This window comes from Paraburkholderia fungorum (assembly GCF_046026025.1).
Taxonomy (GTDB): domain Bacteria; phylum Pseudomonadota; class Gammaproteobacteria; order Burkholderiales; family Burkholderiaceae; genus Paraburkholderia; species Paraburkholderia fungorum_E.
Map to the genome: position 1 here is coordinate 226,129 of NZ_JAQQFL010000005.1, position 53,796 is coordinate 279,924.

At 61.9% G+C, this 53,796-nt stretch carries 48 protein-coding genes (1 of these 48 only partly in view); 23 read left to right on the forward strand and 25 right to left on the reverse strand.

Annotated elements, in window-relative coordinates; translation table 11 throughout:
• The 11 genes from PQR67_RS08660 to kdsD all read right to left on the reverse strand — a co-directional run.
• Window positions 1-28: the 5' end (the start) of an LON peptidase substrate-binding domain-containing protein gene (locus PQR67_RS08660; protein WP_408457073.1), read on the reverse strand. It extends 605 nt beyond the left edge of the window; only the first 28 of its 633 coding nucleotides appear in the window; it begins with the start codon at window positions 26-28; its stop codon lies beyond the left edge, outside the window.
• A 39-nt stretch (window positions 29-67) separates the two neighbouring features.
• Window positions 68-961, reverse strand: a complete 894-nt coding sequence (gene rapZ, locus PQR67_RS08665; RefSeq protein ID WP_120344346.1) for an RNase adapter RapZ — start codon at window positions 959-961, stop codon at window positions 68-70.
• A 105-nt stretch (window positions 962-1,066) separates the two neighbouring features.
• Window positions 1,067-2,035 (reverse strand): HPr(Ser) kinase/phosphatase, encoded by a 969-nt coding sequence (hprK, locus tag PQR67_RS08670; RefSeq protein ID WP_007179412.1) that lies wholly within the window; start codon window positions 2,033-2,035, stop codon window positions 1,067-1,069.
• Window positions 2,036-2,175: 140 nt separating this feature from the next.
• Window positions 2,176-2,691 (reverse strand): PTS sugar transporter subunit IIA, encoded by a 516-nt coding sequence (locus PQR67_RS08675; RefSeq protein ID WP_074285509.1) that lies wholly within the window; start codon window positions 2,689-2,691, stop codon window positions 2,176-2,178.
• Between the two features lie 300 nt (window positions 2,692-2,991).
• Window positions 2,992-3,348: a ribosome hibernation-promoting factor, HPF/YfiA family gene (gene hpf / locus PQR67_RS08680; RefSeq protein ID WP_028199089.1), complete on the reverse strand. Its 357-nt coding sequence runs from the start codon at window positions 3,346-3,348 to the stop codon at window positions 2,992-2,994.
• Window positions 3,349-3,518: 170 nt separating this feature from the next.
• Window positions 3,519-5,033, reverse strand: coding sequence for an RNA polymerase factor sigma-54 (locus PQR67_RS08685; protein ID WP_408457077.1), 1,515 nt, complete (start codon window positions 5,031-5,033; stop codon window positions 3,519-3,521).
• Window positions 5,034-5,218: 185 nt separating this feature from the next.
• The gene (gene lptB / locus PQR67_RS08690) at window positions 5,219-6,004 is read right to left on the reverse strand and encodes an LPS export ABC transporter ATP-binding protein (RefSeq protein ID WP_408457079.1); all 786 of its coding nucleotides are present in this window, start codon (window positions 6,002-6,004) and stop codon (window positions 5,219-5,221) included.
• Window positions 6,001-6,672: a lipopolysaccharide transport periplasmic protein LptA gene (gene lptA / locus PQR67_RS08695; protein WP_408457082.1), complete on the reverse strand. Its 672-nt coding sequence runs from the start codon at window positions 6,670-6,672 to the stop codon at window positions 6,001-6,003. The genes lptB and lptA overlap by 4 nt, the downstream gene beginning before the upstream one ends.
• Window positions 6,673-6,692: 20 nt before the next feature.
• Entirely contained in the window at window positions 6,693-7,301 is a 609-nt protein-coding gene (gene lptC, locus PQR67_RS08700) for an LPS export ABC transporter periplasmic protein LptC (protein ID WP_408457084.1), read from the reverse strand.
• A complete protein-coding gene (locus tag PQR67_RS08705; RefSeq protein ID WP_408457086.1) occupies window positions 7,298-7,858 on the reverse strand; it encodes a KdsC family phosphatase in 561 nt (186 codons plus the stop codon). Before PQR67_RS08705 ends, lptC begins: the two co-directional genes overlap by 4 nt.
• The gene (gene kdsD, locus PQR67_RS08710) at window positions 7,858-8,841 is read right to left on the reverse strand and encodes an arabinose 5-phosphate isomerase KdsD (protein ID WP_408457089.1); all 984 of its coding nucleotides are present in this window, start codon (window positions 8,839-8,841) and stop codon (window positions 7,858-7,860) included. Before kdsD ends, PQR67_RS08705 begins: the two co-directional genes overlap by 1 nt.
• A gap of 161 nt (window positions 8,842-9,002) precedes the next feature.
• Between kdsD and PQR67_RS08715 the strand changes: the two genes are divergently transcribed.
• The 5 genes from PQR67_RS08715 (at window position 9,003) to purU (ending at window position 14,319) form a co-directional block, all read left to right on the forward strand.
• A complete protein-coding gene (locus PQR67_RS08715) occupies window positions 9,003-11,006 on the forward strand; it encodes a monovalent cation:proton antiporter family protein (protein ID WP_408457207.1) in 2,004 nt (667 codons plus the stop codon).
• Between the two features lie 155 nt (window positions 11,007-11,161).
• On the forward strand, window positions 11,162-11,728 hold the full coding sequence (locus tag PQR67_RS08720) for an adenine phosphoribosyltransferase (protein WP_408457091.1): 567 nt from the start codon (window positions 11,162-11,164) through the stop codon (window positions 11,726-11,728).
• A 45-nt stretch (window positions 11,729-11,773) separates the two neighbouring features.
• Window positions 11,774-12,388, forward strand: a complete 615-nt coding sequence (locus PQR67_RS08725; RefSeq protein ID WP_211608712.1) for a LysE family translocator — start codon at window positions 11,774-11,776, stop codon at window positions 12,386-12,388.
• An 87-nt stretch (window positions 12,389-12,475) separates the two neighbouring features.
• A complete protein-coding gene (locus PQR67_RS08730) occupies window positions 12,476-13,333 on the forward strand; it encodes an NUDIX hydrolase (protein WP_408457095.1) in 858 nt (285 codons plus the stop codon).
• A gap of 116 nt (window positions 13,334-13,449) precedes the next feature.
• Window positions 13,450-14,319, forward strand: a complete 870-nt coding sequence (gene purU / locus PQR67_RS08735) for a formyltetrahydrofolate deformylase (protein ID WP_408457097.1) — start codon at window positions 13,450-13,452, stop codon at window positions 14,317-14,319.
• 7 nt (window positions 14,320-14,326) lie between these two features.
• Here the strand turns inward: purU and PQR67_RS08740 are convergent, their stop codons facing one another.
• On the reverse strand, window positions 14,327-15,562 hold the full coding sequence (locus PQR67_RS08740; RefSeq protein WP_408457100.1) for a PepSY-associated TM helix domain-containing protein: 1,236 nt from the start codon (window positions 15,560-15,562) through the stop codon (window positions 14,327-14,329).
• A gap of 62 nt (window positions 15,563-15,624) precedes the next feature.
• Between PQR67_RS08740 and PQR67_RS08745 the strand changes: the two genes are divergently transcribed.
• A complete protein-coding gene (locus tag PQR67_RS08745; protein WP_408457103.1) occupies window positions 15,625-15,837 on the forward strand; it encodes a hypothetical protein in 213 nt (70 codons plus the stop codon).
• On the opposite strand, the gene PQR67_RS08750 is transcribed toward PQR67_RS08745, so the two are convergent.
• Window positions 15,819-16,904, reverse strand: a complete 1,086-nt coding sequence (locus PQR67_RS08750) for an AI-2E family transporter (protein WP_408457106.1) — start codon at window positions 16,902-16,904, stop codon at window positions 15,819-15,821. The two genes, PQR67_RS08745 and PQR67_RS08750, sit on opposite strands and share 19 nt — an antisense overlap.
• A 34-nt stretch (window positions 16,905-16,938) precedes the next feature.
• Window positions 16,939-19,812: an excinuclease ABC subunit UvrA gene (gene uvrA / locus PQR67_RS08755; RefSeq protein WP_408457109.1), complete on the reverse strand. Its 2,874-nt coding sequence runs from the start codon at window positions 19,810-19,812 to the stop codon at window positions 16,939-16,941.
• A gap of 283 nt (window positions 19,813-20,095) precedes the next feature.
• On the opposite strand from uvrA, the gene PQR67_RS08760 reads away from it, so the two are divergent.
• Together PQR67_RS08760 and PQR67_RS08765 are read left to right on the forward strand one after the other, a co-directional pair.
• The gene (locus tag PQR67_RS08760; protein ID WP_408457112.1) at window positions 20,096-21,283 is read left to right on the forward strand and encodes an MFS transporter; all 1,188 of its coding nucleotides are present in this window, start codon (window positions 20,096-20,098) and stop codon (window positions 21,281-21,283) included.
• 123 nt (window positions 21,284-21,406) lie between these two features.
• The gene (locus tag PQR67_RS08765) at window positions 21,407-21,967 is read left to right on the forward strand and encodes a single-stranded DNA-binding protein (protein WP_408457115.1); all 561 of its coding nucleotides are present in this window, start codon (window positions 21,407-21,409) and stop codon (window positions 21,965-21,967) included.
• Between the two features lie 92 nt (window positions 21,968-22,059).
• On the opposite strand, the gene PQR67_RS08770 is transcribed toward PQR67_RS08765, so the two are convergent.
• A complete protein-coding gene (locus PQR67_RS08770) occupies window positions 22,060-22,860 on the reverse strand; it encodes a bestrophin-like domain (protein ID WP_408457118.1) in 801 nt (266 codons plus the stop codon).
• Between the two features lie 304 nt (window positions 22,861-23,164).
• Between PQR67_RS08770 and PQR67_RS08775 the strand changes: the two genes are divergently transcribed.
• On the forward strand, window positions 23,165-24,805 hold the full coding sequence (locus PQR67_RS08775; protein ID WP_408457121.1) for a methyl-accepting chemotaxis protein: 1,641 nt from the start codon (window positions 23,165-23,167) through the stop codon (window positions 24,803-24,805).
• Between the two features lie 625 nt (window positions 24,806-25,430).
• Here PQR67_RS08775 and PQR67_RS08780 read toward each other — a convergent pair.
• The 7 genes from PQR67_RS08780 to PQR67_RS08810 all read right to left on the reverse strand — a co-directional run bounded on the left by PQR67_RS08780 (window position 25,431) and on the right by PQR67_RS08810 (window position 32,142).
• Window positions 25,431-26,240 (reverse strand): c-type cytochrome, encoded by an 810-nt coding sequence (locus PQR67_RS08780; protein WP_408457124.1) that lies wholly within the window; start codon window positions 26,238-26,240, stop codon window positions 25,431-25,433.
• The gene (locus tag PQR67_RS08785) at window positions 26,237-27,862 is read right to left on the reverse strand and encodes a b(o/a)3-type cytochrome-c oxidase subunit 1 (RefSeq protein WP_408457126.1); all 1,626 of its coding nucleotides are present in this window, start codon (window positions 27,860-27,862) and stop codon (window positions 26,237-26,239) included. The genes PQR67_RS08780 and PQR67_RS08785 overlap by 4 nt, the downstream gene beginning before the upstream one ends.
• Complete coding sequence (locus PQR67_RS08790; protein ID WP_408457129.1) at window positions 27,849-28,421, reverse strand: cupredoxin domain-containing protein; 573 nt, start codon at window positions 28,419-28,421, stop codon at window positions 27,849-27,851. The genes PQR67_RS08785 and PQR67_RS08790 overlap by 14 nt, the downstream gene beginning before the upstream one ends.
• A gap of 2 nt (window positions 28,422-28,423) precedes the next feature.
• Window positions 28,424-28,600, reverse strand: coding sequence for a hypothetical protein (locus tag PQR67_RS08795; protein ID WP_167378501.1), 177 nt, complete (start codon window positions 28,598-28,600; stop codon window positions 28,424-28,426).
• A gap of 30 nt (window positions 28,601-28,630) precedes the next feature.
• A complete protein-coding gene (locus PQR67_RS08800; RefSeq protein WP_408457132.1) occupies window positions 28,631-30,040 on the reverse strand; it encodes a c-type cytochrome in 1,410 nt (469 codons plus the stop codon).
• Window positions 30,037-30,753, reverse strand: coding sequence for a c-type cytochrome (locus PQR67_RS08805; protein WP_408457135.1), 717 nt, complete (start codon window positions 30,751-30,753; stop codon window positions 30,037-30,039). Before PQR67_RS08805 ends, PQR67_RS08800 begins: the two co-directional genes overlap by 4 nt.
• Before the next feature lie 495 nt (window positions 30,754-31,248).
• A complete protein-coding gene (locus PQR67_RS08810; RefSeq protein WP_408457138.1) occupies window positions 31,249-32,142 on the reverse strand; it encodes a LysR family transcriptional regulator in 894 nt (297 codons plus the stop codon).
• Between the two features lie 98 nt (window positions 32,143-32,240).
• Here PQR67_RS08810 and PQR67_RS08815 point away from each other — a divergent pair, with 98 nt between their 5' ends.
• From PQR67_RS08815 to PQR67_RS08840, 6 genes are all read left to right on the forward strand, one after another.
• The gene (locus tag PQR67_RS08815; protein WP_408457141.1) at window positions 32,241-33,557 is read left to right on the forward strand and encodes an MFS transporter; all 1,317 of its coding nucleotides are present in this window, start codon (window positions 32,241-32,243) and stop codon (window positions 33,555-33,557) included.
• 376 nt (window positions 33,558-33,933) lie between these two features.
• Window positions 33,934-34,581 (forward strand): response regulator, encoded by a 648-nt coding sequence (locus PQR67_RS08820; protein ID WP_408457144.1) that lies wholly within the window; start codon window positions 33,934-33,936, stop codon window positions 34,579-34,581.
• A gap of 156 nt (window positions 34,582-34,737) precedes the next feature.
• Window positions 34,738-35,430, forward strand: coding sequence for a response regulator (locus PQR67_RS08825; RefSeq protein WP_408457147.1), 693 nt, complete (start codon window positions 34,738-34,740; stop codon window positions 35,428-35,430).
• Between the two features lie 111 nt (window positions 35,431-35,541).
• Window positions 35,542-36,186, forward strand: coding sequence for a response regulator (locus PQR67_RS08830; RefSeq protein ID WP_408457150.1), 645 nt, complete (start codon window positions 35,542-35,544; stop codon window positions 36,184-36,186).
• 243 nt (window positions 36,187-36,429) lie between these two features.
• A complete protein-coding gene (gene aqpZ / locus PQR67_RS08835) occupies window positions 36,430-37,176 on the forward strand; it encodes an aquaporin Z (RefSeq protein WP_408457153.1) in 747 nt (248 codons plus the stop codon).
• Between the two features lie 20 nt (window positions 37,177-37,196).
• Window positions 37,197-41,663 (forward strand): ATP-binding protein, encoded by a 4,467-nt coding sequence (locus PQR67_RS08840; RefSeq protein ID WP_408457155.1) that lies wholly within the window; start codon window positions 37,197-37,199, stop codon window positions 41,661-41,663.
• Between the two features lie 220 nt (window positions 41,664-41,883).
• Here the strand turns inward: PQR67_RS08840 and PQR67_RS08845 are convergent, their stop codons facing one another.
• Window positions 41,884-42,819 carry a LysR family transcriptional regulator gene (locus tag PQR67_RS08845; RefSeq protein WP_408457158.1) on the reverse strand — a complete coding sequence of 312 codons (936 nt, stop codon included), beginning with the start codon at window positions 42,817-42,819 and terminating at the stop codon, window positions 41,884-41,886.
• Window positions 42,820-43,324: 505 nt separating this feature from the next.
• Here PQR67_RS08845 and PQR67_RS08850 point away from each other — a divergent pair.
• From PQR67_RS08850 to PQR67_RS08860, 3 genes are all read left to right on the forward strand, one after another.
• Window positions 43,325-44,452, forward strand: a complete 1,128-nt coding sequence (locus PQR67_RS08850; RefSeq protein ID WP_408457160.1) for a porin — start codon at window positions 43,325-43,327, stop codon at window positions 44,450-44,452.
• Window positions 44,453-44,638: 186 nt separating this feature from the next.
• Window positions 44,639-45,073, forward strand: coding sequence for a CHRD domain-containing protein (locus tag PQR67_RS08855; protein ID WP_408457163.1), 435 nt, complete (start codon window positions 44,639-44,641; stop codon window positions 45,071-45,073).
• Window positions 45,074-45,194: 121 nt separating this feature from the next.
• Window positions 45,195-46,169, forward strand: a complete 975-nt coding sequence (locus tag PQR67_RS08860; protein WP_408457166.1) for an alpha/beta hydrolase — start codon at window positions 45,195-45,197, stop codon at window positions 46,167-46,169.
• Here the strand turns inward: PQR67_RS08860 and PQR67_RS08865 are convergent.
• Window positions 46,139-46,981 carry an EcsC family protein gene (locus PQR67_RS08865; protein ID WP_408457210.1) on the reverse strand — a complete coding sequence of 281 codons (843 nt, stop codon included), beginning with the start codon at window positions 46,979-46,981 and terminating at the stop codon, window positions 46,139-46,141. The genes PQR67_RS08860 and PQR67_RS08865 overlap by 31 nt on opposite strands.
• Window positions 46,982-47,121: 140 nt before the next feature.
• Here PQR67_RS08865 and PQR67_RS08870 point away from each other — a divergent pair, with 140 nt between their 5' ends.
• Both PQR67_RS08870 and PQR67_RS08875 read left to right on the forward strand, forming a co-directional pair.
• Entirely contained in the window at window positions 47,122-48,717 is a 1,596-nt protein-coding gene (locus PQR67_RS08870) for an MDR family MFS transporter (protein WP_408457169.1), read from the forward strand.
• 31 nt (window positions 48,718-48,748) lie between these two features.
• The gene (locus tag PQR67_RS08875; protein ID WP_408457172.1) at window positions 48,749-49,243 is read left to right on the forward strand and encodes a MarR family winged helix-turn-helix transcriptional regulator; all 495 of its coding nucleotides are present in this window, start codon (window positions 48,749-48,751) and stop codon (window positions 49,241-49,243) included.
• A gap of 135 nt (window positions 49,244-49,378) precedes the next feature.
• On the opposite strand, the gene PQR67_RS08880 is transcribed toward PQR67_RS08875, so the two are convergent.
• Window positions 49,379-50,656 (reverse strand): amino acid deaminase, encoded by a 1,278-nt coding sequence (locus PQR67_RS08880; RefSeq protein WP_408457176.1) that lies wholly within the window; start codon window positions 50,654-50,656, stop codon window positions 49,379-49,381.
• 154 nt (window positions 50,657-50,810) lie between these two features.
• On the opposite strand from PQR67_RS08880, the gene PQR67_RS08885 reads away from it, so the two are divergent.
• From PQR67_RS08885 to PQR67_RS08895, 3 genes are all read left to right on the forward strand, one after another.
• Complete coding sequence (locus PQR67_RS08885; RefSeq protein ID WP_408457179.1) at window positions 50,811-51,701, forward strand: MurR/RpiR family transcriptional regulator; 891 nt, start codon at window positions 50,811-50,813, stop codon at window positions 51,699-51,701.
• Window positions 51,702-51,704: 3 nt separating this feature from the next.
• The gene (locus PQR67_RS08890; RefSeq protein WP_408457182.1) at window positions 51,705-53,186 is read left to right on the forward strand and encodes an N-acyl-D-amino-acid deacylase family protein; all 1,482 of its coding nucleotides are present in this window, start codon (window positions 51,705-51,707) and stop codon (window positions 53,184-53,186) included.
• Window positions 53,187-53,269: 83 nt separating this feature from the next.
• Complete coding sequence (locus tag PQR67_RS08895) at window positions 53,270-53,656, forward strand: RidA family protein (protein WP_028200605.1); 387 nt, start codon at window positions 53,270-53,272, stop codon at window positions 53,654-53,656.
• Window positions 53,657-53,796 lie beyond the last annotated feature (140 nt).

The following is a 53,796-nucleotide window of genomic DNA, read 5'->3' on the forward strand; positions in this document are numbered from 1 at the left end:
CATCGGCAAGCACAGTAGAAGAAGACATGGCGCAACGCTTCGAGTTGAGGCCGCGCGATGCGGCCGGTTAAGCCACTAACTTCGATGATTCGCCGATGGGAATCGGCGCATCGCGGTGCCGCACAATGACATTCGCCGACGTTGCGAGACGCGCGGCAAGCGTCTCCGCAATGAACACCGAGCGGTGCTGGCCGCCCGTGCAACCGATCGCGACCGTCAGATAACTACGATTGTCGTCGCGGAAATGCGGAAGCCATTTGACGAGAAATTTTTCGATGTCGTCGATCATTTCATGCACGACCGGCAGCGCATCGAGAAAATCCATCACCGGTTTGTCGAGGCCCGTAAGAGGCCGCAGTTCATGATCGTAGTACGGGTTCGGCAGCGTGCGCACGTCGAAAACAAAATCGGCGTCGAGCGGCACACCGCGCTTAAAGCCGAAGGACTCGAACATCAGTACGAGCCCCGCATCTTCCTGTTCGATGAAGCGTTTCACCCATGCCCGCAGCACGTTCGCGCGCAGATTGCTGGTGTCGATCTGATGGCCGAATTCGGCGAGACCCGCCACGAGTTCGCGCTCGCGTTCAATCGCTTCGGCGAGCGACGTCAACAAGCCGACGTCCGCATCGTGCGCGGTGGAACCGGACAGCGGGTGGCGCCGGCGCGTTTCGGAGAAGCGTTGAATTAGCGACTGTGTGCTTGCGTTCAGGAAGAGCACGCGCACGTCGTGAGCGCGCGACAGGTCGCGGATCATTGCGGGCATTTCGTCGAGCGAGGCGCTCGAACGCGCGTCGATAGCGACGGCGAGGCGTTCCTGGCCGTCGTCGGCGAGATAGTTGGCCAGTTGCGGCAGAAAACGCGGCGGCAGATTGTCGACGCAGTAATAGCCTGCGTCTTCAAGCGCGTTCAGGGCAACTGATTTGCCGGAGCCGGAAATACCGGTGATCAGGATTATGCGCATGGAATCGTGGAATCCGTACAGTTCATCATAGCATCTGGTCCCCGTGCGCGTGCCGCCGCAGCCGCCGTTTGCGGTTCTGACACGGCGCCACGGGGTGCCGCGGATTCAGATCAATTTGCCGGGAAACTGGCTGTCCGGGTCCTGCATGGCGAGGCGCTGGCGATCCATGAAGTCGCGCAGCGTATCGATGCCGCGCAGTTGCAGGATCGTGTTACGCACAGCCGCTTCGACCAGCACCGCGAGGTTGCGGCCGGCCGCAACCTGAATCGTGACCTTGCTGATCGGCAAGCCGAGGACGTCGACGGTTTGGCTTTCCAGCGGCAGCCGCTGGAATTCGCCGTCGGGACGGCGCACCAGTTGCACGATCAGTTTCAGCTTCATTTTTCGGCGTACTGCGGTTTCACCGAAGATCGTCTTGATGTCGAGCAGGCCGAGACCGCGTACCTCGAGCAGGTTTTGCAGCAGCGGCGGGCAGCGCCCTTCGACGAAATCCGGGCCGAGGCGCACGAAATCCACCGCGTCGTCGGCAACGAGGCCATGGCCACGGCTGATCAGTTCCAGCCCGAGTTCGCTCTTGCCGAGACCGGAGTCGCCGGTGAGCAGCACGCCCATGCCGAGAATGTCGAGAAACACGCCGTGCAGCGTGGCGCGCGGCGCGAGAATGCGCGACATGTAGAGGCGCAGGCTGTCGATCACCGCAGCGGCTGACATTGGCGTGGTGAACAGCGGCGTGGACGAGCGCGTGCAGCGCAGCACCAGTTCAGGGGGCGCCGCGACGCCGCCCGCCACCACCAGAAACGGCGGCTCCAGCGCGATCAGCTCGGCCATGTGGCGCGAGCGGTCTTCGTCGGTTTGGCGCTTGTAGTAGTCGATTTCGGCGTCGCCGAGCACCTGGATCCGGTTCGGGTGGATCAGGTTCAAGTGGCCGACGAGGTCGGCGCTCGACGTGGCATTGGCGACCGATTCCGAAGAAAAGCCGCGCTCCCAGCCTTCATGCCCCGTCAGCCAGCTCAGCTTCAGCGTGGCGGCGTTGTCGTCGAAAATGCTTTGGGCGTTGATGCTGGACGTATCCATGAGTCAGTGACTCCCGTGTGGACCGCTTGCTTGGGGAAGGATGCGGCCACGCTAACGCGGACCGCGCGCCTTGCCTGGCTGTACCCGCATGCAGACGGGACGCCGGGTGAATAAGCGACGTGCGGATAACCGCCGATGCATCAAGGTTGCCACTGAGTGAGCAGACGATGCAACGATTCGCGGTCTTCTTCCGTGTGCAGGCGCTCGCGGGCTTCGCGGTCGGACAGCAACTGGGCGATTTCCGAAAGAATTTCGAGGTGCTGCTGGGTGGCCTGCTCGGGCACGAGCAGGAAGATCAGCAGCGAGACCGGTTGGCCGTCGGGCGATTCGAAGGGGATGGGTTCGGCAAGCCGGACGAACGCGGCGAGCGGTTGCTTCAAGCCTTTGATCCGGCCGTGCGGAATCGCGACGCCTTCGCCGAGCCCCGTCGATCCGAGGCGCTCACGCGCAAACAGATTGTCAGTGACCGTGCTACGGGCGATGCCGTTCTGGTTCTCGAAGATCAGGCCCGCTTGCTCGAATACGCGCTTCTTGCTGGTGACCGATAGTCCGACGACGACGTTCTCGAGGGGAAGAAATTTGGCTAAACGATTCATGTTGACAGGCGAAAACGTGGCCTGGGTTCTCCTCGCTGGGGCGTTTGAGTGGTGTTCCATTCGTTTGATGCTCACGGCGACGTGCGTTGGAGTCCGAAAGCACAGGACTCCGGCCGACCGTTTTCCGTTTGAGCTAGCTTGACCCCGATGGTAACCGGAACATTATAGAACAGGGTAGCCATGGATGGTGCGGCGCGCCATCCATGCATCGTGGGTTTCTTCGCAGGATTGATCCGATCTGTGCCGCTGGGCGAGAAAGCTGCCCACAAACGAAAAACCGCCCGGTCTCGGGCGGTTTGGCTGGGCAAATAACAGCAAATGGGGAAAACGAAGGAATGTAAAAAAGCCTTCTAATCTTCCTTATTGCGGCGGCACATCCAGTAGCGGTGCCGGCTGGTACTTGATCGCGTCGTGCTGATGGCCTTGCAGGCGATCTTTGTGGCGTATCACTTGCCGGTCGAGCTTGTCGATCATCAGATCGATCGCAGCGTAGAGATCGCTGTCACAACTCTCGACGAAGATATCCTTACCCTTGAGATGCAGGTTGATTTCAACCTTTTGACGCTTTTCCTTTTCCTTATGGTTGTCGACCGAGAGGACCACACTGCCGTCGATTACCTGATCGAAATGTCTTAGCACCCTATCCAGTTTGGTGATCACGTATTCGCGCAACGCAGGCGTTACTTCGAGGTGGTGTCCACTGATCTGCAGATTCATAGTGCTTCTCCAAGCTAGAGGCCGCTTGTTCCGCACGATGACGAAGGTCCGGTCGATCTGTCGGCTTGCCTGAGTCGCCCCCCGGTGACTGACTTCTGGCAGGTCGCATCGGCCGGCCTGTCCGCCAACAGCGGAGCGGCCGGTAAATGCCCGTCGCGGGAGGCGGCGGGCTACAGAGACTTGCGCAGGTTGACTGCCGGAATCTTGAGTGCTTCGCGATACTTCGCAACGGTACGCCGTGCGACCACGAAGCCCTGTTCCGCCAGCAGTTCGGCTATGCGGCTGTCTGAAAGAGGAGATTTCGGGTTTTCCGCTCCTATCAGTTGCTTGATGAGCGCGCGAATGGCCGTGGAAGAGGCCGCGCCGCCCGTGTCAGTCGAAACGTGTGATCCGAAGAAGTACTTAAATTCAAGCGTCCCGAATGGGGTCAGCATGTATTTACCGGTTGTCACACGCGAGACAGTTGACTCGTGTAGGCCCAGCGTATCAGCAATTTCTCGCAAAACCAAGGGGCGCATGGCAATTTCGCCATGAACAAAAAAGCTCTTCTGGCGCTCGACAATAGCTTGCGCGACCCGGAGGATCGTCTCGAACCGCTGCTGGATATTTTTGATCAGCCAGCGTGCTTCCTGCAGTTGCTGGCGCAACGATCCGCTGCCCGGATCGCCCCGGTTATTGCGCAGAATATTCGCGTAAAGGTGGTTGATCCGCAGCTTCGGCACGACTTCCGGATTCAGCTCCGCCTGCCAGCCCTGTGCCGTTTTGCGCACCATGATGTCCGGCACGACGTAGTCCGCTTCCGCCTTGCCGTAGGCGGCGCCGGGAAACGGCTCGAGCGAGCGGATCAGACTATGCGCATCGCGCAGATCGTCGTCATTCGCCTTCAGATGCTTGCGCAGGCGCGTGAAGTCGCGTGCGGCGAGCAGTTCCAGATGATGGGCGACGATGTCGAGCGCAAGCGTGCGTGTAGGCGACGGGTCGAGCCGCAGCAATTGAAGCTTGAGACATTCCGACGCGGAGCGCGCGCCGACCCCAGCCGGGTCGAAGCTGTGCAGCAGCGCGAGCGCGGCGTTCATTTCGTCGAGATCGACTTCGAGCTCGTCGGGCAGATCGGTCAGCACTTCGTCGAGCGTGGCGGCGAGATAGCCGTCGTCGTCGAGCGATTCGATCAGGAAGGTGATGAGCGCGCGGTCGCGCTGGCTCGCCTGCGTGACGCGAAGTTGCGCCATCAGGTGATCGCGCAACGAGGTGCTCGATTCGTGGATTTGCAGCGGCGGCAGATCGTCGTCGTCCGAGGCATTGCCGGAGCGGCCGTAGTCGTCGAGGTTCCATTGCGACGCTTCGCTGTTGCTGTCGCTTGCGAGGCCGTTGTATTCGTCCACACCCTGCGGCTCGCCATTATCGGCGCGCTCGCTGCTGGTGGACGAAGACGAAGCATTGCCGCCCATCTGGTCGGGCGGCGGGGAGGAATTGGGAGCCTGGGCGATCAGCGAACCGTCGGCCGCCACGCGCAGGGGGCTCGCGATCCAGTCGTCCTCGTTTTCGAGGAGCGGATTCTGCGAGATCGCCATTGATACTTCCTGCTGCAGTTCGAGCGTAGACAGCTGAAGCAGCCGGATGGACTGCTGCAGTTGCGGGGTCAGCGCAAGATGCTGCGATAGGCGGAGTTGGAGGCTGGCTTTCATGGCAAGTTGAGATTCATTGTAGAGAGTTTGCCACGACCGCGATACATTGCGACATTCGCAATTACGCGTGCGCCCGTTTTCGGCGGCGCTGGGCGCGGGACGGCCCAGGTCAAAAATGCTGATGTGGGGATGCCGCAAGGGGGCCGGCGGGTGCGCGCTCGCATCGCCGGTAATCCCTTGTGCACTTACATGCGGAAGTGTTCGCCCAGATAGACGCGCCGCACGCTTTCGTTTTCGATGATGTCGCTCGGCGCGCCGGCGGCCAGCACGCTGCCGTCGCTAATGATGTAGGCGTGGTCACAAATGCCGAGGGTCTCGCGCACGTTGTGGTCGGTGATCAGCACGCCGATATTGCGCTGCTTCAGAAATTTGACGATCTTCTGGATTTCCAGCACCGCGATCGGATCGACACCCGCGAACGGTTCGTCGAGCAGAATAAAGCTCGGATTGGTGGCCAGCGCACGTGCGATTTCAACCCGCCGGCGCTCGCCACCGGACAGCGACAGCGCCGGATTCTCACGCAGGTGAGCGATCTGCAGTTCGTCGAGCAACGCCTCGGTGCGGTTCGTGATGGTGTCTTTGCTGAGCCGCTTGCCGTTGTCTTCGTGCTGCAATTCCAGCACCGCGCGAATGTTTTCCTCGACGGTGAGCTTGCGGAACACCGACGCTTCCTGCGGCAGGTACGACAAGCCCAGCGACGCGCGCTTGTGAATCGGCAGCAAGCTGATCGATTTGCCGTCCAGATCGATTTCACCCGCGTCGAGCGGCACGAGGCCGACGATCATATAGAACGAGGTGGTCTTGCCGGCGCCATTCGGGCCGAGCAGGCCAACCACTTCGCCGCTTTTCACGTCGAGCGAGACGTCTTTGACGACGGTGCGCGAGCCGTAACGCTTTTTCAGGTTACGGATCACCAGCGAACTGCTGGTGCCGGCCGGTTTGCGATTGGGGAGGGACGCGGAGGAACTCACTGGCTCGGTGCTCCCTGGATCGTAGTGGACGGCGCGAGCGTGGCCGACGCGCCGTTCAACGGCACGGGGCCGCCATTGCGTGGCGACAGCATCGCGCGCACGCGGCCAGTCGGATTGCCCGGGCTCGCGACGTCCTTGCCTGCCTTCGCGGTGTAGAAGTCGTTCTGGCCGTCATACGTGATGACGCTGCCGTGCACCTGATCCATCACCGTCGAGAGGCCTTGCAGGCGCTTCACGGTGGCGTTGGTAGTGAGCGTGGTCAGATCCAGCTTGCCGTCGTAGTCGATACGAACGGCCGTGCCTTCAATGTATTCATCGAGGCCTTCGCGCTTCTGGCGGAAATACGACAGACTGCCGCCGCTCGACGTGCCGGTGGCGTATTGATAGCCCTGCGGGTCTTGCGTTACTTCGACCCGATCGGCCTTGATCACGATCGTGCCTTTGGTGGCGACCACGTGGCCGGTGAAGATGTTGACCTGTTTGAGGTCGTCGTAGGTCATGTTGTCCGCTTCGACGTTCAGCGGCTTGTCCTTGTCGGCGCGGTCGGCGTGCGCAAGCGGCGCGAAGCCGGCAAGCGGCAACGCGACGAGCAGCGCAGCGAGTCCGGCGCGACACGCGGACAGGGTGCGCGAGCGGCCGGTGTCAAAACGGGGGAACGATTCGTTCATGCAGTCACGCCTGGAATGGATTACCCGGGTTGCTTGGGCGAGCTGGCGGAGCCTTCGGACGCGGCAATCGCGCCCTTCACATTGCCGAACAGCTGCATCACCCGGGTGACGTTGTTGTAGTTCATGCCGCTGGCAGTCATTACAGACATGCCGCGCTGAAGTTTAACCGGCTTTTCGGTCTCGATCACATCGTCGTTGACCAGCACCCTGAAATGCTGCGAATCCGCCTGCATCTGCGGATCGCCGTTGCCGGCGGCCCGCACGATACGCGCGTTGTCGTACAAATTGACGATCGAGGCGTCGCCGTTCACCGTGCCGGTGTCTCCGGTCGCGGTGACAATCGGCTTGCCGGGCTGGAACGCTCGCATGGCCGGCTTGACCAGATCGCTCAGCTCGTCATCCTCGTAATGGATCAGGGACTGGGCGGTCAGACGGTATTGCGTCGAGCCCGATTGGTCCAGTTCGGATACCGAGAAGTTGTCCGCGAAATAGTCGGGCGTGTGCTCCTTGGGGCGCACCAGGTTTTCGTTTGGCCGCGGCAGCGTGGCCTGCAGAAGCCACCACGTAATGCCGGCGAGCGCCGCCATCGCGACGAGCGGAATCAGCGAGGTCCAGCGAAACTGATTCATCCGACGAGGCCTCGCTGTTCGCCGCTACAGGCTGCCGCGAGCAATGCGTCATATTTGTGCTGCGCGCGCAGCAGGGTGTCGCAGACCTCCCGCGCCGCGCCGTGGCCGCCGCGCGCCTCGCTGACCCAATGGGCGCGCGCGATCACTTCAGGATGCGAATTGGCCGGCGCCGCCGCGAAGCCGACTTTCAGCATCACGCCGAGGTCGACCCAGTCGTCACCCATGTAGCCACACTGTTCGGCGGTCAGGCCGGTTTGCTTGAGCAGGTCGGCAAACGCCTGGGGTTTGTCTTGCACGCCCTGATAGACGTGGGAGATATTCATTTCCTTCACCCGCGCCGCGACGATGCCCGATTTGCGCCCGGTGATGATTGCCGTCTCGATGCCGGCCTCGCGCAGCAGTTTCATGCCGTGGCCGTCCATGGAGTTGAACGCCTTCATCGTGTCGCCTTCCGCCGTAAACAGCAGGCCGCCGTCGGTCAGCACGCCGTCGACGTCGAAAATCATCAGCTTGACGCGGCTTGCGCGTTCAGTGGCGGTAAGGGCGGCGGCGGGCATCAGATCACCTTCTTCGAGAACAGGTCGTGCATGTTGAGTGCGCCGATCAGCTTGCCTGCTTCGTCGACGACCAGCATCTGATTGATGCGGTGGCGCTCCATCAGTTCCACGGCTTCGACAGCAAGTTGATCCGGACCGATCGTGCGCGGGCCGGCGGTCATCACCGAGGCAATCGACAGTTCGCGGAAATCGCCGTCACGTTCCAGCACGCGGCGCAGGTCGCCGTCGGTGAAAATGCCGGTCACGCGATCGTCGCGATCGACGATCGCCGTCATGCCCATGCGCTTGGCGGTCAACTGGAACAACGCGTCGCGTACGGTTGCGTCAGGCGTCACCTTCGGCACCTGGTCGTCGGTGCGCATCACGTCGCGGACATAAGTAAGCAGGCGCCGGCCGAGCGCGCCGCCCGGATGCGAGCGGGCGAAGTCGTCGCGGCCAAAGCCACGTGCGTCCAGAACCGCGACCGCGAGCGCATCGCCGAGCGCGAGCGCGGCGGTGGTGCTGGCGGTCGGCGCAAGATTCATCGGACAGGCTTCTTTTGACACGCCAGAATTCAGATGCACGTCGGCGAGTTGTGCGAGACTCGATGACGGGCGGCCCGTCATGGCAATCAGCTTCGCGCCGAGCCGCTTGATGAGCGGCAGGATCGCCACGAGTTCTTCAGTTTCACCGGAATTGGACAGCGCGAGGAACACGTCGTCTGCCGTGACCATGCCGAGGTCGCCGTGGCTCGCTTCCGCCGGGTGGACGAAGAACGCCGGCGTGCCGGTGCTGGCGAGCGTGGCCGCGAGCTTGCGGGCCACGTGGCCCGATTTGCCGATGCCGGAAACGACGACGCGTCCGCGGCAACCCAGGATGAAGTCGACCGCCCCGACGAAGCCATCGTCGAGTTGATCGCGAAGCGCGCGCACGGCGTCCGCTTCGATGTCGAGCACGTCGCGAGCGAGCGCGAGCGCCCGGTCGCCATTGATTTTCGCTATCATTCGCGGAGTATAGCAAAGGCGCTTGTTCGCCGCGCCGGGCCTGCTGTCCCTAGCCACTGCCTTTATTACTGTCTTTAACGGCCCCACAACCTTGTCGCACGGCGTTTGGCGTGCGCGGTTCCGCTGACGAACGAGGACGCTTTACCGATGCGTTTTTGCCGATGATTTCCCCGCTCGAAATGACGCTGTTCCTGCTGCTGGCATCGGTGGCGGGCGTAGTGGTCTTTCGCTTCCTGAATCTTCCACCGATGCTCGGCTATCTGACGGTCGGCATCGTCGTCGGGCCGCATGCGTTCGGTCTGGTTCCGGATTCGGTGGGCGCGCAGAATCTTGCCGAATTCGGCGTTGTGTTTCTGATGTTCTCCATCGGGCTGGAATTTTCGCTTTCGAAACTGCGCTCCATGCGCCGGCTTGTGTTCGGCCTTGGTCTGCTGCAGGTGATCGGCACGATTGCGGTGGCGGTCTCGCTCGGCTTCGTGCTGGAGCGCTGGGTACATATCACGTGGCAAGCGAGCGTCGCGCTGGGCGGTGCGCTGGCGATGTCGTCCACGGCGATCGTGAGCAAGATGCTGGCCGAGCGGCTCGAAATCGAAACGGAGCACGGCCGCAATATCTTCGGGGTGCTGCTGTTCCAGGATCTGGCCGTGGTGCCACTGTTGATCGTCATTGCCGCGCTGGGCGGCGATTCGAAAGATATCGTCAGCGCGCTCGGGGTGGCGGCCATCAAGATCGTCGTGGCTCTCGCCTTGCTGTTAATCGTGGGCCAGCGCTTCATGACGCGCTGGTTCAACGTGGTGGCGCGGCGCCGTTCGCAGGAACTGTTCATCCTCAATCTGCTGCTGGTCACGCTCGGCGCGGCGTTCATCACGGACAAATTCGGCTTGTCGCTTGCGCTCGGGGCGTTTATCGCCGGCATGTTGATCGCCGAAACGCCTTATCGGCATCAGGTGGAAGAGGACATCAAACCGTTTCGCGACGTGTTGCTCGGCCTCTTCTTCATCACGACCGGCATGCTGCTCAATCCGCGCGTGGTCTGGGAGCACCCGTTCATCGTGCTCGGCTTTCTGGTCGGCCCGATCCTGCTGAAGGCGGTGATGGTGACCGGGCTCTCGCGCCTGTTCGGTGCGTCGCCGGGTGTGGCGATGCGTACCGGTATCGGCCTCGCGCAGGCCGGCGAGTTCGGCTTCGTGCTGTTGAACCTGATTCTCGACAAGCATCTCGTCGACGCCACCCTGTTGCAGGCGATTCTCGCGGCGATGCTGCTCTCGATGCTGGCCGCGCCGTTCCTGATCCAGAACGCGGATCGAATCGTGCTGCGGCTGTCGTCGACGGAATGGATGATGCAGTCCCTGCAGATGACGCGTATCGCGACGCAGAGCCTGAAGCAAAGCGGTCATGTGATCATCTGCGGTTATGGCCGGGCCGGGCAGAATCTGGCGCGCATGCTGGAGCACGAGGGGCTGTCGTACGTGGCGTTGGACCTGGACCCCGATCGTGTGCAGGCCGCGGCGGCGGCGGGTGAATCGGTGGTGTTCGGCGATGCGGGGCGGCGCGAATCGCTGCTGGCCGCCGGTATCCATCGCGCGGCGGCGATCGCGATTACCTACGCGAACACTCCGTCGGCATTGCGCGTGTTACACAATATTCACGAGCTGGAACCCACGCTGCCGGTGATCGTTCGTACCGTCGACGACGCCGACCTGGAAAAGCTGCTGGCCGCCGGCGCGACCGAGGTGATTCCTGAAATCGTCGAAGGCAGTCTGATGCTGGCTTCGCATACGCTGGTGCTGATGGGCGTGCCGATGCGGCGCGTGGTGCGGCGGGTCGAGGAAATGCGCGACGAGCGCTATGCGCTGTTGCGCGGCTATTTCCACGGCGCGGACGACATGGAAGACGACGACGGCCACGAACAGGTGCGGCTACAATCGGTGCCGGTCGACGAAAACGCGGACGCAGTAGGCCGCACGCTGGCGGAGCTGGGTCTGTTCGATCTGGGTGTCGAGGTGACGGCAATCCGGCGCCACGGCATTCGCGGCGTCGAACCGGATCCGTCCACCAAGCTGCGCGCGAGCGATATCGTGGTGTTGCGCGGTCTGCCCGAACGGCTTGCCGAGGCCGAAGAGCGGCTTTCCAAGCATCGCCGGGCGGGCGCGGCGGCCGCCTAGCGCGTAAGGTTTGCGTGGCATGATCTCGCCGGGTTGGTGCTGGGCCGGTGCTGCATTGACGTTGCATTGGCGGTAGCGCCCGAGCCAGTCGTATCTCGCCGACCACACCTGAATTCGTATTTCATCGGACCTGCCGAGGTCCATCCGGAGACATCATGTCCAACGCGCTCGCGAGCGCGCCGCTCGATGCGGCCGACTACATCAAAAGCCACATTCGCACGGTGCCCGACTGGCCGCTGCCGGGCGTGCAGTTTCGCGACATCACGCCGCTCCTGCAGGAGCCGAAGTCGTTGCGCGTACTGATCGATCTGTTCGTCCAGCGCTATATCGACGCGAAGCTCGATTACGTCGCGGGTCTGGATGCGCGTGGCTTCATCATCGGGCCGATTCTGGCCTACGAGCTGAACCTCGGCTTCATTCCGATCCGCAAGGAGGGCAAGCTGCCGTACAAGCGGGTCGCGCAATCCTATGAGCTCGAATATGGCACCGCCACCGTCGAGATTCACGAGGACGCCTGCAAGCCGGGCGACCGTGTCGTGATCGTCGACGATCTGATCGCCACCGGCGGCACGATGATGGCCGGCAAGGTTCTGCTCGAGCGGCTGGGCGCGGTGGTGGTCGAAGGCGCGGCGATCATCGATTTGCCGGACCTTGGCGGCTCGGCCCTGCTGCGCAACGGGGGCCTGCCGCTTTACACCGTGACTGAATTCAGCGGCCACTGATCGCTGCATGCGAACGTCTTCCTGCACACAACGAAGGTAAGAACGATGCCCAACTTCCTGTTGTTCCTCGCGACCTCGATTGCGATCACCATGGCGCCCGGTCCCGATAATCTGCAAGTGCTGGCGCGCGGTATCTCGCAAGGCCGCGCGGCGGGCCTCGTCGCCGCGCTCGGCTTTGCGGCCGGCATTACATTCCACACCACCCTCGCCGCGCTTGGCGTGGCCGCGCTGCTGCGTTCGTCGCCGGTTGCGTTTGAGGTGATCAAGCTGGCCGGCGCCGCGTATCTGGTCTGGATCGGTATCAAGGCGCTGCGCAGCCAGGGTCTCGCCACCGCGCACGAGCGCGCGCCGCAACCGTTGAAGGCGGTGTTCCGTCAAAGCGTGCTGGGCAATCTGCTGAATCCCAAAGTGACGCTGTTCTTCGTCGTGTTCCTGCCGCAATTCGTGCAGCCGCACGGCACGCAAAGCGTCACGGTGCAGATGCTCGAACTCGGCGTGTTGTTCATGTTGCAGACCGTGGTGGTGTTTTCGCTGTTCGGCGTGTGCGCGGGGATGATCGGCGGCTGGCTGAAGCGCCGGCCGCGCGTGGGTGTGTGGCTCGACCGGCTCGCTGGTGCGACCTTTATCGCGATCGGGATTCGCGTCGCCTTGCGTGATTGATGTGAGTGAGGCCGCTCAAGCGACGCAATGAGCGGCCGCGCGAGCGCCGGTAACCGGGTGCGCCAGAAGAACAGTTTGGAGCTTTAAATGACTTTGCCTTGCATCACCGCCGCGCGTCACTTCGACGCTCAAGCGCATCTGCCGTTCTGGATCGATGCCGAGCAGGTTGGCTGGATTCGCTCGACCGATGTGCCGTTGCTCGCGCGCTGGCCCGATGTATTTGAAATCGACAGTGTTGAACACCGGCGCGTGACGCTCGCGCCGGCGTTCAACACTGTCGATCTGCGCAGCGCGGCGCTCGGCTCCGTGATCGGCGCGCTGGCTGCCGAGGGCCGGATTCCTGGCTGGCGTAACGAGACTTACGCGATCCGCAATGCGTTCGATGCGCCACCGCTCGCGTACATCGAACGCGCGGCGTCGCGCTTCTTCGGCACGATGACCTACGCGGTGCATCTGAACGGCGTCGTAGAATATGCGGAGGGCGCCCCGCAATTGTGGATCGCGCGCCGCAGCGACACCAAGGCAACCGACCCGGGCATGCTCGACAATGTCGTGGCGGGCGGGATCGGTTGGGGCTTCGGCGTCGAGGCGACGATTGTCAAGGAGTGCAGGGAAGAAGCCGGTATTCCCGAGGCGATCGCCGCGCGTGCCACGGCCGGTCGAACCGCGCATGTGCTGCAATCGTTGCCGGAAGGCACGCAGGCTGAACAGATTTTTATCTACGACCTCGCGCTGCCGGCCGATTTCGCGCCGCGCAATCAGGACGGGGAAGTGGGCGAACATCGGCTCGCGCGCATCGACGAAGTAGCGCGCTGGATCGAGGAAGGCGCGATGACCGTGGATGCGAGTCTCGCCACGCTGGATTGCCTGCTGCGCCGCCGTTGGATCGACGAAGACGCGTGTCCGGGCATCGAGGCGCTGTTTGCGCCACCGGCGCTTGGATAAGCGCGAGCGCCAGTCAGGCGCCTGAGCGACGAAGCAGCCGGGTCACGCCGTTGCACGCAGCATCGAGCAGGACATACCGAACACATCACGCACTGAAGAAGGGAGTCACCCAGGTCATGTCGACCGATCACAGCTTTATCCTCAAACTGTCGTGCGCCGACCGGCCCGGCATCGTCCACGCGGTTTCGGGCTTTCTGTTCGAGCGAGGCAGCAATATTCTCGACTCCGCGCAGTTCGGCGACAGCCGCACCGGCGAGTTCTTCATGCGCGTGCATTTCCAGCAGGTGGGCGGCGATCCGGGCCTGGACGCGTTGCGTACGTCGTTCGCGGCGCTAGCTGAGCAGTTCGGCATGCGGTGGGAGTTGCACGATGCTTCGGTGAAGCCGCGCGTCGTCATCATGGTGTCGAAGATCGGCCATTGCCTGAACGACTTGCTGTTCCGTTATCGCACCGGTCAACTGGGTATCGAGATTCCGGCGATCATCTCGAACCACAAGGAGTTCTATCAGCTCGCGGCCAGCTACGACATTCCGTTCCATCACTTTCCGCTGATGGGCGCCACGCCGGATGCGAAGGCCGCGCAGGAAGCGCGCGTGCTCGAAGTGATCAACGAGCATCAAGTCGATCTGGTGGTGCTTGCGCGCTACATGCAGATTCTGTCGCCGCAGTTGTGCGAATCCCTCGCCGGCCGCGCGATCAATATTCACCATTCGTTCCTGCCGAGCTTCAAGGGCGCGAAGCCGTATTACCAGGCGTTCGATCGGGGCGTGAAACTGATCGGCGCAACGGCGCACTACGTGACGACGGATCTCGACGAAGGTCCGATCATCGAGCAGGAAGTGGCGCGGGTGGATCACAGCATGACGCCGGAGCAACTCACGGCGATCGGCCGCGACGTCGAATGTGTGACACTCGCGCGTGCGGTGAAGTGGCACGTCGAGCATCGCATCGTGTTGAACGGCAGCAAGACCGTGGTGTTTCGCTAATAGCGGATCAGGACCGCATCGCGGTCCTGCCCGCCTCCCGCGCGCCCTCTGCGAGCCGTGCATTGTGTGCCGAGCGGCGGCGCGCATTCAGTTTCTTCAGCCAGATCAGCAGTCCCGTTGCGCTCAGCACGGCGACTGCAATCCCCATCGCGCTAATCGCAATCCGCCCGCCGAGACCGAGAATGCGTCCGGAGTGCAGCGGGAATTGCACCTGCATGAAGATGTCGCCGGCCGTGCCTTTGCCGGGAATCTGCGCGCCTAGCGGCTTGCCGGTGGCCGCGTCCCAATACATCCACGGATTGCCGAGGCCCAGATCGCCGTGATCGTTGCCTGCTGCGTAGAAGCCGACGCCGTAGGCGTGCAGGAGTTCCGCGTAGTAGACGCCGCCCGGCGGCACCTTCAGGTTGTGTGCTTCACCGGCTTGCTCGGCCAGTTGCACAATGCGCTCGCGACTCAGGACCTGATCGCCGGGCTGAGGCTTGCGCAGAATTTCGGGGTTGTTGATCGGATCAGGCGTGAGCGTCGAGAACAGCGACACGACGGGCCGCACGACCGGCGACGACAGATTCATCGATATCGACGTCAGCGCGACGATCACCAGCAGGCCCCAGATCCACACGCCACCCGAGCGGTGCAGATCGAAGGTGAGCGCATAGCCGCCACGTCCCATGCGGAACGCAAACGACTTGCGCCATGCCTTGAGGCTCGGAAACGACAGCCACAGCGCGATCACGCTATCGAACAGCCACACGATCCCGACAATGCCCATCAGCCACGTGCCGGTATCGATACCGCCGGTGAACGGCAAATGAAGCGTGTAGTGCAGCTTGTAAATGAACGGAATCAGATTGAGCCGTGCGAGCGAAACGGCGCCCCATTCACGGCGCCCTTGCATATCGCCGGTGGCGGGGTCGACGGCGATCTGATTGAAGTCGAGCGGGTAGGGCTGCTGCGTGGCGGGGTTGGTGCGCGGCAGCACCATCATTTGCAACGTGTGGCCGGGTTCAGCTTCGAGCGGCAGATACGTGACCTGCAGGCGTGGATCAGCCGCTTCGACGCGACGTGCCAACTCGAGCCCCGACAGGGCCGGGCCGGCGGTGCGCGCTTTGAAGAACGTCGGGTTCAGCGCCGCATCGAGTTCGTGATCCCACGCGATGATCGCGCCAGTCAGGCCGGCAATGAACAGAAACAGCGCAATGGCGACACCGAACCAGCGGTGCAGGCGGACGAACTGCCGCCTCATAGACGAGTTGGCGACAAGCCGCGGGGATTCTGAAGGGATATCACAGCAAAGACACGGTGAGAATGGGAATTGTTCTCATCTTATGGAATCGTGCCGCCGACTGCAAGTTTCCCGTAAGCGCGTCGTTGCTGGCGTTGGATGCCCGCATCACGCGTGATCTCAAGGCGACCTTCGGCGCGCTATATCAGGAGCGCCATTCGAGCGGCATTACCGGAGCGATCTCGACGGGTGCAATATCAGGGTACGACCTTGCCGCTCACACCAGCCGCAGATAAATCAATTCCCGCTTGATGTACGCGTAGAAGATCGGCGCCGCGACCACCCCGGGCAGACCGAACGCGGCTTCCATCACGAGCATCGCGATCAGCAGTTCCCACGCGCGCGCCTCGATCTGACCGCCAACGATGCGCGCATTCAGGAAGTATTCGAGCTTGTGAATCACGATCAGGAATATCAGCGACATGATCGCCGCCGGGAAGCTCACCGAGAGCGCCACCGCGACAATGATCGTGTTCGAGATCAGATTGCCGATCACCGGCAGCAAGCCGGCGATAAACGTCACCAGCACCAGCGTCTTGGAGAGGGGTAGTGTGTCGTGAAAGAGCGGCAGGATCACCAGCAGGAAGATACCGGTGAACGTCGCGTTGATCGCGGAAATCTTGACCTGAGCAAATACGATGCGGCGGAAGGCATCGGCGAAACGGGTCACGCGCGTGACGAACGCAGTGGACAGCGGCAGCCGTTGCATATGCTGCTGCGCGCCGACCGCGATGATCGCACCGATGATCATGCCGATCAGGATATGCGTGAAGCCGCGCGCAGCGGTTTTGCCGCTTTGCTGCAGCATGTTCGCATGCGTCTGCATCAGTTCGGTCGCCTTGGTCTTCATCTGCTCGGTGTCGACCGGCAGATAGTTGGCGATGAATTGCGGAATCCGGCCGCGCGCCTGGTCGATCAACTGCATCGCCTGGTCGAGCAGTTTCTGCACGCTCGGCACGTCGTTCTCGAAATGCTCGATGATGCCGAGCGTCAAGCCCGTCAGTGCGCCGACTATGACCGACGAGAGGATCACCACCGCGAGCCAGCGCGCGCGTTGGCTCGACATGTGCCGTTCGATGCGCGGTGCGATGGTGTGCACGAGTTGAAACACGAGCAGCCCGGCCAGCAACGCGCCAAGCAGCTTCAGTTCGATGACCGCCCACATTCCGAACAGCATCAGCACGTAACTGCCGATTTCGACCGCCGACAGCTTCGGCAGGCTCATGTCGCTAGTCAGCCTGACGGGGCGTGGGCGTAGGTCCTGCACTTCCCCGTCGTCGCGCGCCTGATTCCGCTTGGCCATGGCTTATTCCGTCTCCAACCCGTGTAGTGCTGCGTTACTTTCTGCTGGCAGTGCGTTTGAGCAGCGGCGCCAGATATCTGCCGGTAAAACTTGCCTTCGCCTTGGCGACCTGTTCCGGCGTGCCTTGCGCGATGATCTGGCCGCCGCCGGCGCCGCCTTCAGGGCCGAGATCGATGACCCAGTCGGCAGTTTTTATCACATCGAGATTATGCTCGATGATCACGACGGTATTACCCTGATCTCGCAAGCGATGAATGACTTCCAGCAGCAATGCGATGTCGTGAAAGTGCAGGCCGGTGGTCGGTTCATCCAGGATGTATAGCGTGCGACCCGTGTCGCGCTTGCTCAGTTCCAAAGATAGTTTGACGCGCTGCGCCTCGCCGCCCGACAGGGTGGTGGCCGACTGGCCCAGCCGGATATAGCCCAGACCCACATCCAGCAAGGTTTTCAGCTTGCGCGCGACGACCGGCACCGGCTTGAAGAACTCGTAGGCGTTCTCCACCGTCATGTCGAGCACTTCGCTGATGTTCTTGCCTTTGTACTGCACGTCGAGCGTTTCGCGGTTGTAGCGCTTGCCGTGGCAGACGTCGCAGGGAACGTAGACGTCCGGTAAAAAGTGCATTTCCACCTTCAGTACGCCGTCGCCCTGGCAGGATTCGCAGCGGCCGCCCTTCACGTTGAACGAGAAGCGGCCTGCTTCGTAACCGCGTTCTTTCGCCGCCGGCACGCCCGCGAACAGTTCGCGAATTGGCGTGAACAGGCCCGTGTAGGTGGCCGGATTCGAGCGCGGCGTGCGGCCGATCGGCGACTGGTCGACGTTGATGACCTTGTCGAAATGTTCCAGGCCTTCGATCGATTCGTACGGCGCGGGCTCGGTGGATGAGCCATACAGGTGATGCGCGACCGCGTGGTACAGCGTGTCGTTGATCAGCGTGGACTTGCCCGAACCGGACACGCCGGTCACGCAGGTCAACAGGCCGACCGGCAAATCGAGCGAGACGTGCTGCAGATTGTTGCCGTACGCCTCGACGATGCGCAGACGCCGTTCGTCCGGTTCTTTGCGCTCGTCCGGGAATTCGATGTTGCGAGCCCCGGACATGTACTGCCCGGTCATCGATGCTGCGTTCGCCTCCACCTGCTTGGGCGTACCCTCGGCGATCACCATGCCGCCGTGCTCGCCCGCGCCGGGACCCATGTCGACCACGTAGTCGGCCATGCGGATCATGTCTTCGTCATGCTCGACGACGATCACCGAGTTGCCCAGGTCGCGCAGATGCTTGAGCGTGGCGATCAGCCGGTCGTTGTCGCGCTGATGCAGGCCGATCGACGGTTCATCCAGCACGTACATCACGCCGGTCAAACCGGAGCCGATCTGCGAGGCGAGGCGAATCCGCTGCGCTTCACCGCCTGAGAGCGTTTCCGCGCTGCGTTCGAGCGACAGGTAGTCGAGCCCGACGTTATTCAGGAACATCAGGCGCGCGACGATTTCCTTGACCACCTTGTCGGCGATCTCGCGCTTCGAGCCTTCGAGCCGCAGCGTCTGAAAATAGCCCAGCGCGTCGCGCAACGGCCAGCCGCTGATTTCGAAGATGCCGCGCGCGTCGCTGTTCGAGCCGATCCGCACGAAACGGGCTTCCCGGCGCAGCCGCGTGCCGGCACAGGCCGGGCAGGGCTGGTTGTTCTGATACTTGGCGAGTTCTTCGCGCACCGCGACCGAATCGGTCTCGCGGTAACGCCGCTCCAGATTCGGGATGATCCCTTCGAACACATGCTCGCGCACGGAGGTACGGCCGCGTTCGTTGATGTACGAGAACGGGATCTCCTGCTTGCCCGAACCGAACAGCAGAATCTTGCGGACTTTTTCCGGCAGGTCTTCGACGGCCGTGTCGATGTCGAACTCGTAGAACGCCGCGAGACTTTGCAGCATCTGGAAGTAGAACTGGTTACGCCGGTCCCAGCCCTTCACCGCGCCTGCCGCGAGCGATAGCGACGGATGCGCGACTACCCGCTTCGGATCGAAGAAGGTGATCTGGCCGAGGCCGTCACACTCCGGACATGCGCCCATCGGGTTGTTGAACGAGAAGAGGCGCGGCTCCAGCTCCTGCAGCGAATACGAGCAGATCGGGCAGGCGAACTTCGAACTGAACAGTTTCTCCTTGTCCGTATCCATTTCCAGCGCGATCGCGCGGCCGTCGGCGAGACGTAGTGCCGTTTCGAACGATTCGGCGAGGCGCTGCTTCATATCGGCGCGCACTTTCAGCCGGTCCACGACCACATCGATCGTGTGCTTGTCGTTTTTCTTGAGCTTCGGCAGCGAGTCGACGTCATAGATCTTCGCGACGCCTTCATTGGCGGTGCCGCCGCCCGAGCGGACGCGAAAACGGATAAAGCCCTGCGCCTGCATTTCCTCGAACAGCTCGACGTGCTCGCCTTTGCGGTCCGCCACCACCGGCGCGAGGATCATCAACCGGGTGTCTTCGGGCAGCGCGAGCGCCGCGTCGACCATCTGCGAGACGCTTTGTGCTTCCAGCGGAATTTCGTGGTCCGGACAGTAAGGCGTGCCGACCCGTGCGAACAGCAGCCGCAGATAGTCGTGAATTTCGGTGACGGTGCCGACCGTGGAGCGCGGATTGTGCGAGGTCGCTTTCTGCTCGATCGAGATCGCCGGCGACAGGCCTTCGATCAGATCGACGTCCGGCTTCTCCATCAATTGCAGGAATTGGCGAGCATAAGCGGACAGACTTTCGACGTAGCGCCGCTGTCCTTCCGCATAGAGCGTGTCGAACGCGAGCGACGATTTACCCGAGCCGGACAGGCCCGTAATCACGACAAGCTTGTGACGCGGGAGGTCGAGGTTGACGTTCTTCAGGTTGTGGGTGCGAGCCCCACGGATACGGATTTGTTCCACGCGTTATTCCAAGACTTGGCCCGTGACCTGGCGGAAAGAGGAGAAGGCTAAACCTGCTACTATAACGACTTTTCAAGACCGCCGTTACGGCTTCCTGACAGCCCGAAGAAGGCGCAAGGCAAGCTGTAAGGCAGCGGTCCAGCGCCGCGGGAAAGAGGTCTGACTGGGGCCGATTTCCGCGAGTACACGGCGCCGCGAGGCTCCAGACGGGCGTGTAGCAAGGCCGCCGGCCCGAATGCCGCGCCGCATGCTGGCCGCCCAGCTCATTCAAAGAACGCTCCCGATGTCCAATCCGTCCGCTACATCCTCACGCATGAGCGCGCCTGAAATGCGCGCGACCATGTCGCTTGCCGCCATCTTCGCGCTGCGCATGCTGGGTCTCTTCATGATCATGCCGGTGTTCTCGATCTACGCGAAGACCATCCCTGGCGGCGACAACGTACTGTTGGTGGGGATCGCGCTCGGTGCGTACGGCGTGACGCAGTCGATGCTCTATATCTTCTACGGCTGGGTCTCCGACAAGGTCGGCCGCAAGCCGGTCATTGCGACCGGCCTCCTGATCTTCGCGCTCGGCAGCTTCGTCGCGGCGGGCGCGCACGACATGACGTGGATTATCGTCGGCCGGGTGATTCAGGGCATGGGCGCGGTGTCGTCCGCGGTGATCGCGTTTATCGCCGACCTGACCTCCGAAGAGCATCGCACCAAGGCGATGGCCATGGTCGGCGGCAGCATCGGCGTTTCGTTCGCGGTGGCGATTGTCGGTGCGCCGATCGTGTTCCAGTGGGTCGGCATGAGCGGTTTGTTCACCCTGGTCGGCATTTTCTCGATTCTGGCGATCGGCCTGGTGCTGTGGGTCGTACCCGATGCGCCCAAGCCCGTGCACGTGCGCGCGCCGTTCGCCGAGGTGCTGCATAACGTCGAACTGCTGCGCCTGAATTTCGGCGTGCTCGTCCTGCATGCCACGCAAACGGCGTTGTTTCTCGTCGTGCCGCGCATTCTCGAAGCAGGCGGCCTGCCGGTCGCGTCGCACTGGAAGGTGTATTTGCCGGTGATGGGTCTCTCGTTCGTGATGATGGTCCCGGCGATCATCGCGGCGGAAAAGCGCGGAAAAATGAAAATCGTGCTGCTGTCGGCGATCGGTCTTATCCTGATCGGACAGTTGTTGTTGGGCGTCGCACCGCATACGATTCTGAGTGTGGCGGCGATCCTCTTTGTCTACTTTCTCGGCTTCAATATTCTTGAGGCGTCGCAGCCTTCGCTGGTGTCGAAACTGGCGCCTGGCACCCGCAAGGGCGCGGCGGCCGGCGTGTACAACACCACCCAGTCGATCGGTCTTGCACTGGGCGGCGTGATTGGCGGCTGGCTGCTGAAAGTGGACGGTCAGAGCGCGGTCTTTTTCACTTGCTCTGGGCTGGTGTTTTGCTGGCTTATAATCGCCGCACAGATGAAACAGCCGCCGCGCAAGGCGTAAAAAGGCTCACTCAGAACTTACCTGGCGGCGGGCTGAGGCGCAGTTCCAGTCTCCGGCCCGCTGGCCTGAGATGTGAATTGTGCGTTGCCACGCCGCCCGCAACGGAATCAACAGGAGAAACTCATGGCATCCGTGAACAAGGTCATTCTCGTCGGCAATCTCGGAGCCGATCCGGAAGTCCGTTATCTTCCGAGCGGCGACGCAGTGGCGAACATCCGCCTTGCAACGACGGATCGGTACAAGGACAAAGCGTCCGGCGAAATGAAGGAAGCGACCGAATGGCACCGCGTGTCGTTCTTCGGCCGCCTGGCTGAAATCGTGTCCGAATATCTGAAGAAGGGTTCGTCGGTGTACCTGGAAGGGCGCATCCGTACCCGCAAGTGGCAGGCTCAGGACGGCACCGACCGTTACTCGACCGAAATCGTTGCCGAGCAGATGCAAATGCTGGGTGGCCGTGGCGGCTCGATGGGCGGCGGTGGCGACGAAGGCGGTTACAGCCGCGGTGAGCCGTCTGAGCGTAGCGGCGGCGGCGGTGGTGGTGGTGGCGGCGGTCGTGCGGTCTCGGGCGGCGGCGCTTCGCGTGGCGGCAGCGGCGGCGGTGGCGGTGGCGGTGGCGGTTCGAGCCGTCCGAGCGCGCCGGCCGGCGGCGGGTTTGATGAAATGGATGACGATATTCCGTTCTGAGGTTTTGTAACCACAGAATGTAGACATGAACCCCGCTTTTTAGCGGGGTTTTTTATTGGGGCTATGGTTTTTCTCGGTGCAAGCAAGATCTCTCACCGCCGGAGGTGCTCCAACGCATCTCTCATCGGTGAACTGGAAATCACAATCGGCCCGGTAAACGGCGTATCCAGATCGGCGATCACATAGACCGCCGAGGCAATGGAAACCGCCCCGAGCAAGATCATGACCAATGCCAACGCATTGCGCGGCGCGATCAATCCGAAGCTGAGAAAAATCACGCACAGCCAGAACGTCAGCGTCATCAGGAACGGCAGGGAAATTGAACTGTGCGCTTCCTCGATGATCTTCCATCGCGCATCCACGGTGCGTCGATATTGCGTCAACGCATCGCTGAGTGCGCGCTGTTGTAACGGATCGTGCGCCCGCAGTTGCCGCAACTGCCGCCCGACCGTGGTCAGCATATCGCCGAGCCGCACGTTCTCCAGCTTCTGCGTGTTGTCCTGCGTGCCGATGTCCCGCGGATAGTCACCGGACGGGGCCGGCTCACCTGGCCAGGTCGATGCAATCGCGGCCGCGGTGTACAGACGCAGCAGGCGCCGGGCCTCATCCGTATCGCTGCCGTATTCCCGCATGGTCGTGTCGAATTCGATCAGGTCAGCCGCGAAGGCGCGCAAATCATTCGATTCGGTATCGAAACTGGCTTTCGCGGATGCCGTCATCAGCCCGAGCACCAAAGCGGCAAACGTCACCAGCATGCCCATCACAAGCTGGATGAGCTGCACGGTTTCGTGCGCCTTGTGCTCCTCAGGCAGCAACGGTCGCACCCACACGCCGATGCCGGTTCCAACCAGCAACAAAGCGAAAACCAGCAGAGCCGAGCCTATTTCTGACATAGAAATGCTCCGGAGACGCACGCTTCGCCACTTTCTACCAATCGCCGCACCCCGACCACCCGGGTAGTCCCGCAAATGCGCTTGCGGGAGCGGTCACCGGCTTCCGCACGCAAGTTGAGGCATCGCAAACGTATGCGCTGCCAACCATAAAGTTTTCTGTAATCCCGCCGTAGACCATCTATGTGGCATACGCTTAAATTTCAAACAAAAGTTGCGGGCCTGGCCGATGGGCTTGGGCGCAGCACGCGTGGCCGAGGCTAATTCCCTGAACTTCCAGCCAGGCAGCCCAATGGAGACCAGCCCGATGTTGAAAAATCTGTCGATTCGAACCTGCCTCACCTTGATGATTGTGTTCTTCGGCGTGGTGCTGCTGGTTGGCGCCGCTGCGGGGCTGTTGTCGTTGCGTTCGAGCAACGCGTCGCTGCAGCAGATGTACACCGTGGACACGCCCGCAGTCGCCGACCTGGAAGGTAGCGCCGGGCAGTTGCTGCGCCTGCGCCTGGCTCTCGCGACCTATGCATCGTTGGTCGACCTGAACGATCAGGACGGCGCGAACGCGGTGCTCAAGCGCTTTGATCAGTACCAGAAAGCATCGAACGACCGTCTTGCCCACTATGTGAGCCGTGCGGGTACGGATGCCGACGAACAGCGTCTGATCAAGGACATGCAGGACAAGCGCGACACTTTCCTGCATGAAGGCGTCGATCCGGCGCTGGCCGCGCTCAAGTCGGGTGACAAGACCGCGTTTGAGCAGTTGCAGGCGCACAAGCTGCCGTCGCTCTATAGCGCGTACGAAAAGGCGATGCTCACGCTCGAGCAATTGCAAATCGATCATGGCGCCCAGCGCTATCAGGACGCGCAGGATCTGTTCTACGCGATCTGCGTTGCGGTGGCGATCGGCATGGGCTTGTCTTTGCTGGGTTCTTTGATCGGGCGCGCGGTCATGGTGCGAGCCATTGTCAGTCCGGTCGACGCGACCATCGAGCAGTTTCAGCGGATTGCCAACGGAGACCTGACCAGCAAGATCGACGTGACGAGCAACAACGAAATGGGCCGTCTCGCGGCGGCGCTGCGCAAGATGCAGGACTCGCTGATCGAAACGGTGAACGCTGTGCGTCACGGAACGGAATCAATCGACACGGGCGTGAGCGAGATTGCGGCGGGCAATACCGATCTGTCGCAACGTACCGAGGAGCAGGCTGCGTCGCTCGAGGAAACGGCGGCCAGCATCGAAGAGCTGACTTCGACGGTCAAGCAGACGGCGGACAACGCGAAAGAGGCGAGCTCGCTGGCGCAAGGTGCATCGAGTCTCGCGGCGCAGGGCGGCGATTTGACCGAGCAGGTGGTGGGCACGATGCATGGCATCGTCGACGACTCGCGGCGGATTGCCGACATTGTCGGCGTGATCGAAGGGATTGCTTTCCAGACCAATATTCTGGCGCTGAACGCCGCGGTCGAGGCGGCGCGCGCGGGTGAGCAGGGACGTGGCTTTGCGGTGGTGGCGAGCGAAGTGCGGTCATTGGCACAACGAAGCGCGGCGGCGGCCAAGGAGATCAAAGGGCTGATCGATGCTTCGACGGCGCGGGTGCAGGCCGGTTCGCAACTGGTCGAACGCTCGGGGTCGACGATGACTGAAATTGTCGCTGCGATTTCTCGTGTGAGCTCGATTATGGGTGAGATCGCGGCAGCGGCGCTGGAGCAGAGTACCGGGATCGATCAGGTGAACCTGGCGGTTGCGCAGATGGATGAAGTGACGCAGCAGAATGCCGCGCTGGTTGAGCAGGCTGCTGCGGCGGCCAGTTCGCTGGAGGAGCAGGCTCGCAGGTTGACTTCGGCGGTGGCTGTGTTTCAGACGGGGAGTGGAGGGGCTGCTGTTGCCGGTCGGCGAGGTGGAGTTGTTGCTGCGCCGGGGATGAGGGGTTTGGGTGGGGTTGTCGCGGGGTGATGTTTTTTTTTGCCTGGGCGGCGCTTTGGTTGTGGTTTTATGGTGTTGGCCTTTTCTTGCTTTGTTATTGGTTTATTAGCGTTGCCCCTGTGCGGGGCGGCACCTACTTTTCTTTGCCTGCCGCAAAGAGAAGTAGGCAAAAGAAAGCGGCTCAAACCGCTAATTCTTAAGCGGGTCCCCCGCGCAGCCACGGTAGTGGTGCATCTGGAATCAGTGCTCTCGCACATTCAACCCTAGTGACAAGGCCGTCATACTTCCGGCGGCGCTGCGCGCGCCGAAACCCATTTCCAAAAACCATCAGCTCTGCAAGAGTAGCGCCTGATTTCCCTGGCAAACCCGTCCGCGACGCACGTAGTGCGGAGTGGGAGCGAATGAGTGCCTTGTCACCAGCGCGGAGTGCGCGAGAGCACGGATTCCAGATGCACCACTACCGTGGCTGCGCGGGGGACCCGCTTAAGAATTAGCGGTTTGAGCCGCTTTCTCTTGCCTACTTCTCTTTGCGGCAGGCAAAGAGAAGTAGGTGCCGCCCCGCACAGGGGCAACACTAATAGTCCACTAACAAATCAAGGAAAGGCCAACACCGCAGGCACCCAGACAAAAGCGCCGCGCAGGCAAACAAAACCGACTACCGCATACCCGCATAATACTTCGCCACGCCATCAATCTCCGCCGGAGTCATCTGCCTCACCACATTCCGCATCTGCTCATTAATATCGTTACGCCGGGCACCAGAACCGAACGCCCGCATCTGCGCAGCGAGATAAATAGAAGACTGTCCACCAAGCCAGGGCGCCGCCCCCTTACGATCCAACTGCCCATGACAAGCCGCGCAAGGCGCAATATTCCGCTGCGGATCACCCTGCATCGCAAGCTTCACAGCATTCGCATCCGGCCCCACGCCAGTAGGCAAAACCTCAGCCGCCGGCGCGCGAGGCAGTGAAGCATAATAAGCCGCCAGATCATGCAAATCCTGATCGCTGCGAGCCGCAATGATCGGCTGCATGATCGCGTTCTGCCGCACGCCGTTCTGATAATCGCGCAACTCTTTATAGACCACGTCGGCATACTGCCCGGCCAGCTCGGGCGCCGTCACCTGCACCGTGCCCTGCACGCCATGACACATCGAGCAATTCTGCGTCGCAATGGTCGCGCCGCGGCCAATCGAATCAGCGTCGGCTCGCGCCCGCCGCAAAGGCGGCAAGACCACCACCTCGCTCGGCGCCGGCCCGGCAATATTAGCGCCGCCGTACCAGCTCGACGGCGCGCCCGCGGCGCTGCAAATCGTCGCCCATAAGCCACGCTCGCTGAATCCGCTATTGGCTGACGGCAACCAGATGAAGCCGATCAATATCGACACGACAGCAATTGCAATCGTGCCGCCGAGGCTCACCGTGAACCACGGGTTGCGCAAGCTGAAGACGCGTTCCTGACTCATCGCTGCGCTCCGACGACAACTGCCGGCACCGACGTCTGCGGCAATCTGAGCAACTGAACGATCGGCACACTGTAGTTGACGACCGTCAGCCCGATCATCAACGCCACCCACAAGCCGAAACTATTGAGCGCGGCAGGCACGTGCTCCACCGGTTGCACCGCGCTCGCGAAGCGGAAACTCTGTTGCTGCACCTGCGGCCCGAATTGCGACTTCGCGAGGATGTAGACGAACAGCACGCCGGACACCAGCAGAATCAGTCCGCCCACCGCCGACATGCCCACCCAGAACGCTTGCGATTCCATCCCCGGCATGGTGTAGTCGTAATACGCCATGCGGCGTGGCGCGCCGAGCAAGCCGACGTAGTGCCACGGCAGCGTGGTGACCATCATGCCGATGAACCACAACCACAGTTGCGCACGCACCAGCTTGACCGACGCAATCGCGCGGCCGGTCAGTTGCGGCCACAATTCATACGCGATCGCGAAGTACATGATGACGATCGCACCGCCGAAAATCAGATGGAAGTGCCCGGTCACCCACTGCGTGTTGTGCACCGTCGAGTTCAACTGGTAGCTCATGTTGATCAGGCCGCCCGCGCCGCCAAGACCCAGCATCACGAACGAAAACGCGATCACCAGCATCATCGGGTTCTGCCACGGCAACGCGGTCAACCAGCCGAACGCGCCCTTGCCACCGCGCAACCTGCCCGCGATCTCCACTGATGCGCAGATGGTGAACACCGTTAGCAATGTCGGCACCGACACCATGCCGGTGAACACCGCATGCAGGAACTTGAAGCCCGAACCGACCTGCGGATCGGCGAACAGATGGTGAATGCCGATCGGCATCGCGAACACGAGGAACAGAATGAACGACACGCGCGCCATCGAGTCGCTATAGAGCCGTCCGCCGATCGCGCGCGGCACCAGCGTGTAGTAAGCGATGTAAGCGGGTATCAGCCAGAAGTAGACAATCGCATGCAGCGTCCACGAGAAGAGGATGCGTGAAAGGCCCGCGTCGATCGTGTTGGTTAGACCGAAGGCGACCGGCAATATCTGGAACAGGATCTCGAGCGCCGCGCCGATCGCGGTCCACGCCCACAGATACGCGCCTGCCACGTTGGCGAACATCGCGAGCGGTATCGGCTTGCCGGGATTGGCGCGCTTCCAGATGCGCAGATTCACGTGCATCAGCGCGACCCAGATCCACGAGCCGACCACCACCAGCACCACGCCGAGATAATAGAACGGACTACCGATCATCGGCGGATAAAACGTGTAGAGCACGGAGGCCTTGCCGAGCGCGACCGGGACCATCGCCATCACCGCGCCGACCGCCAGCATGATGAACGCGGCCCATGCCCACTTGAGGCCCACGAGCCGCTGCGCGAGCGCGAGTTCGACGATCGCGTAACCAAAGCCCATCGACACCAGCGTGGGTAGCACATAAGCCATCACCGAGCCATGCGCGGTCACCGATCGATAGTAAAGCTCGGGGTCGCCGACCCACGGTACCAGCGGGCTGCGTACCAGCATCTGCCACGCGCCGAGCAGCAGCGCGATCAGAAACGCGATGAAAGCCAGCCAGAAATGCGCGAGAACGAGTCGCTTAGCGTGAAACACAGCTGAGCCTCCGGGATTGTCGGGCTTGCTCGAAGAAGGTGGCTTTGTCGATGACCTTGACGTGCGCCCACATGGTCTGATGGCCGAAGCCGCAGAACTCGTGACACGGCATGGTGTGATCGCCGGCTTTGTCGAAGCGCGTGTTCAGCGTGGAGACATAGCCGGGCACGACCATCGTGTTGATGTTGGTGTCAGTCACGAGCAGGCCGTGCACGACATCGGCACTGGTGGTGCGGATCGTGACCGGCGTGTCGGCGGGCACCAGCAGACATTGCGGCGTGAATGAATATTGCTGCGCAATGAAACGCACGACCACCGAACCATCCGGCTCGACGGCGCTGCCGAGGTTGTTTTCGACGAACTCGCCGGAAAGTTGCAGGCGCGAAGGGTCGATCGTCTCGACCCGCGAGGGCGGCATCATCGCCCAATGCAGTCCCGAGAACACGATGACGGCGAGCATGAGCACGATCAGCGCCGTGGCGAAAATCGCCCAGCGGCGTTCCGCGCGTAACGCGACTTCGTGGCCGCTGCCCGGTTGGTGATTGGAATCAGTCGACATAGTCAATGGATGACGCCGCGCGGCAGAAAGACAAGAAAGTAGAAGCCGAACCAGATCGCCATGACGATCAGCGTGGCGACGCCGGCCACGGCGATTGCGCCATGCGGGCCGGCTGCGACGACGCGTTCCACTTCTTCATCGGTAGGTGGCGCCGCGCTGCGGGTATCGTTCGCTTCCATCTAGAGCTTCTCCAGTGCAGCGGTTCAGGTTCAATGCAGCGGCGCCTTGCGCAACTCGTTGACCTCGCGGGACGTCACCGGCTTGCCGTGGTTGCCCCACGCAGTGCGGATGTACGTGACGACGGCGGCGGCATCCGTGTCGTTCAACTCCTGGCCGAACGGCGGCATGCCGTACGGCTCGGGATTGCGCATGGTGCCAGGCGGGAAACCGCCATTGAGCACGATGCGGATCGGGTTCACCGCGGAGTCCATTTCGATCGACTGGTTACGCGCGAGCGGCGGGTAGTGCTGCAATTGGCCCTCGCCGTTCGCGCCGTGGCATAGCGCGCACTTGTCGGCGTAGATTTTTTCGCCGAGTGCGAACACGTTGGTATTGGTCGGGGCGGACGGGCCCGACTTGCGGCCGCGATTGTCCGGCAGTGTCTTCAGATAGACGGCCATCGCCTTGACGTCTTCTTCCGTCATGTACTGAAGACTGTGATAGGTGACTTCGGCCATCGGCCCGTACACGGCGCCGCGATCGGAGATGCCTGCCTGCAGCAGGTCGACGATGTCCTTGATGCTCCAGTCGCCGAGACCACCGTCCTTGTCTGACGTCAGCGACGGCGCGTACCAGTTCTGCACCGGAATCAGACCACCGGCGAACTGCTCGCTTTGTGATGAGCCGCCAAGCATGTTGATCTTGGTGTGGCACATCGTGCAGTGTCCGAGCCCATCGACGAGATAGGCGCCGCGATTCCATTCGACCGATTTGGTCGGGTCCGGCTGGAACTCGCCTTCACGGAAATACAAGGTGCGCCAGCCGTACAGCAGCTTGCGCTGGTTGAACGGAAAACGCAGCGTGTGCTTGTGGTTCGGCTCGCGTACCGGCGCCACGGACTTCAGATAGGCGAAGATCGCGTCCGAGTCTTCACGTGTCACCTTGGTGTACTGAGCGATCGGCATCGCGGGGTAGAGCATCGTGCCGTCCGGCGTGCGGCCGGTGCGCATCATCTTGAAGAACGCTTCCTCGCTCCATGTGCCGATGCCGTACTGCGCGTCTGGCGTGATGTTCGGTGAGTACAACGTGCCGAACGGCGTCTCCATGGCGAGCCCGCCGGCGAACAGCTTGCCGCGCGGCGCCGTATGACAGGCGACGCAGTCGCCGGCGCGCGCCAGATACTCGCCGCGTTTGACGATGTCGGGGCGGGTGTCGGCTTTGTCGCCAGTAGCCGTTGCGGTTGTGGCAGTCGTTGCTGGCGTCGTTGTCGTTACAGCAGGCGCGGTTTCTGCAGCGTCTGCCTCAGCGATCAGTAGCGCGTGCGGTGCGCCGGAATGCGCGGCGCTGCCGGCGACGATCAAGCCGGCAACCAGGAAGCCGGATACGAGCGACGCAGCGGCGCAACGGCGCTTCGCCATGGCGTACAAAACTGGGCGGATCGAGCGAAAGGTCGGCTTCATTGCGGTTGACTCCCGCATGCGAGCGGCAGCCGTTCTGCGGACGCCGGCGCAGGTCGCGGATCGGCAGGACGCGGCTGGCGTGCGAGCCAGCTCGATACCGCGGTGATGTCCTTGTCCGTCAGCTTGACTGCGATCGAGTGCATACAGTCCGGCGCAAGCGCGTGACGTGTGCCCGAGCGCCAGGTGCCCATCTGCCCGGCGATGTAGCTCGCATGCAGGCCCAGCAGGCCCGGAATGCCAGGTTGAGTACCCGTCATGCGTGCGCCATGACATGCGATGCACGCCGGGATCTTGCGTGCCGGGTCGCCCTGGGTGACGAGCCGTTGTCCGGCTGCTAGCACGGCCGGTGCGACGTCGGTGTGATCGGCATTGGGGTAGGGCGGCTGCAGGTCGGCGAAGTACTGGCTGATCTTGCGCAGATAGTCGTCGGGCAGAAAGGCGAGCAGGTAACCCATCGGCGGATAGGTGCGGCCGCCATCGCGAAACGCGGTCAACTGATTGAACAGATAGTCGGCCGGTTTGCCGGCGATACGCGGGAAGTAATCGTTGTTCAAGCCCTGGCCTTGCACGCCATGACACGAGGTGCAGGCGCGCACGCGCTCGTCCATGGCGGAGGGCATCGCGCCGGATGCGTCAGTGGCTGCGAACGCCGCGCCATGCCACATGACGTAAAAGACCAGCAGGATCGAAAATCCGATAGTTCTACGATGCACGCCAAGCCTCGTCGGGGGAACGGTTATTTTCGCTATTTATTTCTCACGCGTTCGCTCATCAATTCACTTACTGATTTGATGAGCGATGCATGACAAGCCAGCCAATTTTTTTATAACGACTGCATGAACAGCAAATCGAAACGGACTTATTAAGGAGGCGCAGTATTGAACCGATGCGGCGATGCAATTTCTTTGCAAAGCAATGACTGCCTGAGTGCGCCGTTGGGAGGCAGATTTCAGGCTGAGGTAATAACGCTTGATGTGTCTGGAAAGTGTGTAGCAGGTTGCAGGAATTTATCCAACGCGTCAATGAAAATTGATAACCCAATTGGCAGCGTATTCGATCAGCATAGGCATCGATTAGCGCGCCTTCCCTTCAATACTTATTCTGCGTCCGGTTTGAGTGTGCGCCGCATCGCCGAATGAGATTGATGCGCTGCTTTATATTTCTGTCGAGATTCATGAGTCGCAGCGCGTGCTTCGACGGCAGGGGCATCAACTGAAGAGAAGCATCAACGCCATGCGAGCATTACTAACGCGTTCGCTTTCGCCGATTCGCCCCGGCAACAGATGAAACTCGACAACAGGCAACGCAGGCAAGCCGACGCCCGGCGGGCAGGCCACCACGCCCCCGCCAATCGACGATTCGTTCAGGCAGGAAATACCTAACCCGGCTTTCAATGCCAGTTGCAGCCCGGCCACTCCGGAGGCCGAATGCGACACGAGATAAGGCACCTTGTGTTCGTCGAGAAGCTTCACGACGAAACGCTGCAACTGACAGCTCGACGGTAGCAAAACCAGTGGATAAGGCGTGGCCGGCCGCGGACTGGCATCCGCCGCGCAGACCCACAGCAGTTTTTCGCGCCGCACCACGGTGCTTTGCGCACCAACACTTGCGCGCCGGCTGGTGGCGCTCGTGCTCCCGGTGACGAGCCGCAACGAGAGGCCGATGTCGTACGACACATCGTCGCCTGCGCTGCTGTCGATCACGGCGCTCGGCAGCACGGTGACGTGCAGCTTCAGGCGCGGGTGCTGTTCGGAAAACAGCTTGAGAATGCGCGCGATGTCGAGCGGGCGGTAGTAGTCCGTAATGGCGATGCGCAGTTCGCCGTCGAGCGAGCGGCCTTGCAGGTCTTCGAACGCCGCCTCGCTCATGGCGATGATGCGTCGCGCATGATCGAGCAACCGGCTGCCTGCCGGTGTGGCAGACACCCCTTGTTTGCTGCGCACGAAGAGCGGCTGCCCGGCGCGCTCTTCGAGTTTCTTCAACTGCTCGCTCACCGACGATTGCGATAGGAACACGCGCTCCGCGGCCGCCGAGATGCTGCCCGATTCGGCGACGGCGACGAAAGTGCGTAGCTGTGTCAGATCAAATCCGCGTTGACTCATGATTCGGTATATCCGATGGAATCCATCTAATTTTCCGGCTTTTCCGATGGTTGGCCCAGCCGTAGGATACCTCCAATTCATTCATTGCGGAGGTTGTCATGGGAAACGATTCGATTGCTGCCGTGCGGATGCCGGGTGAACGTGCGGCGAGTCATCGGTGGAAGGTGCTGGGCGTGGGCTTTGCGGCGAATGCGAGTTTTTCGGCCGCTTTCTCGGGGATTCCGACCACGGCCGTCTTTTTGCGTTCGGGTTATCACCTCGGCAACGAAGGGCTGGGGCTGGTGCTAGGCATGCTCGGCTTGGGCATCGCGGTCAGCGAGTTGCCATGGGGGCTTCTGACCGACCGTTGGGGCGACCGCCGTGTGCTGCTGCTTGGACTGCTCTCGACTGCCGTGGCGCTGGCCGGGCTGGCGTTGTTCGTGGTGCCGTCCGGCGCGCATGTGCCAAGCGTGACCACACTTGCGCTCGGCCTGCTGCTGGTTGGCCTGCTCGGCGGCAGCGTCAACGGTTCAAGCGGCCGTGCGGTGATGGCCTGGTTTCGCGAAGGTGAGCGCGGCCTTGCAATGAGTATCCGGCAGACCGCGGTGCCGGCTGGGGGCGGTTTGGGGGCGCTGGTCTTGCCGGTGCTCGCGTCGAGATTCGGCTTTGCCAGCGCGTACACCGTGCTGGCCCTTGCGTGCGCGATTACCGCGGTGTTTGCATGGTGTTGGCTGCATGAGCCTTCGCATGCCGCAGCGAGCGCTACGGGTACGGCTCACCACGCGGCGGCTGCGGGTGTGGCGCCGGCGAAGGTTTCGCCGTTACGCGATGTGAGCATATGGCGCGTGGCGCTCGGCGCGGGTGCATTGTGCGTGCCGCAGCTTGCCGTCGTGACGTTCGGGACTGTCTTCCTTCACGACTTCAGCCGCGCCGGCGTGCTGGCGATCAGCGTGACGATGGCGGCAGTGCAACTGGGCGCGGCGATTGCACGGGTCTGGAGCGGTGCATGGACCGACCGCCGCGGCAATCGACGCGCTTACATGCGCGCCTGCAGCGTACTGACCGCGGTGCTGTTCGCCTCGCTCGCCCTGCTGACGGGTGTGGCCGGCATGCACCACGCGGCGATGACCGTGGTGCTCGCGCTGATGATCGTGCTGGGTGGCGTCAGCGCGTCCGCATGGCATGGCGTGGCCTTTACTGAACTCGCGACGCTCGCGGGGACGAGCCGCGCAGGTACCGCGCTGGCCATCGGTAATACGTGTGTCTTTCTCACGCTGTTCCTGACGCCGCTCGCGATTCCGCTGTTGTTGTCGGTGGGCTCGTGGCCGATGGTGTGGGCGGTAGCCAGTGTGTGCGCATTGATCGCGCTACCGGTGTTTCCGCGCGCGGCTCACGCGAGCAAGCCGGCAACCGTACGCGCTTGCGATGCCACCTGATGGAGCAAGGACAGCCGGCGGCGTGATCTGCCGGTCTCCATATGGTGTTGTTCAGGCGACGGGAGCGGCGGGATGCGCTTCCGTCGCGATCTTGCTTTTTAGGCGGAAATCAATCGGGGAGAAATACAGCGGAGGATAAATTCCCGCATATTCGGTTCGCATAATTATGTATCTCCACTTTGATAGCACGGCAACGGACTATCAAATCGTCTGACGGTTTCGGAACGTTCCGATTTTCGCCCGAATGTTGCGGTGGTTTTATGGCGGCCATTGGCTTGCCATTCCACGTCAGGAGGCTGTCAAGGCAAGTCCGTAGCGAGTGGGATTTCCCCCGTGTGCTCGCCGAATACACCTACAACAACCGAGAGAAATAATAGTGAACCTTCGAGTCATTCTGGCAGACGATCATCCGTTCGTTCTGCTTGGCGTTCGAACTGCGTTGGAAATGCATGCCGGTGTCACCATCGTCGGCGAAGCGGTTAGGCCTGGTTCACTGATCAAACTGTTGCAGAGCACGCCGTGCGACGTACTCGTCACCGATCTGACGATGCCGGAGGCGTCTGGCGTCGTTGAAGATGGTCTTGATCTTGTCAGGCGAATCCGACGTGCGTGGCCATTGTTGCGTATTGTCGTGATGACCGCTCTGACAAACACTGAGATTCTGCGCAGCATCGTGTCGGATGGCGTAGTCAGTACGCTCAGTAAGATGGAAACGACCGACGAGCTTTGGCAAGCGATCGAGGCGAGTGGCAAGGGGCAGGTTTACGTCGGCCGTTCCGTCATCGAAGCGCTCGCCAGACCCCGGGACGACACGTGTGACTTGCCATCGGTTTCGCCTTTGTCGCGCAAGCAGGCGGAGGTGATAAGAATGTTCGTGCGTGGTCAATCGATCCCTGAGATCGCAATAGCGCTCGGGTGCCATCGCCGAACTGTCAGCCGTCAAAAACGCGAAGCAATGACAAAACTCGGCGTCACCAACGACCCAGGTCTCTTTGCATATATTCGTGCACATGGGGTTATGTAAGTTAAATCGCATAGCTAAACGATTATTCGCGCAAGTTCATTGACTCTTTCAGAGCGTTCTTATTTCTATCTTGCGAAATATGTTGAATGATCGCGACAGGGCCAATCGCGCCGGAGAGTGCGACGGGAAATCAAGGTACGGGGGAGAAAAAAGACGATGAACGAAAACGCCGATACAAGCACACCTGTTCGAACCATCATTGCGGACGATCATCCACTGGTTATGTTGGCGATCGAGAATCTGATGGCGGGTTATCCGGATATGCAGATCGTCGGCCGTGCTGCCGACGCCACAGAGCTTTTCGAAGAAGTCGATCGTATTCCATGTGACCTTGTTCTCATGGACCTCTACATGCCGTACGGTTTCTACGGAAGCGCACTGGAAACCGTCAGGCAGTTCAAGGTGCGCTATCCGGACGTTGCGCTTGTTGTACTAACCATGGAAACAGAAGCGGCCGCACTGAAAAAGGTCATCGCGCTCGGCGTCGATGCGCTGATCAGCAAGCGGGACCGACTCGATCTGATTCACGTGGCAATCGTCACCGCGCTGGCTCGCGAATGTTATCTCGGACCGGCGGTGCGAGCGCAGATTGCCGACGCAACGATCGCGCACCGCTTCGATTTTGTCCGGCAAGTGTTGTCGCGCCGCGAACTGGAGGTGTTCACGCAATATGCGTCAGGGTTTGCTGTAACAGAGATCGCTACTCGCCTTGAGCGAAGTGTCAAGACAATCAGCGCTCAGAAATGCACCGCGATGCGCAAGCTCGGTCTGCACAGTGACGCGGAACTGTTCCGCTTCGCCGTCGAGCACGGCGTGGTCGCTGAAGATTACCTGAAAAACCGGCGCTAAGCCGACGGGACGTCACGCCGGTCCGGTGGCGTGGCGAACAGAAGATGTACTTGGCATATCCCGGGGAGGCACGTCGCGTGCAGGGAGTGCCAGTCGATAAGACAACAAAAAATGACACAAAAGATCCGCGTCATCGTGGCCGACGATCACGATTGCGTTCGTGTTGGCGTGATGCGCCTGCTGCAATCGGTACCTCACATCGAAATAGTTGGGGAGGCACCCGATACCCAGACACTGGCCGAATTGCTCGACTCCCATGCGTGCGACGTTGTCGTGTCGGACATTGGTATGCCGGGCATAGACGGTGCCAGCAACGTCGTGTCCTTCCTGCGTCGCCTGTTGCGGGCTCGACCGCATCCCCACGTCGTTATCCTGACGACGATTTGCCATGCGCACATGCTTTCCGGTTTGTTGCACCTGGGCGTGGCCGGAATCGTCGACAAGCGCGACACCGCCACGTCGTTGATCGACGCCATCGAGGCAACGGTTGCAGGCGGCGTCTATCTATCGGATCAGGCACGCATCGCGATCGACGCATCCGATGCGCCGCTGCAGCCCCGCGCGGGCGTGCTGAGCGCTCGCGAATGGGAAGTCTTCCAGCTTTATGTGCAAGGTCTGACAGTCTACGAGATTGCTGCACGTCTGCAACGCAGCGGCAAGACCATCAGCACGCAGAAGCGGAGCGCGATGCGCAAGCTCGGTCTCGAGACAGAAAACGACCTCATCGACTACGCGAGACAGATAGGGTTGGCCTGACAGCCCCGTGAGAGAGTTGACCCTCGACAGTCAGTCCTTCTTAGGACTTTAGGAGTCTTCTGATTGGTTGCGCGACGTCACCGTCTCATAGTTCTGAGTTGGCTGAGGCTCGACGCCCAACATTCGCGTGACGGAAACCGTCATTTCGCGATGCGGCGTACCGACGAGCCTGGAAAATTCAGGCAAATGTCCAGCGGCTGGAGTGCGACGCCGTTTGCCATTGCACAAAGACTTGGGGGCGGAATGGTAGCGCTAGGCAAACGGTTATTGGTCGAGGGGGGCGGAACGGCTTGGGTGGTGTTCATCGGTTGCGGCAGCATCGTATTGAACACTGGCGCGGTCCAGCAGGGCTACGGCGTGCTCGAGGTGTCGCTCGCGTTCGGTCTCGCGCTTGTCACGGCGAGCTATGCATTCGGCACCATCTCCGGGGCGCACTTCAATCCGGCCGTTACGATCGGCTTTTCCGTCGCGCAACGTTTTCCGGTTCGGGATCTGCTGCCCTATATTGCCGCCCAGATTCTCGGTGCCATCGCGGCTGCCGCACTGCTCGCTTACGTGGCGAGCGGCCGCCCCGGCTTTGAATTGACCGCGAGCGAATTCGCGGCGAACGGTTTTGGCGACCATTCGCCGGCCGACTATCAACTTCATTCTGCACTCGTCGTCGAGCTTGTACTGTCGTTCGCTTTCGTCATGACAAGTCTGATGGTGGCCGGCCGGCGACGGTTGCGGCCGATCGCACCACTGGTCGCCGGCGCGTGTCTGATGATCGTGTACATGGTATCGATCCCGGTGACCAACGGCTCGATCAATCCCGCTCGCTCGACCGGTCAGGCGTTATTCGTCGGCGACTGGGCACTCGACCAGCTCTGGCTGTTCTGGGCTGCGCCGCTGCTGGGCGCCGTCGCCGCCGGTGCGCTGTTTTCATTTCTCTGCGGCAAGTTGGGCCGAAAGGCGGCGTCCCTCGCCCACAGGCAGGGCGAAGTCGCGTGAGCGCCGCCTGGTTTCATCTCATGTCCCCGTCTACGAAACCCCAACGCGGTGTCGCGATGAAGCGGATGGTGCGACGTGCATCGCAGTGCCTGCTTGTCGTTTTCGCGTTTGTCGTCGTGCAGATGCAACCTGCGATGGCCCAGCCGTTTGCCGGGCCTTCACATCCGCAAGTCGGAGGCGCATTTCCTGGCAAATTGACTGTTGGTGTGCTGGCTAACGGTTGGTTGCCTTTCGACGGGGTTCAGGACGGTCAGCTAACCGGGTTGAGCGCCGACTATCTGCGCGTTCTGGTTGGACCGACCGTGGAGATTGAGTCCAGGGCGTTTCCTGATATGCCACGACTGCTTGCCGCGGCTTGCGCTGGCAAGGTCGATCTGGTCATGAGCCTCGCTCGCACGCCTGAGCGGGAACGCTGCCTCAGCTTCACCGCACCGTACTTTCGGGCGTCCGCGTCGGTTGTGGTTCGCCGCGACGGCGATGTGTACGCGAGTGCTGCCCAGCTTGCCGACACGCGTCTCGCGGTAGAGAAAGGGTTTGCACTGGAACGCTCGTTGCGCGAGCGCTTTCCACGCGCTCAACTCGAAACCTTCGCAAGTACTCAGGCGGCGCTCCAGGCGGTCGCACAGGGCGATGCCGACGGCTATCTGGGCTTCACGCCCGCCGTTCAGTACGCGTTGACCACCGAGGAATTCCGCGGGCTGCGCATCGCTTTCGAGGAACGCGGCCGAATCGCTGACTTGCGCTTCGCCGTGCCGCGCAACCGGGTGGCGTTGCGTGACCAGTTCGACCACGCGCTCACGTCCATGAATCCGGCCGACGACGCGGCGATCCGCGCGCGCTGGCTATCCGGCAGCTTCGACGCGCAGACTGCGGCCGCTGCGCGGCGTCTCGTGCTGACACCAGACGAGCAGGCATGGCTCCGTTCGCTGCCGCCGTTGCAGGTGGGTTTCGATAGCGGCTGGCAGCCTTTCAGCTATGTTGACGAGTCCGGCCATCCTGCCGGCATTGCCGCTGAATATCTGGACTATTTGAGCCGTGCGCTGGGCGTTGTGTTCAATCGCGCCCACACGGGCGACTGGCCCGCAACCATCGAAGCTTTTCAGCACGGCGATCTGGCGATTCTGGCGACCGCCTCCAGCAGCGATCCACGTCTGAAGGGCGCGCTGCACACCCGCGCCTACGAAAGCTATCCGTTCGTGATCGTGGGGCGCGAAGACGAACCGGCCGCACGTGCGCTCAACGATTTCGCCTCGCGGCGCATCGTGGTTTCGTCGCATATCGCTGGCTCGATTCCGCTCGCGCTCGACAATATTCCGCCTGCCAACATCATGGTCGCGTCCAGTCTTGACGACGCGCTCAAGATGGTGGAGAACGGCCAGGCAGACGTGCTGGTTGGCAACGTAGCCGCCGTCGACATCCTGCTCGAGCAGCGCTACGCCGGTGTCCTCAAGATACTCGGCACGGTCGGCGGATCCGACGCACTCGGCTTCGCGGTGCGCCCTGATCTGAGCCCGCTCGCGCGCCTGATCGACCGGGCGTTGCTGGCTATGCCGCCGGCCGAGAAGCAGCGCATCCGGCAAAAGTGGGTGACCGGCAGTACGGGGAAGCAGGGAACGTGGAGCGTTACCGCGGTGCGCCTTCTGCCGTTGCTGATCGGCATCGGCATAGTGTTGCTGGTCACGCTGCGCGCTTATTTGCTGCTGCAACGCGAAGTCAGACTGCGCAAACAGACCGAACGCGAACTGGCGCTACAACTGAACTTTCAGGAAACCATGATGGAGATGGTTCCTTATCCGCTTGTCGCCAAAGATCTGGATGGGCGCTATATCGCGATCAACCGGGCATACGAAGAAGCGTGTGGCTTGCGCCGTGAAGTGGTGATCGGACGCAGGACCGTGGACGTTCACACATGGGGCGAAGCCAACAGCCACGTTCTGGATGACCTCACACGCAAGATGCTGACTGGCGGCGAACCGGCAAAGGCGGAACTCCAGTTTGAACGCGGCGCGGGCGACCTGCGGCACGGCCTGTTCTGGACACGAATCTGCCACAGCAGCGACGGCAAGCCGAGCTGTGTGCTCGGAACGATGGTCGACATTACCGATATCCGGCGTGCTGAAATGCTGGCGCGCGAAACCGAGCGACGCCTTTTCGACGTCACGCGTTCATTGCCGGCCGTCGTATTTCAATTGCGCCGCGACGCGGACGGTGCCTATTCGTTTCCCTATATCGGCGGTGACACACGGCACCTGCTCGGTGGCGAGCGCGCCGCGTCGGCGAGCGGCGACAAGATCGATTTCAGGCGCGTGTGCGAAGAAGACCGGCCTTTTGTGCTGGCCGAGCTGGAACGATCGGCGCGTTGCGAAACACCGGTGAATATGGAGTTTCGCTTCGACGTGGAGCATGGACTCAAATGGGCGCGCGCGGAACTGGTGCCGCGCCGCGAGAAAGATGGCAGCGTTGTGTGGAGCGGCTATTGGGTGGACGCGAGCGCCGAACATGCGCGGTCCGATGAACTCGCGCGTGCGCGCGACGTCGCTGAAGCCGCCTCGCGCGCAAAAGATGACTTTGTCGCAATGATGAGCCACGAAATCCGTACACCGATGAACGGTGTGCTCGGTCTTGTGGAAGTGCTGGAGCGCACGCCGCTCAATGCGGATCAAGGGGAAATGCTCAGTATGATCCACGAATCGGCGGGGGCATTGCTGCAGATTCTGGACGACCTGCTCGACTATTCGAAGATCGAAGCGGGCCGGCTGACCATCGAAGCAGAACCCATTGATGTGCGCGAGTTGGTCGACAACGCCGTCGGTTTGCTCGCGGGCCGCGCTCACGAAAAGGGGCTGAAGGTCCGCGTGGATATCGCGTCTGAAGTTGCGGCAACGCTACGTGGTGACAGCGTGCGATTGCGGCAGATTCTGTTCAATCTGCTCGGCAACGCCATCAAGTTCACGCCGGAGGGCGAGGTCGACGTGCAGGTTGCGGTCGTCGATCAGACGGGCGACGTTCAGACACTCGAGATGTCCGTTAAGGACACCGGCATCGGCATTGCACCGGAGGTGCAGGCTCGGCTGTTCGAGCCGTTCGTGCAGGCGGAATCGTCGACCACCCGCCGCTTCGGCGGCACCGGTCTAGGCTTGACGATCTGCCGCAAGCTGATCGACCTGATGAGCGGAACCCTCGAGCTGCGAAGCGAACCCGGGGTCGGTACGCGCATGACGGTGCGTCTCGCCATGCCTGTGGCGTCGCTGCGTTACTCCGTGAGCGGCTTGCGCGGCAAGCGCGGCGTCGTGGTGACGGGTGACGCGCGGGTCGCGCAGGCGCTGATGCATTTCGGCGAGGCGCTTGGACTCGAGGTGCGCCGCGTGTCGCCCGATGCGGCTGAACTCGGTAATCCGAGCGCCTTGGCTGGCGTGGATATGATTTTCGCGAGTGAGGATGTGGTGTTGTCCGCCAGCGTCGGGTCCGGTTCGCGGATCATCTGCCTGACCGAGAAACCGAAGCCGACCGGCTATCGCGTCCTCGATAACAACGTGCGCGTCAGTATCAACCCGATCTCGTGGCGCGGCCTCGGGGCGGCGTGCGCCGCGGCGATGACGGGGCTGCCATCGGTCGCGCCGCGTTCTGCCGGCACGCTGAATATGGCTGCAGGTGCCACCGTACCACCGGACCGCGAACGGGCCATTGCCAGCGGGCGGCTGATTCTGGTCGCAGAAGACCATCCGGTAAATCAGGAGTTGATTCGTCACCAGTTGGCCTTGCTCGGCTTTGCCTGCGACGTGACGAACGACGGCGCCGAGGCACTGGCCGCGCTGGAACAAACCAGCTATGGGTGCCTGATCACGGACTGCCACATGCCGAACCTGTCCGGCTACGAACTGGCGCGGCGCGTCCGGGAGCAGGAGCACGGTGGCGCACGCCATCTGCCGATCCTGGGTATTACCGCGAATACCGCGCCGGAAGACCTGAGGCAATGCCGTGACGCGGGCATGGACGACTGCCTTGTCAAGCCGACGCGGCTCGCTACGCTGCGTGATTACTTGAGCCGGTGGTTTGGCGCGGACAGCGCGTGGCAGGCCGCACCCGCTGAAACGGTCAGTGCGGCGCCAGATTCCGGAACGGCTACACGCGGCGGCCCCGAGCCATTCGTCCCGATCGACCTGAGTCACATGACGCAATTGTGGGGGAGCGAATCGACGGTCAAGGCATTGCTGGATTCGTTTGTTTCTTCGGTGCGTGAAGACATGCGGGCATTGTTACCGCTGCTCGAACGCGTCGAGATCGAGCGTCTGCGCGAGTGGCATCATCGTGTGGCGGGGGCGGCGAGTGTGCTGCGGTATCCGCCGCTGCTCAGCGCGTTGGAAGATTATCGTCGGGAGATCACCGTCAAGACGCCGGAACATCTGCGCAGCGACGGACAGGAGTTGGTTCGCAAGTGCAATGCAATGCTGGATGGAATCGAGGAGCAAGCCGCATTGCTCGCATGATGTTGCCGCGCACAGCAGCAATACGACGCTATAGCACCTTGCTTGCGCGATCGCATTGGCGCGGCCGCAAGCGCGAATCCAATCGACGAATCGGATTGGCGAAAAAAAACGCGGCCGAAGCCGCGTTAAAGATTTGGAGACATCCCTCGATGAAGGAGTCACTTCTCGCAAGCAGAAGCATAATCGGGGAGGCGCAAAAGATTTACTGCAAAATGCGCAATTAACTGTTCGTAAATATCGATGAAAGCGTCGAACCCGCTCTGTTTCGAAAATAGTCGACGGTAAATTCTACGAACGAGCGCGTTGTGGCGGACACGTGCCGACGGCCGGGATACACCAGCGAAACTTCCTTGTCCGCATCTTTGATTCGGTAGTCCGGCAGCACCCGTACGAGCGCACCGCTCATCAGATCCGCCGAGACGTGGTTTTCCGGCAGGATCGTAATGCCCATATCGGCGAGCGCCGCCTGGCGCAACATCACCGCGTTGTTGACCGCGTAGCTTGCTTTCATGTTGACGCTGATCTCGTTTCCATCGTCGCCGACAAAACACCATTCCGCGCTATGAATCTTGGGTGAAGGCGCCAGAAATGGGTGCGCAACAAGTTGCGCTGGGCTGGACGGGTTGCCCGACGCAGCCAGGTAGGTGGGCGAGGCAACCGCCACCGACCGGACCTTGAACAAAGCGCGCTTGATCAACGTGCCGCCGCTGACCTGTCCAGGCACCACGATGCCGACGTCAAATCCCTCTTCAATCAGATCCACCGGCCGGTGCAGCAGCGTGACCGAGAGTTTGACTCGCGGGCACTGCAAGCGGTAACGCTGCAGTAGCGGTGTCAACCCAAATAGCGAGAATGACGCGACCGCCACGAGTTTCAGCGTGCCGGACAGATCGTTCGCACTCTGAGAAACGCTGGACTCGATGGCGTCCAGTTGATCGAGAAGCTGCCGACAGCCATCGGCATAGGCGAGTCCGGCCTCGGTGAGCGACAGGCTGCGTGTGGTCCGGTTGACGAGCCGCGTATCGAGGTGCGTTTCTAGCAAGGCGACATAGCGCGTCACCACCGCATTGGACAGATCCAGACTCGCAGCCGCGCGCCCAAAAGAGCCGTTCTCGGCGACTTTCAGAAAGACGCGCATGGCCTGCAATTGGTTCATCGTGATAGTTGGCTCGATCTGGAAGCAACTGGGCGAATGGAACTGCCAGTGTGCGGTTGAGCGTGAAGTGAAACTGTTCAGGTTGCGGCAACGTTCCGTGACGGGACAGCGCTAGTGCCGCACGTGACAGGCGAGCATGGTAATTGCCGCAAAAGCTGGCCGGCACAAGAACCAGCCGAATAGCCATGACGAGACTTCCGAATACACGATGTAGCGGGGTTGCAACGCTTTAATTAGATAAGCATCGCTAAATATAAAGCGAGATAAATCGCCAGCCTTGTGGCGCAAGGCTCGCCAATATTGCGATGTCGATTTTTCGAATAATTCAAAAAATATTTTGTGCGAACGCGCGTGGCGGCTCTGAAAGTCGGGCACCTAAACTCCGCTCTGCAAATCAAGCCGGTGTGCAGTAGGCGCTCTGGATGAAGCCGATCCTCAGCTTGCAATCGCGCTGTGCAAATAAATCGAGTCGAAGGCTCAACAATCACACGTTATCTGGAACATCATGAAAAAGATTCTGATTCTTGCGGCGGTTTCCGCGACGTTCGCTAGCGCCGCCAACGCGCAAAGTAGCGTGACGCTGTACGGTATCGTCGATGCTGGCTTCACGTATGTGCAAAATGAAGTCTCGGCGAGCGATGCATCGAAGCATGGCGCCTCGTATGGCCTGACGAGCGGCAATGTATCGGGCAGCCGCTGGGGCATGCGCGGGCGTGAAGATCTCGGCGGTGGCTACGCGGCAATCTTCACGTTGGAAAACGGCTTTAACGTAGGCAATGGCACCAGCGGGCAAGGTGGCCTCAGCTTCGGCCGTCAGGCGTTTGTCGGCATCTCGAGCGGCTATGGCACGCTGACCCTGGGTCGTCAGTACGATTCCGTGGTCGATTATCTTGGTCCGTTGACCGCAACCGGCAGTTGGGGCGGCCAGTACCTCGCGCATCGCGGCGATAACGACAATGCCAACGCGTCGATGCGTGTCAACAACTCGGTGAAGTACCAGAGCGCGAACTATGACGGCTTCTCGTTCAGCGGCCTGTATGGCTTCTCGAATCAGGCCGGCGCCTTTGCAGACAATCGTGCCTACAGCGCGGGCATGGGCTACTCGAACGGTGGTCTGAAACTGGCAGCCGGCTACCTGCAGGCCCAGGGTGCCGGCGGCAACGCGAGCGGTGCGATCCAGGACGGTGCACCGAATATCGGCGTGGCGGGCGAACGTCAGCGGCAGCGTACGTGGGGTGCCGGCGGCAGCTACGCATTTGGCCCGGCAACGGTTGGCCTCGTGTACACGCAAAGCCGCTTTAACTTCGTCACCAACGACGCGTCGGTGCGCTACAGCAACTACGAAGTCAACGCGCATTACAACGTGACGCCGGCGGTGTCGCTCGGTGCGGCGTACACCTATACGCAAGCGTTGCAGAACACGCCGGGCGTGCCGAACGGTTCGAGCCACTGGAACCAGATCGGTCTGCAGGCTGACTATGCACTGTCGCGCCGTACCGACGTGTACCTCGAAGGCGTTGCGCAGGTCGGCGCGAAGGGCAACAAGATTGGATCGCAAGTGTTCGGCACCGATGCGCCGTCGTCGGGCAGGAGCCAGGGTGTGGTGACGACGGGCGTTCGTCACCGCTTCTAAAGCACCTTGCTGCAGGAAGAAAAAGCACCGCTCGCGGTGCTTTTTTTGTTGACGGAGGCGAATGAACACCGCAATCACTCAAGCGTCCTCCCACGCAAACATCTTCGAAGGATTTGCACTAGTATGTGGTGGCTCCGCGCGCAGCCGGGTTTTCGGTGCGGCGGTGCATCAAGCCCGGAGAAGACGATGATTGCACTTCGAAAACTGAATCTGGCTGTCGTGTTGTGGGCGTTGGCGTCGGGTGTCGCTTGCGCGGATACGGTGGCGTTGAAAGCGGACCTCGAGCCGTCGAGCGAAGTGCCGCCGCGTGTGAGTCACGGGCACGGCATGTTGAACGCCACCTTCGATACCTCGACCAAAGCCCTGCAATGGACCGTTACCTATGAAGGGCTGAGCGGCCCGGCAACCGCCGCGCACTTCCACGGCCCCGCGCCGGTCGGCCAGAACGCCAAGGTCCAGGTGCCGATCGGCAAGGACGCGTTGGCAAGTCCAATCAAAGGATCGGCGGCGCTCAGCGAGCAGCAGGTGACGGATTTGATGGCAGGGCAGTGGTACTTCAACGTCCACACCGCGCAGAACCCGATGGGTGAGATTCGCGGGCAGGTTTTGCCTGCCAACTAGGCAGGAGCAAACCCTGGCGCCCGGTGGCGCCCGCGCTTTTTCAGGATTAGAAGCCGCCGTCCACCGACGCATCGGCGAACGCACGTACCATGGCGGGACACAAGCGAAGGAGCGTGTCCTGATGAGTTGGCAAAGTGCACTCGCGTGCTGGTATCTGCGCAGGGAGTTCCGTCCGCAAACCCTCAAGCCGGGCATCAATGTTGAGAGGGCGCGCGCGTTGACCGCCAAGCGCGTCTGGTCGCCGAAGGTACCGGCCGGCTGGCGTCTGCGAGAGCTGTACGGGGCGCACGATTGGCCGCTTCAAGGCGAGTGGATCGAACGCCTCGACGGCGCGCCAGGCGCCAGCACCGAACCGACCGTGCTGTATTGCCACGGCGGCGGCTATTACTTCTGTTCACCGCGTACGCACCGCTCGCTGGTGTTTGGGTTGGCGAAGCGTGCGAATGCGCGGGTCTTTTCGCTCGACTACCGGCTCGCGCCGGAACATCGCTTCCCGGCGGCGCTCGATGATGCGACCGCGGCCTATCGTCAGTTGGTCGCAGACGGCACGCCGCCCGAGTCGATCGTGATCTCGGGTGATTCGGCGGGCGGCGGTCTCGCGCTAGCCACGCTCGTTGCGCTGCGCGATGCCGGCGATCCGCTGCCGGCCGGCGGCCTGCTGTTCTCGCCGTGGACCGATCTGGCCGCCGCCGGCGCTTCCATCCGCACCAATGACGGTCTCGATCCGATGTTCAGCGGTCCCGCGATCGCTCGCGCGGCGCAGGTTTATCTCGGTGGCGCCTCTGCCACCCATCCGCATGCGTCGCCGGTCTACGCCGACCTGCACGGCTTGCCGCCGCTCTTCATCATGGCGGGCAGCACGGAGGTGTTGCTGGACGACTCGCAACGCGTCGCTGATAACGCACGCGCGGCGGGCGTCGACTGCGAATTCGAAGTGTGGAAGAAGATGCTGCACGTCTGGCCATTGTTCACGCCATTCATTCCGGAAGGCGGCCGCGCGCTCGATCGCGCCGCAGCATTCGTGCGCCGCGTGACGAGCGCAGCGAGCGGGCGCGGCACGGCGGCTCAGCCGTCGAGCGTGACGTCCATCGCCTGATAGGCGGTCTCGACCGCTTCCTGGCCGTATTGCCGCTCGAGCCGCCGCACGGTGAAGTGGCCGTGCGCCACTTGCTGGAAGTGGTCGATGAACACCGTATTGACCATGGCGCCGAGCACGGCGCCGATCGCCGGAATCGACTTGGCGGCGATCTGCTCGCTCACCTGCACCGAAAAGCGCGCGGCGATCGTATTGAGCAGGCGCAGCAGGGCCGCGGAGCCATGCGCGGTGAAGCCCTTGGTCGCGATTTCGGATGAGGCTTTCGACACCGCCTGGGCCAGCGCGCCGCGCATGATGAAGTAGCCGAAGTCAGCATCGTCGTCGGTTTTCGAGGTGCCGCCCATGCCGAGCACCGTCAGGCATTGCAACTGCGTGTCGATCGACGTCAGATCTTCGCCCTCGCTGCGCGCGATGTCGCAGATCGAGCGAAACATCAGCGTGGTCGTGACCGGCAACTCGACAGGCAGCGCGAACAAACCAAAGGCGCCGCCGGCCGCGCCGGTCGTGGCCACGGCGAACTTGTGCAGCAGGTTGCTCGGCTTGTCGGGCACGATCAGGGGCGAGGCGCCGGCCTGCCGCCCAAGCGTGCGCAGCGCGATCGAGAGGCACTTGCGCAGCGCCAGTTCCGTCGCATCCGTAACCTTTTCATTAGCAAAAGCCGGCATGCGCGAGAGCAGCTTTTCGAGCGGTGCCCCGACGATGCTGGCCAGTTTCATCGCCAGCGCAGGGCTCTCCAGTTCGTGTTTCGCGCGTCGCAGCGCGCTCAGGTCGTTGTCCGATAACGATTGTGCTGCGAGCGAACTCGGCTCCATGTGCCTCCCTGGCGTCATGTGTTGTCCATTCTTCAGTCGATTGCCGGCGCGGTGAAGCGCGCTGGCGGGTCCCAGCTTAGAGCATCGCCTCGTGGTATGATTCATTATTGTTTGACGAGTCAACTGTTGCTCTATCAAAAATGGCTGTCCATACCGCGGCCCACCACTCGAGTGGGCAAGTCTTACCTTTCCGTGAATCGCTACTGGCGATGCTCGGCGTTTCCTTCGTTTCGATGCTGGTCGCTCTGGACCAGACCGTGGTCGGCACCGCGTTGCCTACCATCGTCGCGGAACTGAAGGGTTTCGAGCTCTATGCGTGGGTCGCCACGTTATATCTGCTGACCTCGGTGATCACCGTGCCGATCTTCGGCCGCCTCGGCGATTACTATGGGCGCAAGCCGTTCGTGATCGCATCGATCGTCGTATTCACGGCGGCGTCGGTGCTGTGCGGCGCCGCCAACAACATGCTGTTCCTCGTGCTCGCGCGCGGTTTGCAGGGCATTGGCGGCGGCATGCTGGTCGGCACCGCCTTCGCGTGCATTCCTGATCTCTTCCCCGACTCGGTCGTGCGTCTGCGCTGGCAGGTGCTGATGAGTTCGGCGTTCGGTATTGCGAACGCGGTGGGGCCATCGCTCGGTGGTTTTCTCACGCAGTACTACGGCTGGCGTTCGGTGTTCTATGTGAATCTGCCGGTCGGTCTGCTGTCGCTATTTTTCGTCTGGCGCTTCCTGCCACATCTGCGGCACATCGAGCACAAGGGCAAGATGCGGCTCGATTGGCCAGGCGCGTTGCTGATCGCAGTGGCGCTCGGCTCGTTGCAATTGTTCGTCGAATTGCTGCCGAAGCACGGCGTCACGTTGAGCGTGTCCGCGCTGCTCGCGTTGAGCGTTGCCTCGGCGTATGGGCTGTGGCAATGGGAAAAGCGTTGTCCGACGGCGATTCTGCCGGTGGATATGTTTCGCAATCGCAGTCTGGCGGCGCTCTTCACGCTCGCCGTGCTGGGCGGCTTCACCATGTTCTCGTTGCTGTTCTACGCGCCGTTGCTGTTCCAGGGTGGTTTCGGGATGTCGCCGAAAGAAGCGGGGCTCGTTATTACGCCGCTCGTCGTGTTCATCACGATCGGCAGTATCGCCAACGGCCGTATCGTCTCGCGTGTGCGCAATCCGAATTTGATGCTGTACATCGGCTTCGCGCTGGTGGCGCTGGCGTGCCTCGGCGTGGTTGTCGCGACGCGTTCGATGCCACAGTGGATGCTGATGTCGTTCATGGTGCTCGGCGGTCTCGGTCTCGGCTTCGTGATGCCGAATCTGACGATCTTCGCGCAGCAGACAGCCGGACGCGAGCATCTTGGCATCGCCACAGCGCTGCTGCAATCGCTGCGGATGATCGGCGGGATGATCGGCACAGCCTTGACCGGTACGCTGATTAGTCATATGTACGCGAGCGGTGTGCGCAGCGCGCTCGAGAACGATCACGCCTCGCAATGGCTCGCCGATCTCGGCGACCCGCAAATTCTGATCAATCGCGACGCGCAAAACACCTTGCTCGGCCAGCTGCAGCATGCGGGCCACAACGGCGCGATGCTGCTCGAGAGCGCCCGCGAGGCGCTCGTTGCGGCGATTCATCTGGGTCTCGCGCTGGCGGCGATCATCGCCGTGGTGTCCGTCTGGCAAAGCCGCCGTGTGCCGCCAATCAAGCTCCAGCGCAAGCTCGAGCCGGTGATTCACGCGGATTGATTTTTTAGCCTTACCGTTTTACTGACAGATCATGGAAGAACAGGACCGCGTCGCCGTCATGCAGCAATTCGGCCGCACTTATCGGACGTTCATGTCGGCGTTCGAGGCCCAGGTTGGCCAGCCGTTGCCGCGCTGGCGCATTCTGCTCGCGCTGCACGAGCAGGCTGGCGAGTCGTCGCAGAAGCGGCTGGTCGAGCGCTTGCGCGTCGATCCGGGCGCGCTCACGCGGCAATTGAAAACGCTCGAAGGTTTGGGCTGGATTGCTCGCAGCATGGACGCGCGCGATAACCGCGTGACCAATGTGCGTTTGACCGATGCAGGGCGGTGCGTGACCGAAGCCAGCCTGCCGCTCCGCAATGCTTTTTTGCACGACACAATAGCGGCATTGCCGGACGATGCGCTGAGCGCGCTCTCGGGCGCCTTGACGATACTGGAAACGCGGATCGGCGAAGTGGCGGCGACGGCTAACGCCGCAGGCGCAGACCCGGCCGCTCTTGCGCAAGCGCAGGATACCGCGGCTCGTTAGGCCTCACAGACCAGGGAGCCGCCAGTTCAGTGCGGCGGCCGCTGCGAGTGATACGACCCGAACCGGGCTCACGAAGGGCATAGGCATGACAAACGGCGCGCCACCTCTCCATGAGGCGCGCCGTTTGCATCAGAGTCAGAAGAACGTTTCGATCACTTCCGTGACGCGGTACGACGGATCGAGCACCAGTACCTGACGCCACTTGTCGAACGTCAGACACGGGTGCGAAATGTCGAACCCGATCATATCGCCTACCTTCAGATCGGCGCCCGCGGGAATCCGCAGATAAGCGTGCTGATCCATCAAGCCGAAAATCTCCCAACCTTCGCTCGCCGCGATATCGCGCGGCGTTTCAGTGCCCGGACGATAGTGACGCGCCGGTTCGGGCATGCCTGCGTCGAAGGCGGAATCGCGTTTGCCGAGACCGATGATCGCGCGATCCGGTTCCGGAATCGACTGAACATACGCCCACAATTGAAGCGCCGGCAACAGGCCTTCGCCCATTTTCTTCGCGACCGGATTGCGCGCGAAGATGTCGGTTTGCGCCTTACGGTAGACGCCGACGTCATGCGTGAGATAGCAGCCTGGCCGCAGCACGACTTCGACCTTGCCGGTCTCCGAGGCCTTCACGAATTCTTCCGCGACCACGTCGTACCAGGCCGAACCGGCGCCTGACAAAACAGCGGGCGTACGGGCAAAACGGCCTTCCTCGACGAGCGCGCGCGTGACGGCCACAGCGCTCTGCAGGAACTCGCGCACTTCGTGTTCTTCCTTCAGCACGCCTTCATACAACTCGACGCCTGCCAGCTTCAATACATCCGGATAGCGGGCGATCGCCTCGAGCACCGCGTTGCGCTGCGCTTCGTCGCGCACGCCGGTGCGGCCGCCCGGCACGCCGAGCTCGAGCAATACCTGCAACGGTTTGCGCACCGACGTGAAAAACCGGCCGAGTTGCTCGACGCCTTCAACCGAGTCGACGAGGCAGAAGAACTCGAAATCGGGATCGCTCAGCAACTCGGCGACCATCATCATGTTGCGGCGGCCAACCAGTTGATTGGCCATCAGGATTCGCGACACGCCACCGTGATACGCCGCTCGAACCTGGTGCGCGGTGGCGAGCGTAATGCCCCATGCGCCGGTTTCGAGCTGGCGGCGAAACAACTGCGGCGCCATGGTGGTTTTGCCGTGCGGCGCGAGCTTGACACCGTATTCGGCGACGAATGCCTGCATCCACTTCAGGTTGTGTTCCACGCGATCCGCGTATAGCACGGCGGCGGGCAGGCTCACGTCTTCGTTCAACAGGTTCCACTCGAGGCGAGCGGCATCCGTGAGTTGGATGCTGGTACCCGGAACCATGCCCAAGCCCTTGCTATAAGGATCAATCGTTGCGCCCTGATAGTTTGTAACTTTCATGTCTCCGTGCTCCATCGTCCAGTTAAATTGAATCAAAGTTGACTTTACTATGTTACCGAAAGTACGATGCCTGAAGAAATGTTATTTAGTACCACGGTTTTCCGGAGGCTTTTTGTAAGCCTCCATGAGCGTCGCGACATCCCACACAGCCTGAATGAACTCAACCGCTGAACCGCTGGCTTTCGATATCGTCGCGCGCATCGCCGAATGCGCGCCGGAACTGCGTTCGGCCGAACGGAAGGTCGCCGCGCTGATTCTCGACGATCTGACCGGTGCCTCGCGTGCCAGCATCGGCGCGCTTGCCCAGCAGGCCGACGTGAGCGTCGCGACCGTGACCCGTTTTGCCAAGGCGGTGGGCTGCCGCGACGTGCGGGAGTTGAAGCTGCGGCTCGCGCAGGCGGCGGCGGTCGGTCAGCGTTTCCTGCAAGCGGGCGGCCCCACCGATGCCCCCGAACCGATCGCCACCCGCGTATTCGACGAACTGCAAACCGCGCTGGCCCATAACCATCAGCTTCTTCGTCAGGCGCCTTTGGCCGAGGCTGCAGCCGCCTTGCGCGCCGCGCGCATGATCTACGTATTCGGCATGGGCGGCGGGTCGACCGCATTGGCCGACGAAATGCGTTTCAGGCTGGTGCGCCTTGGCCGCCCGGTTGCGACCTATCAGGACGGCTTGTTGCAGCGGATGGTGGCGAGCACCGTATCGCGCGAGTGCGTGGTGATCGCGCTGTCCACCACCGGGCGCGTGCCTGAGATGGTCGAGAACTGCAAGATCGCGCGCAGCTATGGGGCCAGCGTGATTGCCCTGACCGCGCCGGCTTCGCCTTTGGCCAAGCTGGCCGATTGGGTGATTCCGATCGTCGCCTTTGAAACCGATTTCATTTACAAACCATCATCGTCGCGTTACGCGATGATGATGGCGCTCGATGTGCTCGTCACTGAACTCGCCGTCAGTCAGGGTGACGAGAGCCGGGAATTGCTGCGCCGCATGAAGCACGCGCTCGACACGCACCGTGGCGGCGGCGATCGACAACCATTAGGAGACTGATCCATGCACTCGCATCCTGAAGCCGCCGATACGCTGATCGTCGGCGCGCAACTGTACGACGGCACGGGCGCGCCGCCGGTCGAACGCGACGTCGCGATTCGTGGCGGCCGCATTGCCGCGATTGGCAATCTGTCGAACTGGCTTGCCGAAGAGGTGATCGAGGCCAATGGCCGTGCACTGGCGCCGGGCTTCATCGACGTTCACACGCATGACGACACGCACGTGATCCAGTCGCCGCAAATGCTGCCGAAGATCACCCAGGGCGTGACGACCGTGATCGTCGGCAATTGTGGGATCAGTGCATCGCCGGTTTCGTTGAAGGGCGATCCGCCCGATCCGATGAACCTGCTTGGCGAGCGCGACGCGTTCCAGTACCCGACGTTCGCTGCCTACGTCGAAGCGGTGAACGCGGCGCGTCCGGCGGTGAACGTCGGCGCGCTGATTGGGCACACGGCGTTGCGCAGCAACCAGATGGACCGGTTGGACCGGGCGGCGACCGGGCAGGAAATCGAAGGCATGCGCACGCAGCTCGAAGAGGCGCTGGCAAACGGCGCGCTGGGCCTGAGTTCCGGACTTGCGTATGGGTCCGCCTTTGCCGCGCCGACCGAGGAAGTCATGGCGTTGGCCGAGCCGCTCGCCGCCGCGGGCGCGCTTTACACAACGCACATGCGCACCGAGTTCGACGCGATTCTCGACGCGATGGACGAAGCGTATCGGGTCGGCCGTCACGCGCATGTACCGGTGGTGATTTCGCATTTGAAGTGCGCGGGGCCGTCGAATTGGGGGCGTAGCGAGGAGGTGCTGAAATCGCTGGAAGGCGCGCGTCGTTTGCAGCCGATCGGTTGCGATTGCTATCCGTACAACCGCAGTTCGTCGACGCTCGATCTGAAGCAGGTGACGGGCGACATCGACATCACGATTACGTGGTCGGAGCCGCATCCCGAGATGGCGGGCAAGCTGGTGAAGGAGATTGCCGCCGAGTGGGGTGTCACGCAGCAGGAAGCGGGCAAGCGCTTGCAGCCGGCGGGTGCGGTGTATCACAACATGTCCGAGGACGACGTGCGGCGGATTCTGTCGCATCCCGCGACGATGGTCGGCTCAGACGGTTTGCCGAACGATCCGCTGCCGCATCCGCGTTTGTGGGGCGCGTTTCCGCGTGTGCTTGGCCACTACGCGCGCGATGAGAGGCTGTTGCCGCTCGAAGAAGCGGTGCGCAAGATGACCAGCTTGTCGGCGCACCGGTTTGGTTTGGCGGAGCGCGGCGAGGTGCATATCGGTTATCACGCGGATCTGGTGTTGTTCGACCCGGCCAGGGTTCGCGACGCGGCGACGTTCGAGAATCCGCAACAGGCCGCTGATGGCATCGACGCGGTGTGGGTGAACGGTGTGTTGACTTACCGCGATGGCGCGGTGACCGGCGAACGGGCAGGGCATTTTGTGGCGCGCGGCGCTGCGTCGAAGGGCGATGCGCGCGGGGCGTTCTGATTTTTGATTAGTCGATTGATTGGTTGCGGTGCGCGTGTGGCGGTTCTGCTGAGCGCGTGCCGGACTTTTAGAGGAGTTGGATGATGAAGCGATATGGTGTTGAGGGTGGCAAGGGTACGGGTGGTCAGCATATGCCGTTTGCACGTGCAGTTGAAGCGGACGGCTGGCTGTTCGTTTCCGGGCAGACGCCGATGGAAAACGGTGAGGTGATCAACGGCGGTATCGTCGAGCAATCGCACAAGGCGATTCAGAATGTTTTCGCTATCTTGAAGGAAGCCGGCTACGGGGCGGAGCATGTCGTTCGATGCGGTGTTTGGCTCGACGATCCGCGTGACTTTGCTTCTTTCAATAAGGTGTTTCGGGAGTATTTTGGCGAGAATCCGCCGGCTCGGGCTTGTGTGGTTTCTTCTATGGTGATTGATTGTCGGGTTGAGGTTGACTGCGTCGCTTATAAGAAACCTTCGGCTTGATTTTTGGTTTTTGGCCTGCGCGGCGCTTTTTGTCTGTGTGCCTGTGGTGTTGGCCTCTCCTTGATTTGTTAGTGGTCTATTAGCGTTGCCCCTGTGCGGGGCGGCACCTACTTCTCTTTGCCTGCCGCAAAGAGAAGTAG

What these genes read in the sequence shown, in the direction of transcription:
- rapZ (WP_120344346.1), bottom strand. Translation starts at nt 961, where the DNA reads ATGCGCATAATCCTGATCACCGGTATTTCCGGCTCCGGCAAATCAGTT.
- hprK (WP_007179412.1), bottom strand. Translation starts at nt 2,035, where the DNA reads ATGGATACGTCCAGCATCAACGCCCAAAGCATTTTCGACGACAACGCC.
- PQR67_RS08675 (WP_074285509.1), bottom strand. Translation starts at nt 2,691, where the DNA reads ATGGAACACCACTCAAACGCCCCAGCGAGGAGAACCCAGGCCACGTTT.
- hpf (WP_028199089.1), bottom strand. Translation starts at nt 3,348, where the DNA reads ATGAATCTGCAGATCAGTGGACACCACCTCGAAGTAACGCCTGCGTTG.
- PQR67_RS08685 (WP_408457077.1), bottom strand. Translation starts at nt 5,033, where the DNA reads ATGAAAGCCAGCCTCCAACTCCGCCTATCGCAGCATCTTGCGCTGACC.
- lptA (WP_408457082.1), bottom strand. Translation starts at nt 6,672, where the DNA reads ATGAACGAATCGTTCCCCCGTTTTGACACCGGCCGCTCGCGCACCCTG.
- lptC (WP_408457084.1), bottom strand. Translation starts at nt 7,301, where the DNA reads ATGAATCAGTTTCGCTGGACCTCGCTGATTCCGCTCGTCGCGATGGCG.
- PQR67_RS08705 (WP_408457086.1), bottom strand. Translation starts at nt 7,858, where the DNA reads ATGCCCGCCGCCGCCCTTACCGCCACTGAACGCGCAAGCCGCGTCAAG.
- kdsD (WP_408457089.1), bottom strand. Translation starts at nt 8,841, where the DNA reads ATGATAGCGAAAATCAATGGCGACCGGGCGCTCGCGCTCGCTCGCGAC.
- PQR67_RS08715 (WP_408457207.1), top strand. Translation starts at nt 9,003, where the DNA reads ATGATTTCCCCGCTCGAAATGACGCTGTTCCTGCTGCTGGCATCGGTG.
- PQR67_RS08720 (WP_408457091.1), top strand. Translation starts at nt 11,162, where the DNA reads ATGTCCAACGCGCTCGCGAGCGCGCCGCTCGATGCGGCCGACTACATC.
- PQR67_RS08725 (WP_211608712.1), top strand. Translation starts at nt 11,774, where the DNA reads ATGCCCAACTTCCTGTTGTTCCTCGCGACCTCGATTGCGATCACCATG.
- PQR67_RS08730 (WP_408457095.1), top strand. Translation starts at nt 12,476, where the DNA reads ATGACTTTGCCTTGCATCACCGCCGCGCGTCACTTCGACGCTCAAGCG.
- purU (WP_408457097.1), top strand. Translation starts at nt 13,450, where the DNA reads ATGTCGACCGATCACAGCTTTATCCTCAAACTGTCGTGCGCCGACCGG.
- PQR67_RS08740 (WP_408457100.1), bottom strand. Translation starts at nt 15,562, where the DNA reads ATGAGGCGGCAGTTCGTCCGCCTGCACCGCTGGTTCGGTGTCGCCATT.
- PQR67_RS08745 (WP_408457103.1), top strand. Translation starts at nt 15,625, where the DNA reads ATGGGAATTGTTCTCATCTTATGGAATCGTGCCGCCGACTGCAAGTTT.
- PQR67_RS08750 (WP_408457106.1), bottom strand. Translation starts at nt 16,904, where the DNA reads ATGGCCAAGCGGAATCAGGCGCGCGACGACGGGGAAGTGCAGGACCTA.
- PQR67_RS08760 (WP_408457112.1), top strand. Translation starts at nt 20,096, where the DNA reads ATGTCCAATCCGTCCGCTACATCCTCACGCATGAGCGCGCCTGAAATG.
- PQR67_RS08765 (WP_408457115.1), top strand. Translation starts at nt 21,407, where the DNA reads ATGGCATCCGTGAACAAGGTCATTCTCGTCGGCAATCTCGGAGCCGAT.
- PQR67_RS08770 (WP_408457118.1), bottom strand. Translation starts at nt 22,860, where the DNA reads ATGTCAGAAATAGGCTCGGCTCTGCTGGTTTTCGCTTTGTTGCTGGTT.
- PQR67_RS08775 (WP_408457121.1), top strand. Translation starts at nt 23,165, where the DNA reads ATGTTGAAAAATCTGTCGATTCGAACCTGCCTCACCTTGATGATTGTG.
- PQR67_RS08780 (WP_408457124.1), bottom strand. Translation starts at nt 26,240, where the DNA reads ATGAGTCAGGAACGCGTCTTCAGCTTGCGCAACCCGTGGTTCACGGTG.
- PQR67_RS08790 (WP_408457129.1), bottom strand. Translation starts at nt 28,421, where the DNA reads ATGTCGACTGATTCCAATCACCAACCGGGCAGCGGCCACGAAGTCGCG.
- PQR67_RS08795 (WP_167378501.1), bottom strand. Translation starts at nt 28,600, where the DNA reads ATGGAAGCGAACGATACCCGCAGCGCGGCGCCACCTACCGATGAAGAA.
- PQR67_RS08800 (WP_408457132.1), bottom strand. Translation starts at nt 30,040, where the DNA reads ATGAAGCCGACCTTTCGCTCGATCCGCCCAGTTTTGTACGCCATGGCG.
- PQR67_RS08810 (WP_408457138.1), bottom strand. Translation starts at nt 32,142, where the DNA reads ATGAGTCAACGCGGATTTGATCTGACACAGCTACGCACTTTCGTCGCC.
- PQR67_RS08815 (WP_408457141.1), top strand. Translation starts at nt 32,241, where the DNA reads ATGGGAAACGATTCGATTGCTGCCGTGCGGATGCCGGGTGAACGTGCG.
- PQR67_RS08825 (WP_408457147.1), top strand. Translation starts at nt 34,738, where the DNA reads ATGAACGAAAACGCCGATACAAGCACACCTGTTCGAACCATCATTGCG.
- PQR67_RS08830 (WP_408457150.1), top strand. Translation starts at nt 35,542, where the DNA reads ATGACACAAAAGATCCGCGTCATCGTGGCCGACGATCACGATTGCGTT.
- aqpZ (WP_408457153.1), top strand. Translation starts at nt 36,430, where the DNA reads ATGGTAGCGCTAGGCAAACGGTTATTGGTCGAGGGGGGCGGAACGGCT.
- PQR67_RS08840 (WP_408457155.1), top strand. Translation starts at nt 37,197, where the DNA reads ATGTCCCCGTCTACGAAACCCCAACGCGGTGTCGCGATGAAGCGGATG.
- PQR67_RS08845 (WP_408457158.1), bottom strand. Translation starts at nt 42,819, where the DNA reads ATGAACCAATTGCAGGCCATGCGCGTCTTTCTGAAAGTCGCCGAGAAC.
- PQR67_RS08850 (WP_408457160.1), top strand. Translation starts at nt 43,325, where the DNA reads ATGAAAAAGATTCTGATTCTTGCGGCGGTTTCCGCGACGTTCGCTAGC.
- PQR67_RS08855 (WP_408457163.1), top strand. Translation starts at nt 44,639, where the DNA reads ATGATTGCACTTCGAAAACTGAATCTGGCTGTCGTGTTGTGGGCGTTG.
- PQR67_RS08860 (WP_408457166.1), top strand. Translation starts at nt 45,195, where the DNA reads ATGAGTTGGCAAAGTGCACTCGCGTGCTGGTATCTGCGCAGGGAGTTC.
- PQR67_RS08865 (WP_408457210.1), bottom strand. Translation starts at nt 46,981, where the DNA reads ATGGAGCCGAGTTCGCTCGCAGCACAATCGTTATCGGACAACGACCTG.
- PQR67_RS08870 (WP_408457169.1), top strand. Translation starts at nt 47,122, where the DNA reads ATGGCTGTCCATACCGCGGCCCACCACTCGAGTGGGCAAGTCTTACCT.
- PQR67_RS08875 (WP_408457172.1), top strand. Translation starts at nt 48,749, where the DNA reads ATGGAAGAACAGGACCGCGTCGCCGTCATGCAGCAATTCGGCCGCACT.
- PQR67_RS08880 (WP_408457176.1), bottom strand. Translation starts at nt 50,656, where the DNA reads ATGAAAGTTACAAACTATCAGGGCGCAACGATTGATCCTTATAGCAAG.
- PQR67_RS08885 (WP_408457179.1), top strand. Translation starts at nt 50,811, where the DNA reads ATGAACTCAACCGCTGAACCGCTGGCTTTCGATATCGTCGCGCGCATC.
- PQR67_RS08890 (WP_408457182.1), top strand. Translation starts at nt 51,705, where the DNA reads ATGCACTCGCATCCTGAAGCCGCCGATACGCTGATCGTCGGCGCGCAA.
- PQR67_RS08895 (WP_028200605.1), top strand. Translation starts at nt 53,270, where the DNA reads ATGAAGCGATATGGTGTTGAGGGTGGCAAGGGTACGGGTGGTCAGCAT.